The organism is Belliella pelovolcani, from assembly GCF_900156785.1.
Classification (GTDB): Bacteria; Bacteroidota; Bacteroidia; order Cytophagales; family Cyclobacteriaceae; genus Belliella; species Belliella pelovolcani.
Genome location: NZ_FTOP01000003.1, coordinates 230686 through 288356 on the forward strand (window position 1 = coordinate 230686; position 57671 = coordinate 288356).

Consider the following 57671-nt stretch of genomic DNA (forward strand, 5'->3'; position numbering starts at 1 on the left):
ATATCCTGTGTATATGGAGGGTCGAATGTCAACTCAAGTTCGACATGATTGATTCCCTGAATTTGCTGTATCTTATCCTTGATTTCACTTGGGATAAATTCAGCTGATGGACAGTTTGGAGAAGTCAATGTCATTAATATATAAACATTATTGACAGGGTAGACGCTAATTTCATAGATCAACCCCAATTCGTAAACATCTACAGGTATTTCTGGGTCATACACCTGCTTGATGGCCGTGATTACCTTTTCTTTTAACTCCTGAGCGGGAATTTCTTGAAGATTTGAATTTGTCTCAGACATTTTGAATAATTTTTATACATTCAGTTTGGCTTGGTATGCCAAAGCGTACATTTTCATCTGTTTGATCATGGAAGCCAATCCATTGGATCTTTGAGAACCAATGATGCTACCCATGCCAATTTTATCAATAAAATATAACTCAGCTTGGATAATCTCCTCAGGAGTTCTATTAGACAATACTCTTATCAACAAGCTGATGAGTCCTTTGGTGATATCTGTATTTGAATCTGCTTGAAAATGAATTTTACCATCTTTTTCACTTGCAGTCAGCCATACTTTAGATTGGCACCCTTTGATAATGTTTTGATCTATCTTATCGCTTTCAGGCATTTCAGGTAAACTTCCGCCGATTTCCATGATATAGAAAATGGTCGATTCTTTGTCATCACCTAAAATACTGAACTCTTCTATGATTTCATTTTGAATTGCTTCTACACTCATTAGTTCTTCAGTTTTGCTATTTTGCTTACTGATGCTACCAAGCTATCGATTTCTGATTTGGTATTGTAAACAGAAAAAGAAGCTCTTACAGTTCCCTCAATACCGAAACGTTGCATAAGTGGTTGAGTACAATGGTGCCCAGTCCTGACAGCAATACCATTGGCATCAAGCATCATGCCTACATCAAAAGGATGCATGCCGTTGATATTAAATGAAATAACAGATATTTTATCTTTAGCGGTACCAACAGGGTTAAAGCCTTTGATTTGAGATAATGAATCATTGGCGTAAGCAAGTAGTTCGTCTTCGTGTGCTTTGATATATTTTTTTCCTATATGGTTGATGAACTCCAAAGCCTTTCCAAAAGCTATCACATCACCTATATTTGGTGTGCCAGCTTCAAATTTGAAAGGGAGTTCATTATAGGTCGTTTTGGCAAAAGTCACTTCCTTGATCATTTCTCCACCACCCTGATAAGGAGGCATCGAATCTAATAGATCTCTCTTTCCATAGAGCACACCAAGACCAGTAGGCCCATATAGTTTATGAGCAGAGAATACAAGGAAATCACAGCCTAATGCTTGAACATCGACTTCTAGATGGGAAGTGGATTGAGCTCCATCTAAAAGAACTTTTGCACCGACTTGATGCGATAGCTCGATTATTTCCTCTACAGGATTGATGGTACCTAACGCATTGGAAACATGAACGATGCTTACCAATTTGGTACTTGGACTAATCAAACCTCTGAAGGCCTGCATGTCCAATTCACCTGCTTCGTTAATTGGAATGATTTTGAGAATAGCACCTTTCTCTTCACAAAGCATTTGCCATGGAACGATATTAGAATGGTGCTCGAGTGTAGAGATGATGATTTCATCACCCTTATTGATGAATTTTCTTCCGAAAGTAGAGGCCACCAAATTTATACCCTCTGTAGTTCCTTTGGTGAAAATGATTTCTGCTTCTTCTCTAGCATTAAGAAACTGTTGTAGCAGCGTTCTTGTATTTTCATAGTAGCGTGTAGCACGATCTGCTAAAGCATGTGCCCCTCTATGAATATTGGAATTGTCATTTTTATAGTATGCTGACAAGGCATCAATCACTGAAATAGGCTTCTGAGTGGTGGCTGCATTGTCAAAATAAATCAAAGGCTTCCCATTTACTTCTTGATGAAGAACAGGGAACAACGCTCTGATTTCTTGGATATTTAAAGACATAAATAAATATTAAAACTTGCTTCCTAATCTATCTTGGATAAGATTGGTGCAATATTGCTGAAATGGCTGGTATAAGATATGTTCCATTACCTCTCCTGCAAATGCATACAACAACAAGCCTCTTGCTTGCTCTTTTCCAATTCCTCTTGCCTGAAGATAGAATAATGCTTCTTCATCAAGCTGTCCTGTGGTACAACCGTGAGAGCATTTCACATCATCTGCCCAGATCTCCAATTGGGGTTTGGTATTGATGATAGCATCTTCAGATAATAAGATGTTGTTATTCTGTTGAAATGCATTTGTTTTTTGCGCGTCTTGGCGAACAAAAATCTTCCCATTAAAAACGCCCCTTGAGGAATCTGCCAATATCCCTTTGTAAAGCTCGTTAGAATCTGCGTGTGGTTTGGTATGGTCTACATTAGTATGGTTATCTACATGTGTTTTTCCATTGAGTAGGTATAAGCCATACATATTGCCTTCACAGCCAGAATCTAGCAGGTTCATGGTTAGATTATTCCTAAGCATTCCGCCTTGTAGTTGCGTGGCAACAGAAGTGAATGTAGCATCCCTATGGATATCCGTTACGAAATTATTGACGACGATAGCTTGTCTGTTTTCGTTTTGAAGTCGGTAATAATGTGCATGTGAATTTTGGGCAACCTTTACTTCAACAACGGTATTCGAGAAATACGATTCCTCATCAAGCGATATGGTGTTTTCTAAAAAAGTAACTTCAGCACTATCAGCTACATCGATTAGGACTCTCTGATTGACTACTTGCCCTTGATTCGCTTGATTGAAGTGAAGTAAATAAATCGGCTTCTCTACTTTTTTACCTTTTGGAACAGAGATGAATACCCCATCATTGAATGCTAGATTATTTAAAGCAACAAATGGGTCATTTTCAACTTTAGCAATGCTTCCTAATATTTCTGGCTTAGCATCTGAAAGCAGGGAAAATGAATAATTTTGTTGAGATATAATTGAAAGTGTCGGGACAAATTCACCATTATTGAATACGATAATATCACCATCGAATCCTTCGAAAATTGCTTTTTGAACCAGCACTTTGCTTAAAGATGCAGGTTGAGCCGATTTGAAATTAGTAATTTGTTGTTCTAATCTTTTGCTGATCTGAGTGAATTTGTACTCTTCTTCCTTCAAAGCAGGCAATCCATTACTTTCAAGATAATCCAATCCTGCTTTTCTCAATTCTACAAAATTTGAATTTGTAGGTTTATTTAGAAGGAATAGATCTGTTACTTTATTTTTTGTGATCGTTGTCATTTTTGAATTGAGTTAAGAAATGAAAGGAAATTAAACGGCAGCATCTACCTCTTCTTTGATCCAATCGTATCCTTTTTCTTCCAATTCTAATGCAAGCTCTTTTGTGCCTGACTTTACGATTCGTCCTTTGTATAGTACGTGTACATAATCTGGAACAATATAATCAAGGAGCCTTTGATAGTGTGTAACCACAATAGTTGCATTGTCAGGGGACTTTAGTTTATTAACACCATTAGATACTACTCTCAAGGCGTCGATATCAAGACCTGAATCAGTCTCGTCCAGGATGGCGAGTTTTGGCTCCAACATAGCCATTTGGAAGATTTCATTTCTTTTCTTTTCACCTCCAGAAAAACCTTCATTGAGAGACCTACTTAATAATTTCTGATCGATCTCGACCAGTTTCATCTTTTCCTTCATGATAGTAAGAAACTTCACTGCATCAAGTGATTCAAGACCTCTGTATTCGCGTACTTGGTTTACAGCTGTTCTTAAAAAATTTGTTGAACTCACGCCTGGGATTTCTACAGGATATTGGAATGCTAAAAAGACACCTTCTCTAGCCCTATCTTCTGGAGCAAGATCTAGGAGGTCTTTCCCAAGGAATGTAACTTCTCCATCTGTTACTTCATACTCTTCTCTACCTGCCAAAACTGATGCTAAAGTAGATTTCCCCGAACCATTGGGGCCCATGATAGCATGAACTTCTCCAGGCTTAACTTCAAGATTGATTCCTCTTAGTATTGGTGTGCCTTCGATAGAGGCATGCAAATTCTTAATTGACAACATAATAGTATAAGATTAGCTCTTTTTGATAAGCTGTATTTTGAATGAATTCGAATTGATTTAAGTAATTATCCTACAGATCCCTCTAGTGTCAAAGCCAATAGCTTCTGAGCTTCTACTGCAAACTCCATGGGTAGTTGATTGAGAACTTCTTTCGCATATCCATTGACAATCAATGCCACAGCATCTTCTGTAGAGATTCCTCTTTGATTACAATAGAAAATTTGATCTTCACCAATTTTAGAAGTAGTTGCCTCGTGCTCTACTTTGGCTGTCGAATTTTGAATATCTATGTAAGGGAAAGTATGCGCACCACACTTATCACCCATTAATAATGAGTCACATTGTGAGAAGTTTCGCGCATTGGTTGCACGCTTCATTACTTGAACCTGACCTCTGTAAGAGTTTTGAGATTTACCAGCAGAAATACCTTTAGATACAATTCTCGATTTGGTATTTTTACCAATATGGATCATTTTAGTTCCTGTATCAGCCTGTTGGTAGTTATTAGTAACTGCTACTGAATAAAACTCCCCAATCGAATTGTCTCCTTTAAGTATACAAGATGGATATTTCCATGTGACAGCTGATCCGGTTTCAACTTGAGTCCAAGAAATTTTGGAGTTATCACCTGCACAAATACCTCTTTTAGTCACAAAGTTGTAAATACCACCTTTGCCATTTTTATCTCCAGGGAACCAGTTTTGCACTGTGGAATACTTTACCTCAGCATCTTTTGCCGCATAGATTTCGACGACTGCTGCATGAAGCTGATTTTCATCTCTTTGAGGAGCAGTACAACCTTCTAGATAAGATACATAAGAACCTTCTTCAGCTACGATCAATGTTCTTTCAAATTGGCCTGTATTGGCCGCGTTTATTCTGAAATAGGTAGATAGTTCCATTGGACATCTGACACCTGATGGGATATAACAAAATGATCCGTCAGAGAAAACGGCAGAATTTAACGCCGCGTAGTAATTATCTGTCGTTGGAACCACAGATCCCAGATATTTCTTTACCAACTCAGGGTGCTCTTTCACAGCTTCGCTGAATGAACAAAATACGATCCCAAGTTTGGAGAGTGTGTCTTTGAAAGTAGTACCTACGGAAACTGAATCCAGTACTGCATCAACAGCTATTCCTTGTAGTTTTTTCTGCTCGTTCAGTGAGATACCAAGTCTTTCATATATCTGAAGTAATTCAGGATCTATTTCGTCTAAGCTTTTAGGCTTATTGGATTTTTTAGGAGCAGAATAATATCTCAGTGCTTGCAAATCGATTTTTGGGTAAGTTACATTTGCCCACTCAGGCTCTGTCATTGCTTCCCATGTTTTGAAAGCTTTTAACCTCCAATCAAGCAACCATTGTGGTTCTTCTTTTTTGGCTGAGATCCATTTAATAATATCTTCATTCAGACCAAGTGGGGCTTCGTCGACTTCCATGTCCACAGACCAGCCGTGCTCGTAATCTTTCGATGTGAATTCTTCTAAAATTTGATTGTCTTTGCTCATATTGTGAGTTATTTAGACTAATTATATTTTGACATGCGAAGATACAACATTTATCTAAAATATATTGTTCGTCTTCATTTCAAAAATCTATGGCTGATAGCTAAAATAAATTATAAGTAATTGAAATACAATTGTTATGATAAAAATATAGGTCAAGCTAAGAAAGCTCGACCTATATTTAATGTTTATAAAAAATCATGATATTATGCAATTATTATTTTATTTAGATTTAATCTAAAGTAAGATTTTTTATTGTCTATTTACCTGTCTTATCAAAAAACTGAATGGGTCTATTGATGCTTTCTTCCAACACAATTAAAGTTTCAGTTCTATCGATGCCATCTACTTTTTGAATATTATCCAAAACAGTTCTTAGATGATTGGTGTCTTTGCAAATGATTTTGGCGAATATGCTATAGTTTCCAGTAGTGTAGTATGCATTGATGACTTCTGGTATTTGTTTTAAGTTTTCTATGACTGTGTCATAAAGTGAGCTTTTCTCTAGATAAATTCCCAAAAAGGCCGAAATATCGTATCCAAGTTTTGAAAAGTCGATATTTAGCGTAGCACTTTTAACTACCCCCATATCTTCAAGCTTACGCATTCTTACGTGTACAGTACCAGAGGAAACGAATACTTTTTTGGCGATTTCTGTGTAGGGGGTCTTTGCGTCTTCGTTGAGAAGGGAAATGATCTTGAGATCAACATTGTCAATATCTAAAATTTTGTCCATTATTTTGAGTTTATATTAGCTGTATGGTAATAAATCTGCGGTCAAATTATGAAATACTTAAAATAATGCAAAATTTATTTTTCAATTTGTAAAATTGGTTAAAAACCATTTATTTTGGCATTCAGGAATTAAGAGTAAATTAAATTTGGTGTTACGCATTGTAAGTCAAATAATCATCTGATATAGACTTAAAGGTCTAAGATTTAGATGTTTCACAATAAGAACTTTTAATCTCTAAAGTTATATTTGGGTTTATATTCTGAAAAGGGTCTTGCTAATGGCAAGACTTTTTTATTGCTTTTTTATAAATTTAAACTGCAAAAATTTGGGTTTGAAAATATTTATTATGTATTTTTGAATCATAAAATAAAATGCGTTCCAATGAAAGGTCTTATTTCCATATTTTCTTTAATTTTCTTGATCACAGTTGCACTGGGGCAAGAGGGTTTGGCGCGTACAACAAACAGCGACAGTGAAGTCAAGCTGAAAGTTAATGCCATCAGCTTCAATACCGTTACTTTAAAAATTGTTAATGATGAAGCTGTTCATGCTGTCACACTTTCGGAAGTGGCTGATGAAGATGCATTAGCGGATTTTGGATCTCCTTGGGCTTGGCCTGAATTTACATTAGAAATGGTAGATAGTTACATGCCATTCATTTTCAGGACAAAGTCAAGTGTAGAATTAGATGAGGTAAGAGTTATATTAAATGTCAATAATCAAGGCAAATTAGTAGGATATGAAATGATAACAGAAGCAGATAGAGGATTGGAACAAAGAATTGCTCACGTTTTGAGAAAACTTCCAAAATGCCTGCCTGTACCTGGGTATTCGAATTATGATGCAACAGATTTTGAATTGATTATAAAAAGGTAAATGATAAGAGTGTTTAATTTATCAAGTCCCCTCCAATTATTTGGTGGGGATTTTTTTTGAGTGGTTTTGAATGATAGGGTTGGTTTGATACTTTTATAATCATTCAATCAACCACCTATTTTATGAAACATAAATACAGTTTATTAATTCCCTTAGCATTTTGTTTTGGTGAGCTTTTGGCTCAAGATTATGGCTTGGGGAAAGAGAAGCGATGGCCTGAGCAAGATGAGAAATCAAAATTCTACACTGTGGCAGGAGAGAGACATGGTCAGTCTTTTTTCAAAAAACATCAATTTCCCGAAGTAGAATATACACCGGGTGAAAAGCTTACCTTCGATATTTATCATACACCTGATGTAATGTACCATTGGTACAAAGTATGGGCAGAGAAATATCCTGATATTACTGAGCTTTATGAAGTAGCTAGGTCTTTTGAGGGTCGTCCCATTTTGCAAATGACCATTACCAATAAGAAAACAGGAAAGCACACAGATAAGGCTGCCGCCTATTTTGAAGGAGGACGACATGGAGGTGAAGTGACCAGTAGTGAATCTGTACTATGGTTGACCCAGCATCTATTGGAAAACTACGGTAAGGATCCCGAGATTACCAAACTTATCGATACCAAGACCATCTACCTGAGACCTCAAAACAATCCTGACGGTACTAATATGTATCTGTTCACCGAACAGAGAAATCGATCCACGGTGAGACCTTATGATGTGGACAGAGATGGACTGATGGATGAGGATCCAGAAGAAGATCTCAATGGAGATGGTGTCATCCACATGATGCGGAAGAAAGCTGTCACAGAAGAGGACAAGGCCAAAGCCAATTATATACTTGATCCAAGAGATCCTTCGGGTCGCTTGATGAAATGGGTATTTGATGGACAAGGCGAATATTTAATGTTTACCGAGGGGATTGATAATGATGGGGATGGACGCTACAATGAAGATGGTATTGGCGGACTTGACCTACACAGAAATTACCCTGAAAATTGGAGACCAGATTCTGGAGGAGATATGACAGGTAGAGGTTACACCCAGTGGGGTGCTGGCGAATATCCATTGAGTGAGATAGAGACTAGGTCTACTGTTCTTTGGCTTTTGTCACATCCAAATATCTCTGTAGTCAACTCTCTTGATACTAGGGTACCAATGCATTTGAGACCACCTTCCACTTCTGGAAGCGAAGAAAGTATGTTTCCAGAGGATTTGGCTATCTACAAGAAATTTGATCAAATGGGTATGGACATTACTGGATATCCATGGGCAGGTGATGTTTATGAAACTTATTCTACTCGCTATAAAGTAAATAGATTGACGGGAGATCCGCTTAAGCCAAATCCCCTTTTTGGTCATGGACCGGATTTCGGATATTTCTATTATGGTGCTATTTGGTATGGAGATGAGTTATGGAACAATGGCGCCATGAAAGATTATGATGGAGATGGAATCTATGATGATTATGATGCTTTGATGTGTGATGATGAGGAAAATGGCTCTAGAGGTTTTAAGCCTTGGGAAAAATTTGATCATCCACAGTTAGGTGAGGTCGAAATTGGAGGTTTTCATCCTAAATTTTTCTCTCAAAATGGCCCGCCATGGCAGCTAGAATCATGGATTAGAAAACAGTCCTTATTCAATTTGGCCATGGCAAAAGAGCTGCCGCAAATAGATCTGTTGGCTACTGATATTAAGAAGTCATCTGATAGTACCTATGAAGTAAAAGTTACTTGGAAAAATTCAGGTGGACTTCCAGTGGCTTTGGAGCAAGCAAAAAGGGTGAAGATCGTCCAAGAGGATAGACTAATGCTCGATTTTGATAGAGAGCTAACCAAAGGATTTGAGGATGCTAAGGTGCAGATTGTATCACCTGAGCTTTATGATAAGACCATCTATGCTGGTTATACCAAAGCAGGTGAGACCAAAACTGCCACATTCAAAGTGAAAATCAACCAGAGTGAAACTGTAAAAGCTAAACTCAAAATCCTTTCCACCCGAGGTGGTTATATTGAAAAGGAAATTGAGCTAGGTAAGTAATGAATAAGGTTGTTTTAAAGACTGTTGCTGTTTAAAGAGCAACAGTCTTTTTTATCTATCTAATTCTCCTTTGATATAAAAGATAAGGTCTTGCGGCTCAATCTTTATTTATATTGTAATCAAAATACACAAACTATGATATTCAAATTAAAACAAATCTTAGCAGTAATCTGCTTCTTTGCGGTGCTTGGCTTGCAGGCACAGCAGAAGAGGGCACTGACTCACGCAGATTATGATGGATGGGAGAGTGTGTCTTCCGATAATATTTCCACCAATGGAAAGTGGGTTGGTTTTCAAGTAAATCCTCAAGATGGGGATGGTAGGCTTGAAATTGTAAGCCATGGAGATGCTCAAAAGCGCTACGTAATTAATAGGGCGGATAGATGGTCATTTTCCAATGATAATAATTTTGCCGTAGGAAGAATCACGGCAGAAAAAGATGTAATCAAAGCTTTGAAATTGAAAAAAACCAAAGCGGATGACATGCCTAAGGATAGCCTTTTTATCCTCAACTTGGCTAGTGGCAATATTGAGAAACTTGCAAGAGTGAAGTCTTTTTCTACCCCTAGCAAAGAAGCTAGTTGGTTAGCTGTACTTTTTGAAAAAGAACTTCCTCAGAAACCAGCCAAAAGAGAAGAAGGGGATACTACTAAAGTTGCTCCAGTGGAAAAACCTAAAAAAACTGATGGCACTACGCTTATCGTAAGGTCATTTGATGGAAAGACTACTTATGAGTACGATAGAGTCAAGTCTTATGGTTTTTCTGAGACTGGTACGCACATGTATTATGTGAAAGCTACAGAAGATACATTAAAAAATGCAGGTGTTTTTATCCTTGATTTGAAGTCAGGTGTATCTCAGATTATCGATGTGGGTAAAACGGATTACATGTCTGTTAATATTTCTGATTCGAATAAGTACTTAGCTTATTTGACTACTGAAGACTCTTTGAAAGCCAAGAAGCCTTACTATGACTTGTATCTATATGATATAGCAAAGGCTACTAATCAAAAAATAGCTTCTAAAGATACTCCAGGTATCTTAAAGGACGGAATGATCAGTAAGTCAGGTCGAATCAGTTTTGCTGCTGATGATAGCAGGTTGTATTTCGGTACTACCAATGATTATGTGAGCTACGAGTATGAAGATGATACCACCATGCTTGATGAGGAAAGAGTGAAATTGGATATTTGGGGTTGGCAAGATGCTGAGATTCAGCCAATGCAATTGAGAAATAGAAACAGAGAGCTCAATAGAAGCTTTTTGGCTGCTTATAATATAAAGGACAGAAAAATAACTCAAATAGCTGATGAAAAAGTAAGTACAGTGATGTATGACAACAAGGCTAAGCATAAATTAGCTTTGGGAATGGATGATTCTGAATATAGAAGAGAATACAGTTGGAATACACAGATTGGTAGTGATGTTTATTTGGTGAATGTTGAAACTGGAAGTAAAACGCTAATCCAAAAAGCGCTGACTGGTAGACCATCCCTTTCTCCTGCAGGCAAATATGTGTACTGGTATGATGGAAGTGAAAGAGCATGGTTTATCTATGATGTAGCTACTAAAGCAATCAAAAATATCACCAATGCACTTGATGTAAATGTCTATAATGAACAGCATGACTCTCCTTCCTTACCTGGTAGCTATGGTGCTGCGGGTTGGATGAAAGATGACAAAGGCTTCTTGGTTTATGATAAATATGATATCTGGAAGATAGATCCAACTGGTAAAGTTGCACCTCAAAACATCACTTTAGGTGCAGGTAGAGCTCAAAATATTGAATACAGAAGACAAAGATTAGAGCTAGAAGAAGATGAAGGAATTGATCCTGCCTCTCCGTTAATTTTGACGGCTTTCCACGAGTTCAATAAGAAAAATGGTTTCTCAAAAGGAGATATCAATGGTAAAAAAGCTCCTGAACAAATCATCTTTACAGACAACAGATATCTTGGTTTGAGAAAAGCTGAAAATACCAATGATTTGATTGTAAGGAGATCTACTTATCAAGAATATGCTGATGTGTATGTGACTGATATGAATATGTCAAAATTGACACAGTTGTCATTCGCTAATCCACAGCAGAAAGAGGTGAATTGGGGTACAGTTGAGCTGGTAGATTATTTGGCTAATGATGGTGTTCCACTTCAAGGCTTATTGTTTAAGCCTGAGAACTTTGATCCGAATAAAAAGTATCCTATGATGGTGTATTTCTACGAGAGAAATTCTGATGGACTACATAATTATAGAGCACCTGCTCCGAGTGCTTCTACAATCAATATCCCGTATTTTGTAAGTAATGAATATTTGGTGTTTGTACCAGATATCAAGTATGACCTGGGTCTTCCAGGGCCAAGTGCTTATAATTGTATCATTCCTGGTGTCCAATCGATCGTAGCGAAAGGCTTTGTAGATGCCGATAATATGGCCATACAAGGACAAAGCTGGGGTGGCTATCAAGTAGCTTATTTGATAACAAGGACGAATATGTTCAAAGCTGCTGGAGCTGGAGCACCTGTTGTGAACATGACCTCGGCTTATGGAGGTATCAGATGGGGAACAGGTATGAGCCGTATGTTCCAGTATGAGCAGACACAGAGTAGAATAGGAGGAACCTTGTGGGAAAAACCACTTTACTACCTCGAGAACTCTCCGCTTTTCTTTATGGATAGGGTAACTACTCCAGTATTGATCATGCACAATGACGAAGATGGAGCAGTTCCGTGGTATCAAGGTATTGAAATGTTTATGGCCTTAAAACGTCTGAATCAGCCTGCATGGTTGCTGCAATATAATGGAGAAGATCACAATCTTGTTCAGCGTAAAAATAGAAAAGACTTATCTATCAGGTTGTCTCAATTCTTTGATCACTACCTCAAAGGAGCTCCTGCTCCATTGTGGATGACTGAAGGTCTACCTGCTGTAGAAAAGGGCAGAACCTTGAAATATGAATTGGAAGAAGATAAATAAGATAGCTTGCCAGTATTAAAATTAAAGCCCTTCAGGATCTCTTGAAGGGCTTTTTTGCAATTAGTAAAATCTCTTTTAAAACAATCCGGTGATATTTCCATCGGCACCTATGTCAATATTTTCTGCAGCGGGCTTGGATGGTAGACCAGGCATGCGCATAATGGTACCTGCTATTGGAATGATGAAGCCAGCACCTGCGGCAATGTCAAATTCTCTAATTTTGATCGTGAATCCTTTTGGTCTGTTGATCAATTTTGGGTCATCTGATAGTGAGTACTGTGTTTTGGCAATGCAAATGGGGACTTTATCAAGTCCAATTTTATTGAAAAGCCTAATTTGCTGTTTGGCTTTGAGGCTATATTCGACTTCAGCTGCACCGTAGATTTTTCTAGCAACAGTTTCTATCTTCTGCTCAATTGGCCAATCAAAATTATAAAGGGGGGTGAAATTACTTTTACCAGATTCAGCTACTTCTTTGACTACTTTTGCCAAATCTATACAGCCTTCTCCTCCTTTTTCCCATCCCTCGGAGATAGCTGCTTTTACACCTAATGCTTCACATCTTTTTAGCACTATGTCGATTTCTTCGTCAGTGTCTGTGTAAAACTTATTGATAGCCACTACTGGGCAAAGCATGAAGTGCTTGATGTTTTCAATGTGTTTTTCCAGATTTTCTAAGCCGACCTTGACAGCTTCGGCATTCGGTTCCTTTAGGGCTTCAAATTTTACTCCTGCATGACTTTTTAAAGCTCTGATAGTAGTGACGATAACCGCTAAGTCTGGTTTTAATCCACCGTATTGGCATTTGAGGTCGAGGAACTTTTCTCCTCCAAGGTCAGAGGCAAACCCGGCCTCTGTGACTACATAATCAGCCAAAGATAAACCCATTCGAGTAGCTATGATGGAGTTGGAACCTTGTGCAATATTGGCGAAAGGGCCACCATGAATGATTGCAGGGTTTCCCTCGATGGTTTGTACCAAGTTTGGCATGATGGTATGCTTGAGCAAAGCTGTCATGGCACCTTGTGCCTTCAGCTCTCGGGCATAGACTGGCTGATTGTCGTAAGTATAAGCGACAATGATATTGCCGAGTTTTTCTTTGAGGTCTACCAAGTCTTTGGCAAGGCAAAGTGCAGCCATCACTTCAGAGGCTGCTGTAATGTCAAATCCAGACTCTCTTGGAATTCCTTGGGCTGCTCCACCCAACCCTGTAACAATATCGCGAAGTGCCCTTTCATTCATGTCCATGACACGTTTCCAGACAATTTTGCGGGCATCAATATTTAGTGTGTTACCTTGATGGATATGGTTGTCTAAAAGTGCTGCAAGTAAATTGTGTGATTTCTCTATAGCTGCAAAATCTCCTGTAAAATGCAAGTTGATGGATTCCATTGGAAGAACTTGAGAATAACCACCTCCTGCTGCTCCACCTTTCATACCGAAAACAGGCCCTAATGATGGCTCTCTGAGGACTACAGCTGTTTTGATACCAATTTTATTTAGCCCTTCACAGAGTCCAATGCTCGCAGTAGTCTTTCCTTCTCCTGCTACTGTAGGTGTGATGGCAGTCACTAGGATCAGTTTTTTACCAATCATTTTTGACTCGTCGATCAATCTCAGAGGAAGCTTAGCTACATACTTACCATAAGGGCGAAGCTCGTCCTCGTCAATTTGAAGTTTTTGTGCAATTTGATTGATAGGGCGCATGGTGGAAGCCCTTGCTATTTCTTGGTCTGTCAAGTTCATAATTTCTGTCCTTTTTACTTCGGTCTAAATTAACCAAAAAGAGCAGATTAAAAACTGACAAAAATCTTATTCCGGAAATTTATCTAATTGATGGGACTTGTCAGAGATTTCCCTGATGATTGCATCAAGGGTATTGGAAGCTTTCATGATTTCATGAAGAATTTATGGGAATTAGCACTATTTGTTAAAAAACATTCTTTACTAACACGAAAAACTTATATTTGAAGCACTCAAAATAATTTAAACCCTATTGATTAACCTCAACCTATGTTATTAGAACCTTTAGACCTTATTGTATTTATTGGGTATTGTTGCCTGATAATTGGTATGGGGCTTTTTGTCTCTAGAGAGAAAAAAGGCCACGTAAAAAACTCCCAAGACTACTTTCTTGCATCCAAAGCCTTGCCTTGGTGGGCGGTAGGAGCCTCTTTGATCGCTTCCAATATATCTGCAGAGCAGTTTATTGGGATGTCTGGATCAGGCTTTGCACTTGGATTAGCAATATCCACTTATGAGTGGATGGCGGCGATTACCTTATTGGTGGTGGCAATTTTCTTTTTACCTGTTTATATCAAAAAAGGTATTTACACCATGCCAGGCTTTCTTTTGGATCGCTATGATACAAGAGTGCGTACAACGATGGCGATCTTTTGGCTTGCCTTGTATGTGTTTGTCAACCTGACCTCAGTACTCTATCTAGGTGCTTTGAGCTTGAATACGATCCTAGATGTGCCAATGCGCTATGCAATCATAGGTTTGGCGCTTTTTGCGATGATTTACTCCATTTATGGGGGGTTAAAGGCAGTGGCTTGGACTGATGTCGTGCAGGTTTTCTTCTTGATAGCGGGCGGATTGGCTACCACTTATATTGCTTTGACCATGGTAGGAGATGGGAGTGCTTGGGAAGGTTTGGGACTTTTGAGAAAAGAAGTTCCTGGACATTTCTCCATGATCCTTTCCAAAGGTGAAATGATGATTCCTGATGGAAAAGGAGGTACAAAAGATGCATATCTTGACCTACCAGGATTGAGTGTATTGGTAGGAGGGATGTGGATTACCAATTTGTCTTATTGGGGCTTCAACCAATACATTACACAGAGAGCTTTGGCTGCCAAGAGTCTGGATGAAGCTCAGAAAGGAATGATCTTTGCAGGTTTCTTGAAGCTTTTGATGCCTTTGATTGTAGTGATCCCTGGAATTGCAGCTTTGGTTATCGTGAACAACGGGATGGATGTGACATTTGTGGAATCTATGAAGGATCCAGTCACAGGTATTGTGAAGTCAGACAGAGCATACCCTACATTATTACAATTATTGCCAGTAGGGCTGAAAGGGCTAGCGTTTGCGGCATTGACTGCTGCAATTGTTTCATCTTTGGCTTCGATGGCCAATAGTACATCCACAATTTTTACCATGGATATTTATAAAAAGTATTTTGGGCAAGATGCTTCTGAAGCCAAGCAGGTGAAAGTTGGTAGAATTACTGCGGCAGTGGCTTTTGTCATTGCAGCGATCATTGCTCCTGCACTTGGGCAATTGGATCAAGCGTTTCAGTTTATACAAGAATATACAGGGTTTATCAGTCCCGGTGTATTTGCGATCTTTTTCTTTGGGGTGTTTTGGAAAAAGACCACTTCTAATGCAGCTTTGGTAGGTGCGGCACTTAGTATCCCATTATCTGTAGTATTGAAATTCTTATGGCCAGAATTACCTTTCTTGGATAGGATGGGTATTGTGTTTTTGGTTTTAGCCGCTTTGATGATTGTTATCAGTTTGTTGGAAGGTAAAGGAAAGGACCATCCAAAAAGCATTGATATATCGGGAGATATCTTCAAGACAAGTACTGGTTTTAAAATTGGGGCTTTTATCATTACTTTGATTACTGCGGCACTTTATATTGTGTTTTGGTAAAAAAATAGAGACAGCATTGCCACTTGATAAAAGCGGTTTATGGATATACGGAACTTTACCAGTAACATTAAAAAAACCCGATTTATCTAACTTCCGATATTTATTGATACCTGCCCGACGCAGGCGGGTTGGATATTTGTGGCTATTGACCGTTAGCAACGAAATGAGTCAATGAATTGAAGTTACTGGCAAAGAAGTGTAAAATCAGAAAGCGGTTTTACTAATTTAATAAAAGCCTAGAGTTTTCAAGATTCTGAAAATTCTAGGCTTTTTTGATTCCATGGCAGGAATATTGTAGATTTTTTTTAGTTGTTAGGCTTCTGCCTGCGCTTCAAATAGAGACTATAAGTTGATTAAATCAACTTTTTTAAACTTTAAAAATATAATCGAAATGGCACTAATCGGAGAGATCATCAAAAGATCCGTTGAGACAGTTGATAAAATTTTCACCAACAATAATCCTATGGAGGCTCAGCTGAAAGTTTTGGAAGAGTTATTGAATACGGCTAAGAATACCGCTTTTGGGAAGTATTATCAATTTGACCGAATTCTCAAGGCTGAGGATATTCGGAAGGCATTTGAATCCGAGGTGCCTTATTTTGATTATGATCAACTCAGAGCGAGCTGGTGGCAGAAAGTTATAGAAGGGGGAGAAGATATTACTTGGCCTGGAAAAGTTGATTTTTTTGCTGTCTCTAGTGGTACGACAAGTACAAAGAAACATATACCAGTAACAGAAGACATGCTTCAATCCATCAGGAGAGCTGAGATCAAGATTACAGGGAGAACAAAGCATTTTCTCAATGTAGTGGGTGCTCAACTTTCGGTCATTCAAATGAATAAAGCTATTAAATCATTGAGTGATGAATTCGGTTTTAATGTCAAGGAATTTACCGTAGCGGCCATCTCGGAATCGGATGAATACCTTCACAGGTGGTATTTGGGCGTAGAGGGTGTTGTGCAAGAAGATGAAGAACAGGTAGCAGATCGATTAGATGAGATACTTCAAGAAAATAATAAAAACTACAAAGTAGCTAGAAATAAAGCGCTCAAGCGTGTGGAAGTGAAGCTTACTAGCGATAAAATTTTCAGAAAATGGACAGCCGAAACCAAACAGAAAGGTGGGCAAGTCAAATTCCCAAGAGTAATGAAGGAAAAAGATTTCAGGGCTTGGGAAGAATATGTTACTAATCTTGGATAGGTCTGTTTTCCATCATGTAAATGATTTCTTCAGGAGGTAGGTAGAGTTTGTTGATTTTCTGAATGTATTTTTCAGTCATGCCCGCTTCGTGGAGGATGAAGTTTTTGGTAGCAAGAATATAGTCTCCCAATCCATGATCTACAGCATATGTATCAGCAACCCTTTCAGCTGCCATGATAAAGCTCTTGGAAGTCAAGTACCCAACTCCGAATAAGAGTAAAGACCAGTTGCTTCTATTCAGATAGTCCATGATGTGACCTAGCTCGTGTCCAATCCACCCTACTAGAACATCGTCAGGAAGTTCTTGAATGGGTTTTACTTTTCCTTTTAATTTAAAAAATCTACTGATTTTGATAATATAACTTCTATTCTTACTGGGGCCCAGCATAGTAATGAATTTTGGCTGAGCTTGCATGACAGATTTTCGAATGTTTTTACTGAGAACAAACTCTATTTTGACATCTTTCATGTCAGGGTAAAAATCCAAAGCTTTGATGATGACTTCGTTTAACTCCTGCGGAATGCTGTTTTGGATGTATTTTGTTTCACTTATTCGCATCCTTTATTATACCATTTTTTATAGATGAAGTCAAATTATCGCTTTCAGATAGTTTAATCAGCATCTTGAATTTGAACTTTTCTTAATGGCTTTTCCCATGAAAAAGTAGCTGAAATGGGGTAATGGTCAGAATAATCTACTTCTCTGTGAGTTTTGAAAGACTTGATTTCTAAAATGTCGTCATAGAATATATTGTCAATCCTCAAGAAAAAAAGCACTTTGTTATAAGTAAATCCAAAACCTCTTCCAGCTTTTTCGAATGCATTATTCATGATTTTTCTCAAAGAAAAATAGGTGTAACTATAAGGAACATCATTGAAGTCTCCGACAAGAATATTTGCATAGGGGCTGTTGCGCATGTGCTCCATCAGTACGCCAAGTTGGGACGCTCGCACCACTTGTCCATTTTTCAATTTTCTAAGCGTTTCTCTGTAATTCTCTTTGATACCATCTAAGTCAGAAAGTCCCTCTGAGGGAATGGACATGGACTCTAGGTGTGCATTGTATATACGGATGGTGTCTTTGTCCACTTTGATGTCAGCAAATATTACCCCATTATTTTTTCTGGTGTCAAACACTCTTCCTTCGTTGATGATAGGATATCGACTGAAGATAGCCATTCCATAAGATCGCTTTTTGATATTACCATCGATCACTTGGTAAGAGTACTCATAACCCTGATCAGTGGCTAGTGCTTTGATGGCATTTCGTGAAGGAGTAGTGTAATCTTGGTAGAATTCTTGAAAGCATTTGATGTCAGAAGGGTTGTCTTGGAGCCATTTGGTGATGTTTTGGGTGACCGTCTTTCGATCTTGCCCGTCTTTGGTGTAATTGAGTAAATGTACATTATAACTCAATACAGAGAGTCCCTCTGTTTTTTCTGGAATGCTGTTTAATTGAAACGTAATTCCGATAAATTTCCAGCCAATGATGATCGCAATCAATGGGACTAGGGCTAATTTTCTGCCTGCAAGGATCAATAATACCAATAAGATTGCATTGATCACCAATAGGGGAGGAATCAAGAGTGTTAATAATCCAGCATAAGGAAAAAATTCAGGTGATATATAAACACTGAAAAAAAGGAAAATTGAAATCAAAAATACTAATCCGGTTAGGAAACGCAACATAGCATGTAAATTAGAAATCGAAAATATGCCTATTCATCAATCTTTCCAAGTAATTTATTTTAATGGATAGTTAATCCAAATGCAAGATCAATAAGAATTATCACAAATCTTCAAAAACCGGGCAAGTTTAACTTGATGTTTGAGTTTATCAATCATCCTTGTTTTGTTGGCTCTAATTATCCAGCGGCATCATGTCTCTTAGGAATATCAGGGTTGATAAAAGTGAAACCTCTTGCTTCGTTGCCTTCGTAAAAATCTATCTGCATTCCCATCAAAAACATGTAATGCTTTTTTTCAATCAGTACAGGAATACCTTCTAAAACAAATTGCTGATCTCCTTCTTTTGCTTGGTCAAAACCTAAAGCATAAGACATACCACCACATCCACCACCTTTTACCCCAACTCTGAGATGGTAGTTTTCAGGGATGTTTTTGTTGGTCATGATGTTTTTGATTTCAATCTGAGCTTTTTCTGTGATACTAATTGGTATAATCATGTTTGATTAATTCAAATCGTACTATTTATGTTCCATTCTAGTGTAAAATTAGGCTTTCAATTCTAGAATATAGGTTAGTATGAAAAATTAATTTTCGTATAAGTATTTGAAATAAGTTTGTTTTCTAACCTATTATTTTAAATTTGGTGTAATAAATATAAATAGTAGTTTATTTTTTGACTTAAATATTTTAAATTGACAAAAAATTGATCAAATATGGTTTCGTATTAATCAATTTTCCTGCCCAAGATAATCACTTTTGAAAGCGTCTTTTCAGATGCTTTAATCCATTTTAATTAACGCTAATTATTTATAACCATGAATAGAAATCTAAATAGAAGAGGTTGGATCAAAAAATCTCTATTGGGCTTAGGTGCATTAGCTGCCGCACCTCAAATTTCAAAAGCTTTCAATGTAAATCCAGATCAGCCATTTGTACATTCAAATTTTTCTGAAATCACACCGACTTTCAATTTGGAAGAACCGAGGATGTTGGCCAGGTTGTCCGCTAATGAAAACCCTTACGGCCCTTCTCCTGCAGTCACTAGGGCGATCAAAGATGCAATTTCTTTGGGTAACAGGTATGCTCACAGAGATGCTGCGGAATTGATCGAATTGATAGCGGAGAAAGAGGGGGTAAGTAGCAAGCATATAATGCTGGGGCCAGGATCTTCTGATTTGTTGGAGAAAGTTGCCTTTGTGTCTTTTCCAGCAGGAGGGAATATCGTTTCGGCAGATCCTGCTTATATGTCCATCATCAGTACTGCTAGAGCATTGGGCGCTTCTTGGAAGCCTGTCAAACTTACTGCTGATTACGCCCATGATTTGAGTGGGATGAAACAAGCTATAGATGCTGATACCAAGCTGGTCTATGTATGCAATCCAAACAATCCAACTGGATCTATCACCAATTCTGATCAATTGCGCCAATTTTGCGCTGATGTATCCTCTAAAGTTCCAGTATTTGTAGATGAAGCTTATTTGGAATTTTTAGATGATAGTCAAAGCCATTCGATGGTCAACCTTGTAGCTGATGGATTAGATGTGATTGTTGCACGAACTTTTAGTAAAATTCATGGAATGGCGGGATTGAGAATAGGATACATTGTAGCTCAGCCAGAACGAATTGCCTCTATCACAGACAAAGTTAGAAGTACCATGGGCTTGTGCTCAACTTCACTGAAAGGTGCACTAGCTAGCTTTAAGGACGAAGCTTTTTTGCATGAATGCAAATCTCTCAATAGTTCATGTAGAAAATATCTGGTAGAAGAGATCGCAAGCTTAGGTTATGAAGTGATACCTTCCTATACCAGCTTTGTGCTATTTCCTATTGCCATGAATGGACAAGCTTTCATGAAAGGGATGTACGAAGAAGGTGTAAGTATTCGGGTATTTAGCATAGAAGACCAGCCCTACTGTAGAGTCAGTATAGGTACTATGGAGGAGATGGAGTATTTCGTAGAGGTGTTTAAAAAAGTTACTGCTTAGGTTATGAGTATAGCTTTACAAAAAACACTCTCCTTGATTTTATTGATTGTTTTAGGCCTGATCTTAAAGCGGAAGTTCACAAACCCAGATCAAAATAAAGGCCTGAAAATGATCATATTGGATGTGGCGCTACCAGCGATGATTTTTGTGGCTTTATTGAAAATCGAAATCAATCCTGACCTGTTGATGTTGCCTGTTTTTGCTTTGATTTTCAATGTGCTGCTTTTGGTGATCGCTAAATATGCATTACCCTTTTTCGGTGTAGAGGGGAACTCTTCGTCAATGAGAACGCTGCTATTGCTATTACCATCCTTGGCTCCTGGCCTGACGTGTTTCCCTTTTGTGGTGGAATATTTGGGAGAGGATTTGTTAGCATTGGCTGCACTGTCTGATATTGGTAACAAGGTGTTTGTGTTAATTCTCGCCTATTTATTGGCTATCTCTTGGTATTACAAACACCATCAGCTCAAGTCAGTATCATCTAGTCAGCGAGTGAAGCAATTGCTACTGGCTATGGTCAAAGAGCCTATCAATGCAGTAATTTTGACGGCAATTTTATTGTTGTCTATAGGAATTAATATGGAAAGGTTACCTATGTTTTTGTCACAATCCATTTTAATGATGAAGGATATGATGACACCATTGGTATTACTTTTTATTGGTATTGCTGTGGTGTTCAAATGGGAGCAAATGAGAATGCTGGCGGGTTTACTCTTGTTTAGAGCAGGGATTATTTTTCTGATTTGTGGGGTTTTTATTTTACTCGTTCCCATGTCTACGGAGATGATGCTGCTTGCGGTGGTATTTCCACAAAGCGCAGTAAGTTTCTGGCCATTTGCACATATGTCTGCTATCAGATCCATGGAATTAAGTCAAGCTGAATTGAAGTCTAATCCCACTTTTAATTTGGAGTTAGGTATCAATCTACTGGCTTTGTCTATGCCTTTTAGTACGCTCTTGATTTTAGGTGTATTTTCCTCTGGTTCTTACTTTACCAATCCAGCTCATGTATTCTTGATTGGAGGAATATTGTTAGTAGGTTCTATTATTCCTATGCTAGTTAAGTGGATGTCATCATTGGATACAGGATTTGATCCAATAGAAGGGCAAAAATTAAAAGAAAATAATTCTATGGAATAAAGTGGTTTCAAGGTTTGATAACAAATAAGCCCCGGTAGGTTACCGAGGCTTATTTTTTCGTTTTTAGAAGCTATGGTTAGCTATTTTGAATGTTGAAATTTATAGCCTTCCAAAGCCCCAACTTAAACCCACGTGGAAATCAGCTTGTTTACTATCAGCTGTGAAACCAGTTAGTATTGAGTTGCTTCCAATAAAGAAACCACCATATCTCAAACCAAGACCACCTGTGATACCAGCGATTTCTGTACTTGCCCAAGGGGAGTAGATTTCAAAGTTACCCAACACCAATCTTGGGGTGATGACGATCATATTTTGAGCTGTCAGCTGTTCGTTGGCATTGTCGTCACCAAACCTTTGCTGGATGTATGCACTGGCTTGTAGTTTTCCGATAACTCTCATTTCAGCATAGGCTGAAATCATCGAAGGTAGACTGGTTTTTACCCCGCCATTTTCTGAGGTTTTTGTAAAATAACCACTCTCTAGCAATTGATCCTCAATATCACTGAGATTACCTTCTAATTGATCTAGTCTAAAAGCTTGACCCTCAGGAATATTCATCGTGTAAGTATTATTGACTTGGCCAGCTCCAAAGGTCATACTTCCTAGATTTCTGACAGCTAAGCCTGCATTCAGTTTCGTTCTGCCATTGGCATCTTTCATTTGATAGCTTCCCCCTAGATCAAGTCCGAAACCATTGATAGATCCAAAATTGAAACCACCAGAACCAATACCAAAGCTACTGCCATCAAAATCTGATTCAGAGTAGGAAATATTTAAACTACCAGTTGCCCTGGTTAAGCTTATTTCTGTGTCATTTTGATCGATTACAGCTCTCAATCTATCTAGGCCAAAGTTAGCATAAGTGCCTGGAAACATTATTTTCCCTGTAGCACCTACCGAAAATTTATGCTTTTCTGTATCTATTATTTCACGTCCTACAATGAACCCCAATTCTGCCCAGCCAGTAGCATTGACCCTTTGATTGTATTCGCTGGCAATGGCTGTGGAGCTATTTCTACTGTCAAATTGAATATCTAAAATAGACTGACCGAGTGTCGGGTCTAAGTCTATGATGTCAGCTTTGGCGAATGCTTGTGTTGTCAAGCCGAAAGACCATTTGCCTGTTTTGATTCCAAATGATGGGCCTAAGATAGATGCTTCGGTTCGCATATTGACAGGCCCATTGGCCCTTTCAAAAGCAACATCAACCACATCTCCTCCAAATTCAAAAATATCACCAAATGAAATGATGTTGTTACTCACTGAGCCATTGATAGAGAAGAAATTGACTTCTACTTTTTTGTTGAGGTTGTTGATTTCAGCAGGATTCATGGTTGCTGAAATCATGCTTTTTCTGGAGCTATTTTGGATTCCTATGAAAGGAGTCTGCGCCAAAACTAAAGCTGTGGAGCCTACCAATAAAGTGATTGTTAAAAGCTGCTTTCTCATAAAAGATTGTTTAAGTTTTAAGAGGTGTATTCACCATACTAATTATAAAAGTATGTAAAAAAAGGAAGACTTGGTGAAAGCCTTCCTTGATTTTTTGAATTTAGGAGTAGTTTTTAGACCTCTTTGACCTCTGAGGTGAGTTTTTGGAGTGAGTCTTTGGCATCACCGAAGAGCATCCTTGTTTTTGGATAGAAGAATAATTCGTTTTCAATTCCAGCGTATCCTGCACTCATGCCTCTTTTGAGAATGATTACATTTTTGGCTTGATCTACTTCTAAGATTGGCATGCCATGGATGGGTGATGTGGGATCATTTTTGGCGGCAGGGTTGACCACGTCATTTGCGCCAATGACGACTACTACGTCAGTATTGCCCATTTTGGGATTGATCTCTTCCATCTCTTGGAGCCTTTCGTAAGGCACGTCTGCTTCCGCCAGTAATACATTCATGTGCCCTGGCATTCTCCCTGCTACTGGGTGAATGGCGTAGTTTACATTGACGCCTTTTTCTTCCAATAATTTTTCCAATTCATGACATATGTGCTGTGCTTGAGCTACAGCTAAGCCATATCCTGGCACGATCACGACATTTTGAGAATAGGATAGCAAAACAGCCGTATCTGATATGCTGATCTCTCTCACGGTCTGATCTCCTGCTTCCCCTTTTGCTCCCCCGGCTTTGTTTCCTCCAAAAGCTCCCAATAGTACATTGGTCAGAGAACGGTTCATGGCATTACACATCAAGATGGTAAGGATAGTCCCCGCAGAGCCCACCAATATACCTCCTGTAAGCATGGCCTTATTGCCATAAAGAAAGCCACCAAAAGCAGCAGCTACACCAGTAAAGGAGTTGAGAAGTGAAATTACAACAGGCATATCAGCACCTCCAATAGGCATCACAAATAGGATTCCATAGATCAATGCGATCACCAATAAACCGTAGAAAACCATGCTATCTCCATATCCTAGCATTTTGTATACAGTAAGTCCAAGTATGATCGCAAGCATAAGCATATTGATCAATTGATTCATAGGTAGTACGCGATCTTTGATTTTTCCTTCTAGCTTACCATAAGCGATCATAGATCCTGAGAAGGATACTGAACCGATGATCAATCCCAGCAGCATGACCAATAATTCACCATCAAACCCGCTTCCTACTCCAATGGTATGATTTTGATATTCGATAACTGCAATCAAGGCAGCACAAGCCCCACCCATTCCATTGAAGAAGGATACCATCTGAGGCATGGCAGTCATCTTGACTTTTTTGGCCATCATGGTTCCTATGACTGTTCCTACAACTAAACCAAGCGCAATCAAACCGTAGTTGATAGCCTTGCTACTATCAAATGGCTGATAAATGGTGATCGTGGCAATCACAGCGATGAGCATGCCAACAGCAGCGATGAGATTTCCTTTTCTGGCACTTTCTGGGTGGCTGAGCATTTTTAGCCCAATCACAAAAGTCAAGGAGGCTATCAAATAGGTGATTTCTAGTATATTTAGACTCATGATTTCTTAGGTTTTTTCTTGAACATTTCCAGCATCCTATCGGTCACTACAAAGCCTCCGACTACATTCAAAGTGCCCATGACCACTGCTAGAAAGCCTACGATAAGTGATGCATAATTGTCAGGCGAAGCATGAAGCATCACGATGATGGCACCGACCACTACTACACCATGAATGGCATTGGCACCAGACATCAATGGGGTATGTAGTATGGCAGGGACATTAGAAATCACTTCCACTCCCAGTAAAATCGCGAGAATCAGGAAATAGATCATTTCCATATTCTCTCCTATATAGTTGAGTAATTGTTCCATGTTTATTGTTTTATCATTTCAGCGATTCGTGAATTCTTGGCTTCTCCTGCATGACAAACGCAGGTACCTAAAACGATATCATCCTCAAAATTCAGATTGATCGCTCCATCCTTGATGATGAGTTTGAGAAAATTGAGGTAATTTTTGCCATACATCTTGCTAGCATCTTGAGGAAGCTCAGCGGCAAGGTTGCCAACACCAATGATGCGTACACCATTGATGTCTATGGTTTGATCAGGTTGCGTCAGCGCGCAGTTGCCACCTGATGAAGCTGCCAAATCCACAATCACAGATCCAGCTTTCATGGCATGCACTGTGCGCTCCTCTACCAAAAGTGGTGCTTTTCGCCCTGGGATTTGAGCAGTTGTGATGATGATATCAGCTTTTTGCGCGTGCTCGTGTATGGTATCTTTTTGTCTTTGAATAAATTCTGCGGACTGTTCTACTGCGTAGCCTCCAGCAGCTTTATCCTCAGTGGCTCCTGCTACATCGATGAATTTGGCGCCAATGGAGAGTACTTCTTCTTTGGCTGCTTGTCGGACGTCAAAGGCAAAAACAGTAGCTCCAAGACGCTTTGCTGTGGCGATAGCTTGTAAGCCAGCTACTCCAGCTCCTATCACCAAAACTCTAGCTGGTGTGATACTGCCAGCAGCGGTCATAAACATTGGGAAAAAGCGTGGAAGACTATTTGCTGCCAGCAGTGTAGCTTTGTATCCCAATACAGTAGCCATGGAAGAAAGGACATCCATGCTTTGAGCTCTTGTAGTTCGCGGTACCAATTCCATGCTAAATGCAGTTCGCTTTTGTTCGATGAGAAATTTGGTGAGCTCAGGATTGAATAGAGCTCCCATTTGACCAAGAAGAACCGCATCGGGTTTCATTTTTGAGATTTCTTCTAAAGGGAGAGCTTGGATTCCACAAATCATGTCTGATTCAGTCAGGACCTCAGCTCTCTGTTTGATTTCAGCTCCTGAGGATCTATAAGCGTCATCATCTGCATAAGCTGTTTGACCTGCACCGGTTTCTACACAGACTTCTGCACCCCAGGAAATCAATGTTTTTACAGCCTCAGGAAGCATGGCCACACGGGCTTCATCCTTTGGTTCTTTTAAAATACCTACCTTCATTTGATATTGGTAATTAGCGTTAAAGTGATTGGATGAAAGTGAAAACTTTCATTTCTTAAAACTATCAAAAAGAATAAGATAAAAAAGTGATTTTTGTTAGAATGGTTTGAAAAAACTTTATTTTTTGAATGAAAAAAGTGAATCAATAATCGATTTTGAAATTTTATTCTTTAAACCACTCCGCATACATCGGGTAGTTTTTTGCAGTTCTTTGGATTACTTCGATCATCTCAGGACCTGTATTCTTGACTTTTTTGGCAGGCATGCCTGCATAGATACTGTTAGCTTCTACAACTGTACCAGCTAAAACAACAGCGCCAGCTGCTATCACCGCTCCTGAATGTACCACCGCATCATCCATTACAATTGCACCCATGCCTATCAGCACATTGTCATGAATAGTACAGCCATGTACGATAGCATTGTGGGCAATGGAAACTTTATTGCCGATGTAAGTCCCCGCTTTTTGATAAGTACAGTGGATCACTGCGCCATCCTGTATATTGGTGTCGTCACCGATTCGGATCTCGTGGACATCTCCCCGTACCACAGCATTGAACCATACCGTACAGTTCTTGCCCATGATGACATCACCAACGACAGTTGCATTATCTGCTAGCCAACAGTTTTCGCCCATTTGGGGACTTTTTCCTTTGATAGATTTGATTAGGGGCATTTTTAAGTATATTGATTATTAGTTTATATGTATATCCGCTTACTTGAACGTGGGCAAACAATTAATAAAAGAGTGTATAATTTCATCTTTAGACGAGTATCCGCATGATATAATGCCTCTTTTTTCTTAACGTGCAGTTTTGGTCCAAATTATTGACTTTCTAGCCATTTTAAATCTGATTCATCCAAATCTTCTTGAGAAATTAGTCGGTTCTTTTTGATATCCTCCTCACTCATATTTAGCATCGCAATTTGGGCGTCTGAAGGTTGAATTTTTTCACCTTTCTTTTTGCTACTGTTTATGATTTCAAATATAGCTTTTAGATATTCATTGTTTGAAATAGTTAATAGTTGGTCTATTATGCTATTTCTGATTTCCTCTGCACTATTCATATCATTGTTATTTATTCAAATATTAAATCTGATTATAAGCTTCTTTGCCAGTAACTTCTTTCCATTGGCTTATTCGGTTGCTAATGGTCAATATCCATAAGTAACTCGTCCGCCGTGGCGGATCCAATATCAATTAAATATCGGAAGTTATATAAATCTGAATTTTGTAATGTTAGTGGCAAAGTTCCGTATATCCATATTTCATTTATTTCCATATCGTCTTTAATACCGCTCAAAACTTTGAAATCTAACATTTTGGAGCGTACGCATTTTTCATTGAATCACATTCTTAGCCCACTGATTTACAAAAATCCATCTTTTGTTTAAAATTTTTTCAGCAAGCTGTGAACTTTTTTAGCTGAATACAGTTTTCGTGTATATACATTTAAAATCAGACTCAAATTAAACAATTATTATGAAACTAGTTCAAAAAACAGGTTTGTTTATCGCTGCGGCTTTGATCGCGGTATCTTGTGGAAAACCAGGTGACACTGTAGAAGCTACTGACGCTGTAGAAGTAGGTGAAGCTTCTGGAACAACATTGACTATCGACGCTGCTACCTCTAAGGTAGACTGGAGAGGTTACAAGCCAGCAGGTCAGCACTGGGGATTCATTCCAGTTACTACTGGTGAATTGATGGTAGATGGCGAAACTATCACTGGTGGTAAGTTCGTTTTCGACATCACAGGTTTGAAAATCGAAGACATGGAAGAGTCAAACGAAAACTATGGTAAACTTTGGGGGCACCTACAGTCTGCAGATTTCTTCGATGCTGAGAACCATCCAGAAGCAATGTTCGAAGTGACTTCAATTGAAGTTTATGGTTCTTCAGACGAAATCGAAGACAAGGAAGAATTCAAGACTGATTTCACTCCTAAGAAAGACTCCGAATTGATCGAAGGTACACCCACTCATTGGATCTCTGGTAACCTGACCATGAGAGGAACATCCAAAAATATCAAATTCCCTGCTATTGTTTCTATAGCTGACGGTACTGTATCTGCTCAGGCAGGTTTCAATATCGATAGAACTAACTGGGGATTGATGTACGGTGACGAAAGCACAGCTGTAGATAAAGCTAAGGATCAATTCATCTACAACACAGTAAGTGTGAAATTTGATATCAAAGCAAACTAAGCCCATTGAAAAAAATAAGGAAAAGGGAAATCGAAAGGTTTCCCTTTTTTGTTTTATATGCTGTAATTTTACGCTATGATTCAAACTTTTGACTTGCCGGCCATTGAACATGCAGACTGGGTTAGAAAACTGTTGCATTGGGCCTCAATCCACTATCCCTATTTTGTTTTTTTCGAAAATCACCAAGTCAATTATCCTTATGGTGGATTTAAAAAGTCCTTTTTTGCGGGTTCTTCCTGTTTTACTTTAGACCAAGCATCGGAATATTATAGAAAATCTGAGATGGTTGGAATATTATCCTATGATTTCAAAAATCAAATTGAAAAACTTTCCAGCGATAATCGAGCCTTAGTGGATCTTCCAGATACTTTGTTTTTCCTTCCTGATGTGAAAGTGCTGTTTCATGAAAATAGTATTGATATTGAATCCAACGAACCAGAAAATATTTTTTGGCAAATAGTGGCTTTCCAATGTACTGCTCAAATAAATCCATCAATCCAGGTTCGACAATTGACCTCCAAAGAAGCTTATATAGAAGCTGTCAAAGCCATTCAGAACCATATTTTGGAAGGGGATATTTATGAGATGAATTATTGTATGGCTTTTGATTTTAAAGCAGACTGGAATCCTATTCAAGGATTTTTCGATTTGACCCAAAGGTCAGCTATGCCATTTTCTGCTTTGCTAAAAGCTGAATCAAAATATTTGATTTGTGCCTCTCCTGAGCGGTTTTTGAAGGTTATGGATTCCAAGATCATCGCTCAGCCGATCAAAGGGACTATTCGAAGAGGTAAAGACGAGAATGAAGACTTGGCGCTTTCTAAAGAATTACTGCATAGCGAAAAGGAAAGAGCTGAAAACCTGATGATTGTAGATTTGATGCGTAATGATCTTTCCAAAATAGCACAAACAGGTTCCATTCAAGTGGAGGAGTTATTTGGTGTTTATGCATTCCCCAAGGTCTTCCAGATGATCTCAACTGTTTCGGCGGAATTGAATGCTAGGGTGGAATTGAAAGCATTGATTCATGCTACATTCCCTATGGGAAGCATGACGGGTGCACCGAAGATCAAGTGCATGGAATTAATAGATCGCTACGAGAATTTTAAAAGAGGTTGGTTTTCTGGTACTATTGGTATTATTCAACCCAATGGAGATTTGGACATGAACGTCATTATTCGAAGCATAATTTATGACCAAAACGATCAGCAAGGTTACTTCGCTGTAGGCAGTGCGATCACTTATGACGCAGATGCAACTTATGAATATGATGAATGCTTTCTCAAGGCATCAGCCATTTTGGAAACACTCCAATCTGATAGCAGTTTTAAGAAGTAATGGATAAAATCAGGAAAATCATACATGTCGACATGGATGCATTTTATGCATCTGTGGAGCAGTTGGATCATCCTGAACTCAGAGGCAAGCCACTCGCAGTAGGAGGGAATAGGGAGCGAGGCGTAGTGGCAGCAGCATCCTATGAGGCGAGAAAGTATGGGGTGAGGTCCGCCATGTCAGGAAAGATGGCAGCTTTGAAATGTCCTCAATTGATTTTTGTGAAACCCAGATTTGATCGATATAAAGAAATATCAAATCAAATCCGTGAGATTTTTTATGAATACACTGATTTGGTCGAGCCTCTCTCGTTAGATGAGGCATTTCTTGATGTGACTGAGAATAAAGTTGGCAACCCTTCGGCCACCTTGCTAGCCAAAGAAATTAGAGCCAAGATCAAAATACAAACAGGACTCAATGCCTCTGCTGGTATTTCCTACAATAAGTTCTTGGCCAAAACTGCCTCTGATATCAATAAACCCAATGGGCAAGCGGTGATTTTACCTGAGGAAGCAGAAGACTTTCTGAATAAATTACCCATCGAGCGATTCTTTGGAATTGGCAAAGTCACTGCCAAGAAGATGAAGCAGTTTGGTATACATCAGGGTAAAGACTTGAAGGAATATAGCTTGCAGTTTTTGACAAAGAAGTTTGGTAAATCTGGTTTGCACTTTTATAATATTGTGAGGGGGATCCATCTCAGTGAGGTTCAGCCAAACCGCACTAGGAAATCCTTGAGTGCTGAAAACACCTTTGACAAAGATTTAGCGACTTTGATGGAGTGGGAGAAGGCTTTGCAAGAGATTTATCAGGAATTATGCCGCAGGATCGATCGGACTGGGATCAAAGGAAGAACAGTGACTTTGAAAATTAAATACAAGGATTTTTCTATCCATACACGTTCCAAAAGCTTTGAACAGTATGTGGATTTGCCCAAAATTTGGGAGACGGTCCAAGAGCTTTTGGATCAAGAAGCCTTGACGCAACCTGTTCGCTTATTTGGGATTGGCTTATCTAATTTAAACTTGACAGAGGAAAAGGATTACTTTGGCAAACAACTTTGGCTGGACTTTGAAGAATAGGATAAATAATATTGATCTCTAAGATGATTAGGTCATTGTTGTTCAATTTTTTATGTGAAAAAATCGTAGTCATGTTCGACTTTGCAGATCCTCACTTTAAATTGTTTATACCAGTCTTTTCTTCCTAATTTCTGAGCGATTTGATGATCCGAATTAGCTTTCCATGTTTTGATGGCTGCTAAACTTTCCCAATAGCTGACAGTTATACCCAATCCATTTCTGACAGATTCATGTCCCAAATAGCCATTCTGATTGACCACAAGTTGCTCCATTAATTTAGCCATTTCATCGTAGCCATGATGTGCTTCATTCAGTAGATTGGTGAAGATAACTGCGAAATAGGGTGGTGAAGGGGTGTTGGATATCTGCATTAGTTAGGGATTGATTCAAACATACTTTCTACATTTCTGACATGCTTACTCTCCTTACCAACGATGCGTTTGGTTCTCAAGTAGCGGTTGAGCTCATATTCGTCATAGTCAGGACTTGTTGGATCAAAGCTGCTAATGCGTACTCTCCCCCTAGAATGAATAAAAGAATTGTCACCAATCCACATGCCGACATGGACCACGCGTTCTTTCTTATCAGCAGTCGCTTTTTCTCCGAAAAATAAGAGGTCACCAACTTGCAAGTTTTCCCAGTTTTTAGCTGAGTCTACTTCTTCCCCCTCGTGAATTTGTTGAGATGCATCTCTAGGAATGATTGCTCCATTGAGATAAAAGATGGTCTTTGTAAATCCACTACAATCCACTCCTTTGATCGATGTCCCTCCCCAAAGATAGGGCGAGCCCATCATGGATTTGGCAGTGCTGATCAGATTCTCCGGACTTGTACTTCTACTGTTGAGCCAAGCTTCAAATGCCATAACTTGATTTTTTCTGATCAATCCAGCTCTACCATCCGGTAAAATGACCCTAACATGATTCCTTGTTTCACCTTCAATTGCCAAGATATTTCCTGCTACCAAGTCGCTGATAAAGACGGATTCGTTTTCATCCAAGAAAATATGCCCTGTCAGTTCTGTAAAAATCACTTTCTCAGCATTTTGCCATGCAAGCATCTCTTCTTCAGTTTTCAATGCAATACCCGCTGCATCTACCCAAGAGATATATCCTTCTGGGGTTTGAATCAGATACCAGGTGTCATTCTTTTTTAAAACTTTGAGTGGTGTGCCCATGACTGCTTGCGTAGCCAATTCAGCCGAGTGCTTGGCATCACTTCTAATATTTGCTACAGAGATAGTCACAAGAGCAAATTCTTTTCCTTCCAAAGAGGCATCAGGTAGCAATGTGATTTGGTTGGTATATGTGACTCCAAGGGTGTCAAGATGTTCCAAGAAAGGAACAAGCGCATGGTCCAGATTGGTTTCGCCGCTAAGTGTCTCTCCATCCCAATGGATATTCCAAATTGCTACACGCTTATCAGGGGCATAGCCTGTTCGAAATGTTTCGATTGCATCCTGTACTTTGTCTTCGGAGGAGGTTTGACATGAAGATAAAACAATAATGCTCAGGCAAATCAATAATGTAAAAGAGCTGTAGTATTTCATAGCTGGAATTATTTTTACAAAAGAAGAAAAAAAAATGCGGGCTTGTCAAACAAGTCCGCATTTTTTCGATGAATGGATAACTTTTACTTTTCTAATCCAGGAGATCTTTGTAAAAATTCCTGATATAATTTAATGTGTCTGTTACTCATAGGCACTCTGTAGCCATCGATGAATACATGTGCGATTTGTGTTTTTGTTTCGAATGGATCGCCAGAAGAGACGAAAAGCGTAGCATCTTTGCCAGCCTCTATAGAGCCCATTCTATCTGCCACACCAAATACCTCAGCGGCATTGATCGTGACAGCTTTTAGCGCTTCTTCTTTGCCCATACCATATGCAGCAGCAAATCCAGCATTAAAAGGAAGGTTTCTGGTGTTTTCTGCATCATTGGATCTGATGACAACCTTTACACCTGCCTTGGCCATCTTGCCTGGATTAGTGTAAGCAGCATCAAATCGATCTGATTGACGCGTTGGGATAGACAACATTGGTCCTGTGATCACAGGAAGACCAGACTCAGCGATCTTATCAGCTACCCTCCAGCCTTCTGCTACACCAGTCAGGATGGCTTTTACGCCCTTCTCTTTGATCCACTTTATCGCAACTTCGATATCTCCAGCAGCATTGACTTCAACTAAAAGCGGCAGTTCTCCAGCAATTACTTTTGCCAGTTGTTCCATTTCTGGGTAGAATTGAAGTTCCGCTTTTGCAGTTTTCATTTCATGGTACTTAGTCGCTCTTTCCCAGATATCATTGAGATTTTTTTGAGCTCTGTCAGCATCTCTTTTTACATCTTCTTCACTTCTTCTATCCCAAGTACTTCTACGAGCAGAAGTGGGGAAATTGAGGATCACACCTTCAAAGCCGGCAGCCATTTGATCAGCTGTGTAGCCATTGAGATTGATTAGGGCGGCAGTGCCTGGGAAAAGCCCACCAGAAGGAGTCGCAAGGGTAGTGGTCACGCCACTCACTCTTGTTACTGGAATAGCCACGGAGTTCGGGTTTACAGCTACCAAAGCTCTCATGTTTGGTGTGACTTGCCCAATCTCAGCAAAATCTTGTGTTTCAGGCAAGGAATTTACTTCCACCAAACCCAATCTACTACCACCATCAAACATACCAGGGTAGATAAATTGACCAGTACAGTCGATCACCTCTGCATCTCCTGCAGGAATATTTTGACCTACAGCTTCGATTTTACCATTTGCGATCAAGACGCTACCATTTTGGATTGTCCCCTTGGTCACAGTCACGATGGTCGCATTCTGTAATAAGAATTTACCATTTCTTGGCTTGATAAACTCCCCGTCAAATTGCGCTTGAGCAATCATAGGGAAAAGTAGCAAGGCCATTAGGTATATAATTGATTTGAATTTCTTCATGATTTCTATTTCTAAAATTTTGAAATGTCCCTCTACTGATTAATGTGAGTGCTGGAAAAGGCTTCTTCCAAAGTTATTGAAGAAGAAATCCACCCCATGCATACAGTTGTGATCATGTTCTTTGAGGAAAATAGGTTCTACAGTTTCATTGGCACTAACACGAAGTCTCATATCATCCTGATCATCATTGATGTCAAAATACTTTACGCCATCCACAAAAGTCATCTGAGGAATTGCATAGACAGAAAGTGGATGCCCTTCGAAAATCACCAAGTCTGCTTGCTTTCCTTCTTCGATAGAACCTACTTTGTCGGATATACCAAGTTGCTTAGCAGGGTTGATTGTAATCAATGCCAATGCTTGATCATCACTAAGCTGACCATAACGTTGCGTTTTGGCAGCTTCATGGTACAAGTGGCGAATCAATTCACCTGAATCAGAATTGATAGAAGTGATCACATTGTTTTCAGTCAAAATCGCAGCATTATAAGCAGTAGAATAATACACTTCAAACTTATAAGCCCACCAATCCGCAAATACAGAAGCGCCCATGGTATATTCCGCTAATTCAGGAGCCACTTTAAATCCTTCGTTCACGTGTGAGAATACAATATTGGTGATTCCAAAATCTCTACAGGTATTGATCAGCGCATAGATTTCATCAGCTCTATAGGAGTGACAGTGAATGATGACTTTCCCATCAAGAATGTCTACGAGGGTTTGAAGTCTCTCGTCATATTTTGGAGGAATAGGTGTAGCACCCTTTTGCTTGAGTGCGCTGTTGTAAGTCTCCCAAGTTTTTTTGTATTGAAGTGCTTCATTGAAGCCATTTCTAATGACTGCTTCCACACCCATCCTTGTTCTAGGCTGGATATTCTTACCTCTTCCATGAACTCTTGTTGGGTTTTCACCTAGCGCAAATTTGATTGTCCGAGGTGCCTCTTTCATGAAAAGATCCTCAGGGTCGAATGTTCCATATCTGTGCTTGAGTGTGATGTTTTGTCCACCAATAGCATTGGCTGATCCATGCATCGCATGTGATATCGTCACTCCACCAGCCAAGGCTCTGTATAGTCCAATGTCGTAAGGATCTACTACATCGGCCATTTGCACTTCTGATGTAATTGGAGCAGTAGCTTCGTTGACAGCATCCAAGGCTACGTGTGAGTGAGCATCTATGATGCCAGGCATCACATATTTACCTTTGGCATCTATGGTGGTTACATTATTGGCAGAAAGTCCCTTACCGATTCGTTTGATGATACCATTTTCTACTAAGATATCTGTGTCTTCAAGGGTTCCTTGAGTGACAGTGAGTACTGTTGCATTTTTGATTAAAACAGAGCCTTTTTGTGTCTGGCCCATGGTTGGCATCCAAACTATGACCAAAAATGCGGCTATAATACTATTCAGCTTTTTCATTTTGAGATAGGTTTAGAAGTTTGAGTTATTTGGTTTTTTGGTCGCATTGAGTGGAAAGCTCCCAAAGTTGCCTAGAGACATTCTTCCAGTGAATTTATCATCAGTGATATCACCTTTGACATCTACATTGAGATCCATTCCACCAGCAGATACATCAAAAGTGAAGCTGAGATTACCATCTACAAGCTTGATATCTTTCATATCTGCTTGGGCAGTGCCATTGCCAGCTGGGTCATCAAAAGTTATTGTCCCTTTCAAATTTGATCCACTTCCTTCTATCTTCATCAAGCCTCCAGAGCTTCCAGCTGGAGTGTCTGATACATACTCCCAAGTGCCAGCCAATACAGATGATCCGGATGGATTGCCACCATTTTTGTTTCCATTGCCATTTGCTGCTCTTTTTGGCTTTACTTCATAATCATATACATAACCATCCGCAATCACATGCTTCACTTGTGAATCTTCAGTGAAAATTGGAGCCGTCATCACGACCATATTTGCCAATTTGCCTTTTTCTAAAGTACCTGCAAACTTCTGAATGCCTAAATTTTGTGCGTTATTTACAGTCAAAGAAGCTAAAGCGGCATTTTCGCTTAAGCCATTGTCCATCATGATTTTGATGTTTTTCATCATGTCTCCAGTTTTCGCACCTGAGGTAGTAAAGCCAAATTTGATCCCTTCTTTTTCTAGAAGAGCGGCTTGTTTTAGCGCTTTTTCATAAGCTTCTTTCACTCTAGCTGTTCTGGCTACATATTCATCAGTAGCATCCTCTTTTGCTTTTGTTTTGTCTTCAGGCAGCGTAAGTGCAAGTAATACAGTTGCATTGGAAGCTTTGATTTCACTGATGACATTTTCAACTTCTGTAACTCCTGAAAGTACAATTTTAAATCCAAGTTCTTTTTGTAGTCTTAATGCTCTTCTTATTTCAAGGTCATTGGACACTTCAAATATTACAGGGATATTTTTATCCAATACAGGGAACATAGCCTGATAGGTCTTGTTGATTTCAGGTCTATTCAAACCACTATTGGAAGCAAATAATCTGGTGTGTGTAGATGATAATTCGGCATTCTTATAAACATCTCTGAATTTGGCCATCACGCCAAGAGGAGTTCCAGGGTACATGCCTCTTGAACCTCTGAATCTTGCACTCAATGCTGTATTTTGAGCTAAAATATTGGTTGATTCACCACTTCCATAGATTACAATTGCTGATTTTCCAGCGATCATACCACCATCGGGAATAGCCTGAGCGATTGTAAACCCAGCTTTTCTCCAATCAGAGATAGCATTATTTCCCATGTCGAGATTGTCTAGCACAGATCTCCATGGAGTAATCCCAGCTTGTTCGTCGGTAGGATTAGAGGAGTCAAAATTGGCAGGTCTCTCAGGGTCTGCGGGTCTACTGACACCGGCACTGCTCGCACCATCGATAAATCCAGGATAGATGAACAGAGAATCCCCATTGATGACATCTGTCCCTACTGGAATGTTGACATTTGTTCCGACAGCTTGGATAAGCCCGTCTTTGAATAAGATAGTGGCACCCTTTATGGTGTTGCCAGGAGCAGTTGTAATCGTTGCATTTTTGATTGCATAGGAGCTAGTGACTCTCCTATTTCCACTAGGATCACTTTGGGCTTGCACCTGTGAATTCGCAATGAAAAATGCCGCTACAATGAGACTGCTCAGTAACTTGATTTTAGTACTGATTTTCATTCTATAGATTGATGATTAGTTGATTTTTTCAATCTTGTAAGCTAACAAAAGATTTTTTTTAGAAAAATTTTTATTTTTTTTTCAGCATAAATCTGTTAGGAACGGCAAATATCTGAACTCGTAAATCATATTCTTAACTGTATAATTTTACCAAGAAAAATTGTATTATTTGGATGGTGTTTTAGTGGTCTTTTAATACAGAAAACCTCGTATATTTCGGTATCACCTAAAGGTAAATACTATGAAAAATGTATTGATTATTGAAGACGACAGGCTAATATCGGGCTTAGTTCAATTTAGATTGAAGAAGGATGGCTACCTTGTGACCAGCGTAGAAGATGGATTAGCAGGTATTGAGGCTATAGATAATCAGTCCCCTGATTTGATTATTACAGATGTCATGATTCCCTTCAAAGATGGCATGGAAATTATCAATCACGCCAAAAGAGTAAAGCCCGGAATTCCTGTAATTGTTCTTAGTTCATTGGGTGAAGAGGAAAGTACAGTATTGGAGGCTTTTTCAAACGGTGCTTCTGATTTTATTCCTAAGCCTTTCAAACCAAACGAACTTTCATTTAGAGTAAAGAAATGGTTAAAAAATTCTTATAATTGAGATATAAATTTTAAAAATAAAGTCTGTGGTTTTGCTTGACCATAGACTTTATGTTTATATTTCGGCTTATGAACCCCAACCTAATTCAATTCACATTCGGATTTAATCTACCACTTTTTGCATTGAACGATTATATATGGTTCGATTCAGCAATTGATTTATTCCTTCTCTTCTTTGTTGGTCTATTTAGTTTTGTACTATTATTTCTTTTTCGACTAAAGAGAAAGAGACTTGCTCTAGAGGACCAAGAAAAAGTAGCTCAATATAAAATTTATGGCTTCTTCTCCTCGATTTTGTTTGAGGAGTCTTTGTCAGAACAGGAGTTTAATCGGAAAGTAGAAAAATTCAAAAAGAAAATTCCATTTAAGAAAAGATGGTGTAAAGAGCTTTTGATTGAAAATATCATAGATTTAGACAAAAACCTCAAGGGTAATCAAAAGGAAATTTTGGTCAAAGCCTATCTCCAATTTGGTTTGTTTACTTATATGAAGAGCCTTTTGGAAACAGGAAGATGGTATTATATCAGTAAGGCACTTTATTATTGGAGAGAATTAGGTTATGCACCAAGTTCTAAGGCAATTTATCCTTTTGTGAAGCATAAAAATATGCAAATCAGGACGGCAGCGCTCCTTGCTTACATATCTTTATCCGAGGAAGATCCTTTGAAAATATTAGAAGATTATGCCGATTTTATCAGTCCTATAGATGAACTGAAATTAATAGATATTATTCAACGCAAAAAAATCAAGAAACCGGCTCAACTTGGTCAATGGTTGGATTTTAATATTCCTACTCACGTAGGATTTGTTCTCAAATTGGTAGCACATTATAATGCATTAGAATATAAAGATAAAGTCCTTGAACTTTTGGAAAATGAAAACGAGCATATTCGTAAAAGTGCCCTGAATGTGGTGAAAAAACTCTACATTTCAGATGCTGAAAGTTATTTAATTAAAATGTATCAGCAGGAAAGTGAAGAAACAAAGATTTTCATTTTAGACACGCTTTCTGAAATAGGCTCCACTGAGGCAGAAAACTTTTTGTATGAAGTGGTCAATTCTCAGAATAGATCTGAAATTTTATTAGCAGCCATGGAAGGATTGAAAAGACTCGATTCAGAATACTTCCAAAAGGAATATGCTCAGCAATCTACCTTGGCCGCTGTAAAGAAACATGTACTAGATCCCCACATATAATATGATGCTTGATTATTTTAAAGTTTTAATGGAGTATTATGAAGCTTTTATTTTATTCTATTCCACTACTTATCTTTCCCTGTATGTCGTATTAGCCTTCTTGGCCTTTTTAGCGATCAAGGATTACAACAATAACAAGTATTTCTTCAAGGATGATATTTTCGTGAAATCAAACCATGTAGTAGGTGTATCTATTGTCGCTCCAGCTTTCAATGAAGCGCTTTCAATAGTGCATAATGTCCGCTCACTGATGAATTTGAATTATCCCAAGTTTGAAGTGGTCATAGTCAACGATGGAAGTACTGATGATACGCTCCAAAAGCTCATTGATGAATTTGAATTGGTGAAAGTTGATTTTTTTTACGAGGCAAAAATAGAAACCAAACCAGTGAGAGGTCATTATAAATCAACTAACCCTGTTTACTCTCATTTATTGGTTGTCGATAAGGAAAATGGGAAAAGTAAGGCAGATGCTTCTAATGCAGGAATCAACTCGGCAAAATATCCTCTTTTTATCTGTACGGATGTAGATTGTATTTTGAGAAATGACACCATCATGAAACTTGCAAAACCTTTTATGGAGTCTGACCAAAGAATCATTGCAACTGGAGCAGCCTTGAGACCATCAAATTCTTGCACTGTAAAAGATGGTTTCTTAGTAGATGTGCAGTTTCCAGACAATTGGTGGGCTAGCTTTCAAGAATTAGAATATATCAGAGCTTTTCTTTTTGGAAGAATGGCTTGGGGTCAAATCAATTCCTTACTCTTAGTGTCAGGAGGCTTGGGGATGTTTGATCGGGAGATAGTGATCAAAGTAGGTGGGTATTGGCATAAGTCTCTTGGTGAGGACATGGATTTGATATCTCGCATGAGGCAGTATATGCACGAGCAAAAAGAGAGGTTTAAAATTCTATACATACCAGAAACATTGTGCTGGACTGAAGTGCCATCTACCAGAGCAGTATTATTGAGACAAAGAGTACGGTGGGCGCGTGGATTGATCCAAACTTTGACAATTCATAGAAAAATGTTTTTCAGCCCTAAATATGGTAAAACTGGCTTTATAGCTATGCCCTATTTCTTTTTCTTCGAGTTTATTGTTCCTATTTTAGAGATTTTGGGATTGATTACCATTATATTAAGTATCATATTCTTAAATGTAAATACAATAGCTATTTTAAAATTGATCTTGGCTGTTTATTTGTTTTATTTGACAATAACTATCATTTCTGTGCTACTTGATGAATGGTTTAATAAGTACTATAGGTCAAGAATGGATTTATTTAAATTGGTGTTAAAAGGTGTAATAGAGCCATTTACTTATCATCCATTTGTGGTATTTGCAGCATTGAAAGGCTATTGGCATTTCTTTACCAATAAAGAACAAAAGTGGGGCAATATGCAGAGAACTGGATTCCAGACGAAAAAGAAGTAATATGAAAACAAATATCAAGGTATATTTTTCTCTCTTATTAATTTTGGCATCATTTGAAGCTACCGCTCAAAAGATTGATACTGATAGCTTATTAGTTCAAGCTTACAAGGAGTTCAATGAAAAAAACAATTCTAATCAGGCTAAGAAGTTAGCTTGGCAGGCAATTGCCATTGCTCCAGATTATCTAGATTTTCATGTGCTTTTGGGTAGGATACATCAGCGAGCTTCAGACTTGGATAGTGCGAGCTTTTACTTCAATTATGTGTTGGAACGCAACAAGGCATATGAGGAGGTATATGGGTACATCATTCCTATTGAAATTTCAAGACAGGATTTTGACAAGGCTAAGTTTTGGATAGATGATGCCAAATCATCAGGTCTACCATTAGGCCCATTGCTCGGTTTTGAACATCAGATTCTAATTGAGCAGGGTGATCAGCGTGTGGAGTACGATTTTCTGAAAAATCTATTGGAGCAATACCCCGATCAATCTACTTTCAGACAAAGGTTTAACTTGCTCGATTCACGTTTCAATTCAGATAGAGTTGGGCTGACTTACAGTTTGACTGGATTTGATAGAGATGGGGTAGGCCCTTGGCACTTGGTGGGAGCACAGTATATCCGAGAGCGAGAATGGGGTAGTCTAATTGGTCGAGTTAACTATGCTGATAGGCTTAGTGGTGGTGAGTCGATAACCAATGGTATACAGTATGAATTAGAATCTTATTTTTTCACAGGAAAAATGTCTTATTCTTACGTAGGAGTCGCATACAGTGATGCTATCGTCTTTCCAAATTGGAGATTAGGATATTCATATTATAAGAACTTCATGAATGGATGGGAAGGTGAGTTAGGGTTGAGATATACTAAAGTTACGCCACCTGAAGGTGATAGAATATTTAGATCCGGAATCATAGGTATTGGTAAATATGTAGGATCTTATTGGATCAACTTGAGGACCTTTATTCAGAATGAAGAAAGTAGCTTCTATCCTGCATTCACGCTTACTTCTAGGTATTTCTTTGGAGGAAGATTTGATTACTTTACCTTTATAGCCGGATATGGTACTTCACCTGATGAGCGTACAACACTTGGTCAGTTTGAGAATAGAGTTGCCTTAGATTCTTATCGCGCAGGTGCAGGTTATTATAAAACACTCGGGAAAAATGTCTTATTTGGACTACAGTTTATGTATAATTATCAAGAATTTGCTCCTGGAGTTACACAAAGTGAATTTGAAGGTACATTGAATCTTCAATACAGATTTTAATTATGAATATGGAGGAGTTAAGTAAATATAAGATTGTCCTGATAGAAGATGATGAATTGATTCTAAAAATGACAGAATACAAACTCAAGCAGGAAGGATTCAAAATATTCATAGCAAAAGATGGGGATAGTGGGATCAAAGCAATACGCCAGCATGTTCCAGATCTGATAATAACAGATATCATGCTTCCTTACAAATCCGGACTTGAAGTGACACATCTTTCAAAAAAAGAATTTCCAAACATCCCTATTTTGATTTTATCATCACTTGGGGATGAGGAAAATGCAGTCGACAAGGCATTTAGCTTAGGAGCAGATGACTTTATTTCTAAACCATTCAATCCAAGTGAATTAGTATTGCGGATTAAGAGATTTTTGATTTGAAAATAAAAGAATGGCAAGTTTAAAATTGTTTAAAGAGCTTTTTACAAACATCTCCACCACTGGGGCAGTCACGTTCAGTTCTAAGCCTTTGGTAGATAAAATGCTTTCATATGCAAATTTTAAAGGTGCAAAGATTATTGTAGAATTAGGTGGAGGAGATGGTAGCATTACGCAAGGTATCGTAGACCGTATGGATTCAGATGCTAAACTTTTGGTTTTTGAGATTTCTTCAAAGTTCTGTGATAACCTAAAGAAATTATTTCCTCAAGATAATGTCATCATCATCAATGACTCCGCAGAGCATATAGATAGGTATCTCAATGGAGATAAAGCTGACTTGATTTTATCTTCCTTGCCATTTAGCTTAATTCCAAAACCTGTTAGAAATCAGATTTATCAAAAAAGTAAAAACTCCGTATCAGAGTCAGGTAAATTTATACAGATCTGCTATTCTTATTTGCTGAAGTATCAGTTTGCTGATTATTTTCCCAATATCAAAACAACTTTTACGCTAAAGAATTTCCCTCCTGTTTTCATCATGATTTGCAATTGAAGCCTTGAAATATCCTATTGACATACCGATTTTGGAGTTGGCTATATTGGAGATGGGAAGAATGAGAAAAGGAAAGTCTTTTTGTCCTTCAGAAGTTGTTAGATGGATTTTTCCAGAGGCTTGGAGAAACTTTATGGACGAAGTATATCAAGAAATGATGCGTCTATACCAAGAAGGCAAAATTATCGTCACCCAAAAAGGAATTCCTGTAGATCCTTTTCTAAACCCCAAAGGTCCTGTTAGAATTACAGTAAAAAGTCAAACTTAGCGACTCGATTTGTGGTTACTTATCAAAAATAAATCACTATGAATCGTATTATATTATTAAGTATTTGGAGTATCTACTCTTTTTTCAATTTCTCATTCGCACAACAGCAAAATTCAAAATCCATGAAAAGTCTACCCACTACTCAAGCCATAGCCCCAGAAGGTATGGAATTAGCAACATTAGGATCAGGGTGCTTTTGGTGTATTGAAGCTATTTATTTGGACCTTGAAGGGGTAGAAGGAGTACAGTCTGGTTATAGCGGGGGGCATATTGAAAAGCCAAGTTATAGACAAGTGACGTCAGGAACGACTGGTCATGCAGAGGTTATTCAGTTTGCATATGATCCTAAAATCATATCTTTTGAAGAGATTTTAGAGATCTTCTGGGCTACCCATGATCCCACCACGCTCAATAGACAAGGGGCTGATGTTGGGCCTCAATATCGCTCAGCAGTATTTTATCATTCTGAAGCCCAAAAGGAGATCGCGACTTATTACAAGCAGAAATTAGATGAATCGGGTGCTTTTCCAAAGCCTATAGTGACGGAAATCACGCCGTTTACTAACTTTTATGTAGCAGAAGATTACCATCAGAATTATTACAATGACAATGGCATGCAGCCTTATTGTCAGTTTGTAATTAAGCCAAAAGTGGAGAAGTTCAAGCAAGTCTTTGCGGATAAGCTCAAGAAGTAATTGAAAATATCCTTCGTCGGAATCCGTGAGATCCATATATTCTGCTTAATTTTAAGGCATTATAAAAACCTAAACTCATGAAGAAAATATCAATTTTAGTATTGGCCTTGATGCCTTTTTTGTTTTCCTGTAATTCTGGAAATGAATCTAGTGAAGAAACTGAGGACTTGGAATCGGTCACTCCTGTAGCTGGAAACTATGGAGCAGCAGTAGATGAATTAGAGGTGTTTACTTTGGCTCAGATGTATGAAAATCTATTGTCGGAAGGTGAATTTGAAGGAAAAGTTGTGGGTGAGATCAAGGAGGTTTGTACCAAAAAAGGTTGCTGGATGACTTTAGACCTTCCAAATGGAGAGACCATGCGAGTAACATTCAAAGATTATGGCTTTTTTGTTCCTCTTAATTCTCAAGGTTACCCTGTGATCATAGAAGGTGTAGCGACAAGATCAGTCACTGATGTGGCTACTTTGAAGCACTATGCAGAAGATGCTGGCAAATCTCAGGAAGAGATAGATGCGATCATAGCTCCTAAGGAAGAATATGCATTTGAAGCTGTAGGAGTGATTATCAAAGAAAATGCGTAAGATCCAATTTTTATTTCTTTTTGCACTTGGCTTATTGATATCTTGTCAAAAGGAGGAAAACAAGAAGGAGACCATTCAATATCCAAATCAGGATGCCCCGTTGGCACTATTGATGCGCGAAATGTTCTTGGATATGGAAGAAATGAAAGAGGGAATCGTTGAAGGAAAGAAGATCAAATCTTACCTAGAAAAGCATAAAGAGTTGTTGACCGCAAAACCTACCGATGCCAAAGTGAAAACCGAGCAGTTCAATACCATGGGGATGGCCTATCTGGCTAATCTTCGGACTTTGGAAGAAAGCAGTGAAGATGCACTATTAGATAATTATAAGTCCGTGGTGAGTACTTGCTTGGCTTGTCACACAAGCTACTGTCCTGGACCAGTGAAGAGGATTAATTTATTGAAATTGGAATAAGTATATGGCAATTGCGCTAGATAACCTTCGTGTAGGAAGGGTGTATGAATTTAGAAATATGGGTGAGGTAAGGAAGTTGGAAATCATTGCCCGACTATCTGGAGTCAATTTCAAAGTAAAAGATTTGGATACCACTGAAGTCTATACTATGGAAGAATTGCTACGATGGGGGAAAGGACCCGACTATGAGTTAGATGAGTGTATAGAAACAGGAAGAGGAATTGTTCCAAAGCGCTTTTAAAAAAAAACAGCCCTTGAGTTTCCAAGGGCTGTTTTTTTTTAATGGAATGTTTTGAATCCTGGTTCGTAGATGATCCTCACAAAGGAGCTCATACTTCTATCTGCACCACTCACAGGTATTCCTGTGACGATACCTACCATCAGATTTTCTGCCAAACCTACACGCATCTGTGGTCTCAAGATTCCTATAAATTCATTATTGTGAAATTCTTTGTTAAACTCCACACCTATGAAATTTCTAGTTCCCGAGATCATGTAGTGGAAGTTGGTATGCACTTCGTAGGTGAGTTCAGCTTTTTGGTTAAACACTTTTTCTACCCTAGGTCCTGTGTAGACTAGCGTATGGTAATTGCTCCCCCACCTTTTGGCAGCTATAAAAAATGGATTGTAAATATTTCCTTTGAAAATATCCCCATTCCCAATTCTATTGAGATCTACGAATTCAAATTCGTGGATGTATCCTAGTGCAAGCGTAGTTTTAGCTTTTTCAGAAACCAAGAACGACCACTGCGTAGCGAGTTTCAGTGATTCTACCCGGTTAGATGGTCTTTCGAGATCAGTTGATAGATCCCCTCTAGCTGAATACATGGTAACGGGCACTTCTATCTCAAAACCTAAGCGGTCTATGGGAGCCCATTCATATTCTACCAAGGCTTCGTATTCATCAAACCCTCTTTTGTCAGTCATACCGAACCCGAGGTTCCATTCTTTTTCTCCTTTTCGAGCTCCTAAGTCACGGATAAGATCTATATACAGCGGTTCAGCGTGAAGTACCTTAGGTTTTTGACTGGGCTTGACTTCCTCAAATTCTGCTAAGAATATACTATCGAGTTGAATTCTCTCCTGCTTGATGCTGTCGACTTCTACTTCTACTTCTTGAGCGTTAGCATGATTTGAATGTATTATAAATATTATGAATAGACTCAAAATGAGCCTAAATCTATTGGATTTAAACATAGCTGGTTGATGCCTTTAGAAAGCTTTTGAAAATGTTTTTTTTCAGTCAAAATGACTTATTTATGATTTTTGACACGCGTCAGAATGAATCAAATTATATTGTATTTAAAAAATCAATTTTGGTGGGGGGGAAGGGTTATTCAAATAGCTTTGCAATAGTCTTTCTTCGTAATCAATTGGCCATTTACTGCAAGTAGCACTATTCTTAATAGTTCTAATTAGGTTTGTTTTCTCGAAGTAAAGCTTGAAATCTTTGAATTTTCTTTCCCCATTTGGTATTTCGGTATCAGGGATGATTTCTTTTTCCATTTCAAAAATATATTCGATAAAAATTTCTGCAACTGTATCAATAGGATCAAAGATTTCTCTCCTATTCTTTGTGTCAGAAATATAAAAATTAGCTGAAAGATTGATGAAATTTAGGATCAAGAGGAAGTTAATTACTCTGGCCCAACTGCTATTTTTCAACTTACTCATCGACATAGATGCAAATATAAGAATTATATCCGAAGACCTATTTAACCTGTTTTTTTCGGATTCAATACGTGATGAATGTCACTTTTGTTACTTCAATATTCCGTATCTTTGATCAAATTTCAAGGATTATGAGTCAAAAGAGTTTGGGAGCAGCAATGCTTCAAGGGAATTGTCCAAGATGCAGAGAAGGGAATATTTTTCCAACATCTATGTTGAGTTACCGAAAGCTGTCTGATGTACATCAGCAGTGTCCAAACTGCAAAGCAGTACTTACTCCTGAACCTGATTTTTTTTATGGAGCCATGTACATCAGCTATGCGTTTTCAGTTGCTTTGGTTGTCAATGTTTTGATTATCCTCAATTATTTCTTTGATGACCCCGATCTCTGGGTTTATGCTGTCACGGTTTTGGTATCCAATATTATTCTGCTACCAGCCATGCAGCGATACTCTAAAGTACTTTACTTGTATGGAGTAGGTAAGTTGTCCTTTGATCCACATTGGAATCAAAAAGGCTGATTACCTGATTTGGCCTTCTCCTCTTATGATCCATTTATAGCTGGTGAGTTCAGCTAAGGCCATTGGCCCTCTTGCATGCAGCTTTTGGGTACTGATTCCGATCTCAGCGCCCATACCAAATTGATTCCCATCTGTAAATGCCGTGGATGCATTGGCATAAACTGCCGCTGCATCTACCATTTGCAGGAAATAATCAATGTTTTCGGAAGATTCGCTAATGATGGCCTCACTATGCTTGGAGCTGAATAGATCAATATGAGCTATTGCTTGATCTATATTTGAAACGGTCTTGATTGCCATCTTTAAAGAGAGAAACTCAGTTCCAAAATGATTGGCTTCAGCTTTTGAAACAAGCGGGTGATTTCCGATGATATTGAATGCCGCATCATCTGCGAAAATTTCAACATTGGCAGCGAAAAGATCAGCCAATAAGTCGCTCAGCTCTTCCAATCTACTATAATGAATGATCAGGCAGTCTAAACTATTGCATACACTTGGTCTTCTGATCTTAGCATTGGTGATGATGGATTTTCCTTTTTGCAAGTCTGCCGTTTCATCAAAATAAGTATGCACTATACCCGCTCCTGTTTCAATCACTGGCACTTTTGAATGTGTTCTGACATAGTCTATCAAGCCTTGACTTCCTCTGGGAATGATAATATCTACGTATCCTAAAGCTTCCAATAAAGTTCTTGTGGCGTCCCTATCGGGGGGTAGTAGCAGAAATGCCTCAGTTGGTAAATTAAACTCTCTTAGAGTTTCTCGAATAACCTTCATGATCGCTTTATTCGACTCAGAAGCATCTGAGCTTCCTTTGAGAACTAGTCCATTCCCAGATTTCAGAGCAATACAAAACACATCAAAAGTCACGTTTGGACGTGCTTCGTAGATTACTCCAAGTACACCTAGAGGCACACTGATTTTTTTTAGCTGTAACCCATTCTCAAGGATTTTCTCGTCAATGACCTTTCCTAAAGGGGAGGGGAGAGCAGCTACTTGAATGATTTCCTTTGTAATCGAAAATATCCGGTCTTGAGTCAATAGTAATCTGTCATACTTTGGATCAAGAGGGTCCATTTTTAGTAAATCTTTTTGATTAGCAGCTAGAATTTCCCCCGTAGCCTTTAGTGTATTTTTAGCCAGTTTTTCTAGTACACCCTTTACTAAATTAACGTCTAACAGCGGAAGCTTTTTAGCTGATTGCTTTAGTTCTTCAAAATGTGTTTGTAAATTATTCATGACCAAAAATGTAAAGGTAATTGTAATGTATTAATGGTTTCTGATTTTTAAGACCTACTTTTTCTACCGCTACTTTTGAAGAATATTCAGCACGGCCAAGCCCAATGATGCTGTCTGTGTCGTCTGAAATCCTAAGGATGTCCCCTTTTTCAAAATCTCCGGTAATCTCAATGATGCCAATAGGAAGTAAGCTGCTGATCTTTTGTTGTGTCAATGCTAGTCTGGCACCTTTGTTTATTTTGACAGCGCCTTTATAGTAATTCATGCCGTGGGCCAACCATTTTTTAGAACTCTGTTTGGCTTTCTGTGGCTGGAAATAAGTGCAGGTAGCAGTACCAGAGTGGATTTGACTGATGATATTCTCTGTTTTCCCATTCGCTATAAATACCTGAATTCCTAGATTGGCCGCTTTCAATGCCATGTTGAGCTTGGTGAGCATGCCACCTCTTCCGAATGAAGACTTGGAAGCAGTAATATAGTTGCCAAGATTTTTGTCTTGATGCTGAATGACTTGAAGTAATTCAGAATCTTCATTATCCGGATGTCCAGTGTAGATACCATTGACATTGGTGAGTAATACCAGAGAGTCGGCATCTACCATTGCAGCTGTTAGACTGGCAAGTTCATCATTGTCTGTAAACATCAGTTCGGTGATGGCGACTGTGTCATTTTCATTGACAATTGGCAGGATACCTTGTTCCAAGAGACCTAGAAGGCAGTTTTTCATATTGAGAAAGTGCTTGCGATCTCTGAAATCTTCTTTGGTTACTAAGATTTGAGCTACTTGTGTTTGATGATTTGCAAATAGGTTCTTGTAGGTATTGATCAATTCAATTTGTCCGGTAGATGACCAAATCTGCTTTTTGGTAACAGGATTGATTCGCTCTGCCAATGTGATTTCTTTGCGTCCAAAAGCTACTGCGCCAGAACTTACCAAGATGATTTTAACTCCTGATTTTTTCAGATGAGCGATTTCACTCACCAAGTGACTCATCCTATCAAAATCAGGATTGCCGTCGACATTGGTCAGGACGTTTGATCCAATTTTTATAATGCAGAAGTTGAGTGCTTTCATCATTAATATTGTCGAAATGATACAATATTAATGATTCTATTAGTAATTATTTAATGAGAGCGTATTTTCCTTAATTTTCTGATTAGAACCAGCGCTTTCTTTTGAAATAATACATCATCAGCGAAGAAACTACCAAAAAGAATATCCAGCTGCTGAGGTATCCGTATTCCCAGCCGAGTTCTGGCATATTTTCGAAGTTCATGCCATAAACACCCGCTATAAAAGTAAGTGGGATGAAAATGGTAGCAATGATTGTCAATGTCTTCATGACTTCATTTTGCTTAAGACTGATATTGGTCATGAAGATTTCCACCAGGGTAGTGATAGACTCCCTTTGCATTTCTAGGTTTTCGATGATTTCTACAGCACTTTCATACACATCATTGATGAAGGGAGTTGAGCGTTTTGTGATGAAATGGCTGTCTGATTTTCTCCATGCAGATATCAACTCTCTGGTTGGCCAGATGATTTTTTTGATTTCCTGAAGGCTCTTTCGTTGCTTGTAAATGTCTGCTAAACGGACCTTCTTCATATCATTGACGATGTCATCTTCAAGTTTCTCAGTTTGGTCACTGATCAGTTCAAGGATGACGTAATATTGATCAAGAATGGCATCAAGAATGGTATAGACAAAATAATCTGTGCCATATTTCCGCATTTTACCATTGGGGTTTTCGAGCCTAGTCCGTAGAGGATCAAAAATATCATATTCATTTTCTTGAAAAGTAATGATGATATTTTTATTAAAAGCAATGCTAACTTGTTCTATTTCAAGGTGCTCAATATCACTTTTGGTGTAGAGCATTTTGGAGACTATTAGAATAAAGTTATCAAAGTCTTCTAATTTTGGTCTTTGATCAGTATTGTCTATATCATCAAGGACGACAGGGTGAAGGTCGAAATAGGTACAAACCTCTTTGAAAATTTCTTCTTGATTACTTTTATGGATGTTTAGCCAGTATTTTTTTTCTGTATCTAAAATTTCATCAAGCTCAGTGAGACTTCTGAGGTGATGTTTCTCAAAATGTTGTTCTGAGAAAGAATATAGCTCTAGACTTCTATGTGGGTTGGAAGAATTGGAGCTCATGATTGTTAAAGTATATTTTTAAACTTATCAGGTGTAAGTGGTTTTTCTATAAAACCTTCCACACAATCATATTGTTTGGCTTTCTGTCTATCTTGAAAATCAATTGAACTGGAGAGCATGATGATTCTATCTCCACGCTTTTCGAATTTCTGCTTGTAATGATTTAGAAAATCCCAGCCATTCATGACAGGCATATTGATGTCTAACAATATCAATGTTTTTTCCTCAGAATTTAACTGATCAATTCTTTCGAGTGCTTTCTCTGCTTCTAAAAATTCTTCTACTTGCTTAGCGACATCTAGTTTTGAAATCAATCGCTTATTGATCAAATTATTAATTGGATCATCATCTACTAAAATAATGGAATAAAATTGATGCATTAATTTCTTCGCTGATAAAAGTTTTTACTCTTTGTGTATACGCGTCCTAAATTACAATTATAATCTTATGATAAAAATAGATTGTTTGTGTTTTTCCTTTATTAATTTAAATTTTGGGTGTAAACTACTTGAAAATCAAAATAAAAAGAGGAACCTTGTGGTTCCTCTTTTTTAAAATTTACATGAACGGGAGCGATTACATCATTCCGCCCATTCCTCCGCCACCCATTGGAGGCATTGCAGGACCTTCTTCTTTCACATCTGCCACTACACACTCAGTAGTCAAAAGCAATGCGGCGATAGAAGCAGCATTTTCTAATGCCAACCTAGTTACTTTAGTAGGGTCGATTACACCTGCTTCGAATAGGTCTTCGTAGACATCAGTTCTTGCATTGTACCCAAAGTGACCAGTGTTTTCTTTGATTCTGTTAACAACAACAGAACCCTCTCCACCAGCATTTTCTACAATTGTTCTCAAAGGAGCTTCAATTGCCATTCTGATGATATTGATACCTGTATCTTGGTCTTCATTTTCACCTTTCAAGGTATCCAATGAAGCAGCAGCTCTAACCAATGCAACACCACCACCTACTACAATACCCTCTTGTACGGCAGCTCTAGTGGCATGCAATGCATCATCCACCCTGTCTTTCTTTTCCTTCATTTCTACTTCTGTAGCAGCTCCTATATAAAGGATAGCTACACCACCAGAAAGCTTAGCAAGTCTTTCTTGTAGTTTTTCTTTGTCGTAGTCTGAAGTAGTTTTTTCGATTTGAGATTTGATCTCAGAGATTCTAGCTTTGATCGCATCAGGATCGCCAGAACCATTGACGATAGTCGTGTTGTCTTTATCAATATTAACTTTCTCAGCAGTACCAAGATAGTCGATTGTTGCATTCTCTAGTTTGTAGCCTCTTTCTTCGGAGATTACCGTTCCACCTGTTAAGATAGCGATATCTTCAAGCATGGCTTTTCTTCTATCACCGAATCCAGGAGCTTTTACAGCAGCTACTTTGAGTGCTCCTCTGATTTTGTTTACCACCAATGTTGCCAAAGCTTCACCATCTACATCTTCAGCGATGATAACCAAAGGTCTACCCGCTTGCGCTACTGGCTCAAGTACTGGAAGCAATTCTTTCATTGAAGAGATTTTCTTGTCATAGATCAAGATATACGGTCTCTCCAATTCAGCTTCCATTTTTTCCGTATTGGTAGTGAAATATGGAGAAAGGTAACCTCTGTCAAACTGCATACCTTCTACAGTTCTTACTTCAGTCTCAGTACCTTTGGCTTCTTCTACAGTAATTACACCATCTTTCCCTACTTTTTCCATAGCATCAGCGATCATCTTACCGATTTCATCGTCGCTATTGGCAGAGATAGTGGCTACTTGCTGGATTTCTTTTGAAGTAGAGATTACTTTGGAGCTTGCTTTCAAAGATGCTACGACAGACTGCACAGCCTTATCGATACCTCTCTTGAGATCCATCGGGTTAGCACCTGCGGCTACGTTTTTGATACCAGCATTGAAGATTGCTTGAGTCAATACAGTTGCAGTAGTAGTACCATCTCCCGCATTATCAGCAGTTTTGGAAGCCACTTCTTTCACAAGTTGAGCACCCATATTTTCGATTGGCTCAGCCAATTCGATTTCTTTAGCTACAGATACACCATCTTTAGTAATAGTAGGTGCACCAAATTTTTTGTCGATGATTACATTTCTTCCTTTAGGACCTAAGGTTACTTTTACTGCATTAGCTAATGCATCAACCCCTTTTTTCAGTTGGTCTCTAGCGTCGGTATTGAAAAATAGTTCTTTAGACATTTTTAAATTCTTTTAAGGTTTTTGATTGTTTTTGACAGATGATTAAAGAATAGCAAAGATGTCAGCTTCTCTCATGATCAAGAAGTCTTTGCCCTCTACTGAAAGTTCAGTACCAGCATACTTGCCATACAATACAGTATCACCAACTTTGACAGTCAATGGTTCATCTTTTTTACCACTGCCTACGGCCACAACTGTTCCTTTTTGAGGCTTTTCTTTTGCTGTATCCGGAATGTACAATCCTGAAGCGGTTTTTTCTTCAGCTGCAGCAGGCTCTACCAGAACTCTATCTGCAAGAGGCTTGATGTTGACTTGTGACATAATTATTAGTTTTAATTAAGGTTAGTTCAAATTTCTTACGTGCTCCAATACTCAGTTTTTATGCCAATCAATTAGGGCAAGATAAATATGACATAAAGTCTTAAATTGGGCGTCTTTCGCATGTCAGTCTTAGAAATTGAACTGTTAAAACTGTCAAATTTTCAATCCAATCTTTTTTGAATGTCAGATTTTTGTTAAATTTTATCCAAATCTGAATTATATGAAAACGCTATCTGAAAACTGGATTACGGAAGGTTGGATTGACTTTGAATATAAAAAGTACTTGCTCTTGGCTTACTTGCAAGATGTTGATGTCAATTTCAAGCAAGTAAAACTTTATCCCCCCTTGGCAGACCTTATCCATCACTACAGTAAATTGAAATCATTCGCTGAAAATAAAGATCAACTCAGGGCTGCTTTTCCAAAACTTCTGGAAAGTGCAAATCTCAAGGAGATGAAGTTCAATTACAAGCCCATTTTCTTTGATGATGAGACTATGAAGCAACTCGAGGAAATTGTAGCTTATGCATTGCCTCAATTCCAAAATCATATAGAAGAAGGCAAGAGTATCTATGATTTTTTAGAAAGTGAAATGTCACTAGAACCTGTAGGGATTTCACCCCTATACCAAAAAGAAGGCTATCTGATGCTCAGTCAAGAGGATGTGAAAGATGTAGCTATATATAAATATAAAATCAGCCTCTTTCAAAATAGCATAGACAGGTTTAAGGGAGTGATGTTACAGTTTATTAAGAGTGTTAGGACTTCTTTGGTCAATACTGTAGAGCAGATCAAGCTGAGTTTGATCAAAGAATACCAAGATCTCCCCAACCCAGCTACATATAGAATTCATTCCAAGTATCAGATACCTCTGCAAGAAAGTATGATTCCCATTAGCAAAAGGCTGCTATTGAAAAATGTAGAATAAAAAAAGCTCTCCATTGCTAGAGAGCTTTTTTTTAATTTTTTTCGAATTATTAATTTTCATCAGAACCTTCAACTTCTGATGGTATTTGTACACCTTCTACTTCAGTTGGAGTAGTAGGTAGCAAAGACTCACCATTCTCACTGTTGTCAAACTGTGGAGTAACGATTTGTCTTCTCGCGTTTTCAATGTTTGGTGAGCTAAAAGAATCCACACTAGATGAAGTGTAAAATGCAGAAGAAACCAATGATAAAACCAAGATGGCTACAGCAAGTACCCAAGTTGATTTTTCAAGGATATTTCCAGTTTTGGTAACTCCCATGATTTGAGAAGCGCTTCCACCAAAAGCAGCACCTACACCACCTTTTGAGTTTTGTGAAAGGATGACCAAAACCAATAAAACTGCTAATACAATTATAATGCTGATAAGTACGGTAAACATATTTTAAATTTTAATCTTCTAATTCTTTTATCAAGTCCGCAAAGTAAGTGCTTTTATTTGGAAATTTCACCATCAATTTTTGATAAATTTCTTTAGCTTTTCCTTTCTTACCTTGCTTAATCAATAATTTAGCAAAAGATTCTGAGAGAATATTCGGATTCAGCTGTGTGCTTTTTTCTGATAGATCTTCTTGCTTTTGCACACTTTCAATTTCTTTGATAGTTGCAAGTTTGATTTCCTTTTTGCTAAATGCCTTGATGATATCTATTTGTTCTTTCTTTTTGACATCTACGATCTCTTTTTTCTCTTTTCTTTTGATCGTTTCTATCAGGTCATCTGCAGCGCCTGCTCTTTTTTTACGCTTTGGTTTTTTTAATTTTTCAGTCTCTTCCTTTACTTCTTTCTGTTTAGAAGTCAGCTCCTCACCAAGTTTTTTCAACAAGCCAGCTCTCTGTGTTGGGTTTTCTTCTGGACTTGGCTTGGGTATCAATTCTGCCTCGTCTTCTCCATCCTCTTTTTCTGCTTGTATTTTTTTGTCAGAAGAAGGGGTGTTTGGACTTGAGACCGGAAAGATTAATTTCTCTCCTAGCAATACTTTTAACCAAGCCCTGTTGGGACTGCTGATTGCTGCCCATGGAAGGAAATCTTTGGCTTTACCTTTAGATTTTTGATACTCGTATTTTGCCAACAGAACATTTGGGATCTGAAAATACGGGAAATTCTCATGCAGTTTCACAAGTTGATTCACTTGCTCTTTGCTGAGTTGATTTCCTTGTTTGATGATTTCCAAAAATTGTTCTGCGTTCACTGTCTTTCAGTTAATGAATTTCGAATATAATCATTTTTACCAATTGGCTACCGTTGCAGTAAAAATATCCTGAATGATGTTTTCGAAGATTTCTTCAATCAAGACACTTTCCACTTGTAGAATTGAGGTGTTTCTAGGGTCATAATCTTGGAAGAATGAAAAGCTACGCTTCAAGTTTTCCTCTTCATTAGACATATTGATATATTCTACCTCTACTACTATCGTAAGACGCATTTGACCAGCTCTATCTGGGGCATTAGGGTCTGTGCTCGTTACAGTAGCCTGAGGCGAAATGGTATATCTTGATATTGCTCCTGAAAATTGTAAGTCACCATTGCTCCTCACCAATTCTAGTTGTGTATTTCTTTGATAGAATTCTTTGAGTGATTCTGTAAAAAGCTGACCCATATTGGCAGGTCCTCCACCAGAATCATTGAAGAAGTTTTCCACTGAAAAGGTCTTGGTAAGGTCATAATTGATATTAGTACCTGTGAAGCTATACCTCACCGAACAAGCTTGAACCAAAATTGCTAGACCAATAAACAGTACAGAGAACTTTCGGAATCTTTTAATCAATATCATACTGCTTGATTTTTCTATATAACGTCCGCTCAGAGATTCCTAAGTCACTGGCTGCGTATTTTCTTTTATTATTATGCTTTTGAAGTGCCCTAATGATCATTTCCTTTTCTTTCTTTTCTAAAGAAAGTGAATTGTCGTCTTCCTCGTGAATGATGTCTTCTATGGATTCGTCTTCATATTCGTCTAGATCTTCATTGTTTTTATGTGGATCTATGACGAGGGGCATATTGACAGCTGGTACATTCGAAGAAGTATTGCTTTCATCAAATGAGACAGGGCTTTCCAAATCTTCAAACAAGTTTTGATGTTTGTTGATGATATTGGCATTTAGTCCTCCTGATTGATATGACTCTAGTACGAGTTTTTTAAGTTCGTGCATGTCTTTCTTCATATCGAATAGCACTTTATATAAAATGTCTCTCTCGGAGAAATCTGTGCTCGAATCTGTGCTTGAACTCGCGCCAGTGTAGGCTGCTGGTAATCTGGTTTGGTCAGTAGGTAGATACCTTCCTAAGGTAGCTGCATCTATTTCCCTCTCTTGTTCAAGTAGCGAAATTTGCTCTGCCAAGTTTTTAAGCTGCCTGATATTCCCAGGGAAAGGGAACTTCATCAGCAAGGTCTTCGCATCAGCATCCAAGGAAACTGGTTTGACTTTATATTTTTCAGAAAAATCTGTTGTAAATTTCCTGAAAAGCAAAACAATATCTTCACCTCGCTCCCTCAATGGAGGGACAAAAATTGGCACTGTGTTCAATCTATAATAGAGATCTTCCCTGAATTTTCCTTTTTCTACTGCCTTGATGAGATTCACATTGGTAGCAGCAATGACACGAACGTTGGTTTTCAGAACCTTGGAAGAGCCTACTTTGATAAACTCCCCATTTTCAAGCACCCTTAGCAATCTTGCTTGCGTGCCCAATGGCATTTCGCCAATTTCATCCAAGAATATTGATCCACCATCAGTCACTTCAAAGTAGCCTTTTCTAGCTTCATGGGCACCTGTAAAGGAACCTTTCTCGTGACCAAAAAGCTCAGAATCAATGGTCCCCTCAGGAATAGCACCACAGTTGATTGCGATGAACTTTCCGTGTTTTCTTACACTGAGTGCATGTATGATCTTCGAGAAGGATTCTTTACCACTTCCGCTTTCTCCAGTGATCAATACAGTCATATCGGTCGGAGAAGCCTGCATAGCCACTTGTATGGCATGGTTAAGCAAAGGACTATTTCCTATGATTCCAAACCGTTGTTTGACACTTTGTATTTCTGCTGATGTGATCATAGATGATGCTAGATTCAGGATACGACTTCACCAAATAATGTGGCAGGAGTACAATCGGTGATCTTCACAGTGACATAATCACCTTTTTTGAAATTACCTTTATCGATGATGACTACTTTGTTGGCAGAGTTTCTACCTTTCAGCTGCTCTGTAGATCTTTTGGATTCTCCTTCGATGAGGATTTCTTGAACCTTTCCAATATCAAGATTATTTCTTTCTTCGGAAAGCTTATTCTGCTTATCGATAATCTCGTTAAGTCTTCGTTTTTTGACATCCAATGGAATATCGTCTTTGTATTTTTTGGCAGCAAGTGTACCTGGTCGTTCAGAATAATAGAACATGTAAGAGAAATCATATTTTACAATGTCCATCATGGTCAAGGTTTCTTGATGTTCTTCCTCTGTTTCGGTACAGAAGCCTGCAATCATATCAGAAGAAATACCACATTCCTCACCGAGAATCTCTCTGATTTTAGCTACTCTTTCCAAATACCACTCTCTATCATAGGTTCTGTTCATTAGTTCCAAAATTCTAGAATTACCACTCTGAACTGGTAGGTGGATGTATTTACAGATATTGTCATACTTTTTCATGGTGTACAACACTTCATCTGTGATGTCTTTTGGATGAGAAGTAGAGAATCTCACTCTTAGTTGCGGGCTAATCAATGCGACCATCTCGAGGAGGTTTGCAAAATTGACCACTTCAGTTACTTCACCTTCTTTCTTATTTAGTCTTGCTTTATTGTTCTCCTCTGGAGACCACTTGTAGGAGTCTACGTTTTGACCTAGCAAGGTTACCTCTTTAAATCCTTTGTCAAAAAGATCTTGTGCTTCTCTGACGATAGAATGTGGATCACGACTTCTCTCTCTTCCTCTGGTAAATGGTACTACGCAGAAAGAACACATATTATCACAGCCACGCATGATGGAAATAAAAGCACTTACTCCATTGGAATTCAACCTTACAGGAGAGATGTCTGCATAGGTCTCTTCTCTTGACAAGAAAGTGTTTACACCTTTGTTGCCATCTTCAGCAGTAGCGACCAAATTGGGGAGGTCTCTGTATGCATCTGGGCCTACAACTACGTCTACAATCTGCTCTTCTTCTAGCAGTTTCTCTTTCAGTCTTTCAGCCATACATCCCAAAACAC

57 protein-coding genes (2 of these 57 only partly in view) are annotated in these 57671 nt (G+C 38.4%); 23 read left to right on the plus strand and 34 right to left on the minus strand.

The genetic code is table 11. The annotated features are described in order from the left end of the window. The 7 genes from BW935_RS05110 to BW935_RS05140 all read right to left on the minus strand — a co-directional run. Positions 1-302, minus strand: partial view of a DUF59 domain-containing protein gene (locus BW935_RS05110; protein WP_076499164.1) — the 5' portion only. It extends 40 nt beyond the left edge of the window; only the first 302 of its 342 coding nucleotides appear in the window; its start codon is at positions 300-302; its stop codon lies off the left edge, out of view. Between the two features lie 12 nt (positions 303-314). Further along, the gene (locus BW935_RS05115) at positions 315-743 is read right to left on the minus strand and encodes a SufE family protein (RefSeq protein WP_076499166.1); all 429 of its coding nucleotides are present in this window, start codon (positions 741-743) and stop codon (positions 315-317) included. Further along, entirely contained in the window at positions 743-1963 is a 1221-nt protein-coding gene (locus tag BW935_RS05120) for a cysteine desulfurase (RefSeq protein ID WP_076499168.1), read from the minus strand. The genes BW935_RS05115 and BW935_RS05120 overlap by 1 nt, the downstream gene beginning before the upstream one ends. A 9-nt stretch (positions 1964-1972) precedes the next feature. Beyond that, entirely contained in the window at positions 1973-3250 is a 1278-nt protein-coding gene (sufD, locus tag BW935_RS05125) for a Fe-S cluster assembly protein SufD (RefSeq protein ID WP_076499169.1), read from the minus strand. A 30-nt stretch (positions 3251-3280) separates the two neighbouring features. After that, positions 3281-4039 (minus strand): Fe-S cluster assembly ATPase SufC, encoded by a 759-nt coding sequence (gene sufC, locus BW935_RS05130; protein WP_076499171.1) that lies wholly within the window; start codon positions 4037-4039, stop codon positions 3281-3283. Positions 4040-4104: 65 nt separating this feature from the next. Further along, positions 4105-5550 (minus strand): Fe-S cluster assembly protein SufB, encoded by a 1446-nt coding sequence (gene sufB / locus BW935_RS05135; RefSeq protein WP_076499172.1) that lies wholly within the window; start codon positions 5548-5550, stop codon positions 4105-4107. A 256-nt stretch (positions 5551-5806) separates the two neighbouring features. Continuing rightward, a complete protein-coding gene (locus BW935_RS05140; protein ID WP_076499174.1) occupies positions 5807-6283 on the minus strand; it encodes an Lrp/AsnC ligand binding domain-containing protein in 477 nt (158 codons plus the stop codon). A gap of 381 nt (positions 6284-6664) precedes the next feature. Here BW935_RS05140 and BW935_RS05145 point away from each other — a divergent pair, with 381 nt between their 5' ends. From BW935_RS05145 to BW935_RS05155, 3 genes are all read left to right on the plus strand, one after another. Then, a complete protein-coding gene (locus BW935_RS05145) occupies positions 6665-7159 on the plus strand; it encodes a hypothetical protein (protein ID WP_076499461.1) in 495 nt (164 codons plus the stop codon). Positions 7160-7281: 122 nt separating this feature from the next. Beyond that, complete coding sequence (locus BW935_RS05150; RefSeq protein ID WP_076499175.1) at positions 7282-9204, plus strand: M14 family metallopeptidase; 1923 nt, start codon at positions 7282-7284, stop codon at positions 9202-9204. Positions 9205-9339: 135 nt separating this feature from the next. Then, positions 9340-12177, plus strand: a complete 2838-nt coding sequence (locus tag BW935_RS05155) for a S9 family peptidase (protein ID WP_076499177.1) — start codon at positions 9340-9342, stop codon at positions 12175-12177. Between the two features lie 75 nt (positions 12178-12252). On the opposite strand, the gene BW935_RS05160 is transcribed toward BW935_RS05155, so the two are convergent. Beyond that, positions 12253-13923, minus strand: coding sequence for a formate--tetrahydrofolate ligase (locus tag BW935_RS05160; RefSeq protein ID WP_076499178.1), 1671 nt, complete (start codon positions 13921-13923; stop codon positions 12253-12255). Positions 13924-14190: 267 nt separating this feature from the next. Here BW935_RS05160 and BW935_RS05165 point away from each other — a divergent pair, with 267 nt between their 5' ends. Together BW935_RS05165 and BW935_RS05170 are read left to right on the plus strand one after the other, a co-directional pair. Continuing rightward, positions 14191-15834 carry a sodium/sugar symporter gene (locus BW935_RS05165; RefSeq protein WP_076499180.1) on the plus strand — a complete coding sequence of 548 codons (1644 nt, stop codon included), beginning with the start codon at positions 14191-14193 and terminating at the stop codon, positions 15832-15834. A 391-nt stretch (positions 15835-16225) separates the two neighbouring features. Continuing rightward, complete coding sequence (locus BW935_RS05170; RefSeq protein WP_076499182.1) at positions 16226-17035, plus strand: GH3 family acyl-acid amido synthetase; 810 nt, start codon at positions 16226-16228, stop codon at positions 17033-17035. Here the strand turns inward: BW935_RS05170 and BW935_RS05175 are convergent. From BW935_RS05175 to BW935_RS05185, 3 genes are all read right to left on the minus strand, one after another. Next, positions 17022-17594 carry a hypothetical protein gene (locus BW935_RS05175; protein WP_076499184.1) on the minus strand — a complete coding sequence of 191 codons (573 nt, stop codon included), beginning with the start codon at positions 17592-17594 and terminating at the stop codon, positions 17022-17024. The genes BW935_RS05170 and BW935_RS05175 overlap by 14 nt on opposite strands. Positions 17595-17647: 53 nt before the next feature. Continuing rightward, the gene (locus tag BW935_RS05180; RefSeq protein WP_076499186.1) at positions 17648-18724 is read right to left on the minus strand and encodes an endonuclease/exonuclease/phosphatase family protein; all 1077 of its coding nucleotides are present in this window, start codon (positions 18722-18724) and stop codon (positions 17648-17650) included. Between the two features lie 176 nt (positions 18725-18900). Further along, positions 18901-19221: a HesB/IscA family protein gene (locus tag BW935_RS05185; protein ID WP_076499188.1), complete on the minus strand. Its 321-nt coding sequence runs from the start codon at positions 19219-19221 to the stop codon at positions 18901-18903. A gap of 318 nt (positions 19222-19539) precedes the next feature. Between BW935_RS05185 and BW935_RS05190 the strand changes: the two genes are divergently transcribed. Then, complete coding sequence (locus BW935_RS05190) at positions 19540-20709, plus strand: pyridoxal phosphate-dependent aminotransferase (protein WP_076499190.1); 1170 nt, start codon at positions 19540-19542, stop codon at positions 20707-20709. A 3-nt stretch (positions 20710-20712) separates the two neighbouring features. Beyond that, positions 20713-21849, plus strand: coding sequence for an AEC family transporter (locus BW935_RS05195; protein ID WP_076499192.1), 1137 nt, complete (start codon positions 20713-20715; stop codon positions 21847-21849). A 99-nt stretch (positions 21850-21948) separates the two neighbouring features. On the opposite strand, the gene BW935_RS05200 is transcribed toward BW935_RS05195, so the two are convergent. From BW935_RS05200 to BW935_RS05225, 6 genes are all read right to left on the minus strand, one after another. After that, positions 21949-23298 carry a hypothetical protein gene (locus BW935_RS05200; RefSeq protein WP_076499194.1) on the minus strand — a complete coding sequence of 450 codons (1350 nt, stop codon included), beginning with the start codon at positions 23296-23298 and terminating at the stop codon, positions 21949-21951. A 113-nt stretch (positions 23299-23411) separates the two neighbouring features. After that, positions 23412-24812 carry an NAD(P)(+) transhydrogenase (Re/Si-specific) subunit beta gene (locus tag BW935_RS05205; protein WP_076499196.1) on the minus strand — a complete coding sequence of 467 codons (1401 nt, stop codon included), beginning with the start codon at positions 24810-24812 and terminating at the stop codon, positions 23412-23414. Next, the gene (locus BW935_RS05210; protein WP_076499197.1) at positions 24809-25126 is read right to left on the minus strand and encodes an NAD(P) transhydrogenase subunit alpha part 2; all 318 of its coding nucleotides are present in this window, start codon (positions 25124-25126) and stop codon (positions 24809-24811) included. The genes BW935_RS05205 and BW935_RS05210 overlap by 4 nt, the downstream gene beginning before the upstream one ends. Positions 25127-25128: 2 nt before the next feature. Then, positions 25129-26253 carry a Re/Si-specific NAD(P)(+) transhydrogenase subunit alpha gene (locus tag BW935_RS05215; RefSeq protein ID WP_076499199.1) on the minus strand — a complete coding sequence of 375 codons (1125 nt, stop codon included), beginning with the start codon at positions 26251-26253 and terminating at the stop codon, positions 25129-25131. 163 nt (positions 26254-26416) lie between these two features. After that, a complete protein-coding gene (locus tag BW935_RS05220; protein WP_076499200.1) occupies positions 26417-26929 on the minus strand; it encodes a gamma carbonic anhydrase family protein in 513 nt (170 codons plus the stop codon). Positions 26930-27078: 149 nt separating this feature from the next. Continuing rightward, positions 27079-27321, minus strand: coding sequence for a hypothetical protein (locus BW935_RS05225; protein WP_076499202.1), 243 nt, complete (start codon positions 27319-27321; stop codon positions 27079-27081). A gap of 415 nt (positions 27322-27736) precedes the next feature. On the opposite strand from BW935_RS05225, the gene BW935_RS05230 reads away from it, so the two are divergent. The 3 genes from BW935_RS05230 to dinB all read left to right on the plus strand — a co-directional run bounded on the left by BW935_RS05230 (position 27737) and on the right by dinB (position 30876). After that, positions 27737-28459 carry a YceI family protein gene (locus BW935_RS05230; RefSeq protein WP_076499203.1) on the plus strand — a complete coding sequence of 241 codons (723 nt, stop codon included), beginning with the start codon at positions 27737-27739 and terminating at the stop codon, positions 28457-28459. Between the two features lie 75 nt (positions 28460-28534). Further along, complete coding sequence (locus tag BW935_RS05235; protein WP_076499205.1) at positions 28535-29797, plus strand: anthranilate synthase component I family protein; 1263 nt, start codon at positions 28535-28537, stop codon at positions 29795-29797. Beyond that, a complete protein-coding gene (dinB, locus tag BW935_RS05240; RefSeq protein WP_076499206.1) occupies positions 29797-30876 on the plus strand; it encodes a DNA polymerase IV in 1080 nt (359 codons plus the stop codon). Before BW935_RS05235 ends, dinB begins: the two co-directional genes overlap by 1 nt. Positions 30877-30926: 50 nt before the next feature. Here the strand turns inward: dinB and BW935_RS05245 are convergent, their stop codons facing one another. From BW935_RS05245 to BW935_RS05265, 5 genes are all read right to left on the minus strand, one after another. Continuing rightward, positions 30927-31247 (minus strand): antibiotic biosynthesis monooxygenase family protein, encoded by a 321-nt coding sequence (locus BW935_RS05245; protein ID WP_076499207.1) that lies wholly within the window; start codon positions 31245-31247, stop codon positions 30927-30929. Further along, the gene (locus BW935_RS05250) at positions 31247-32425 is read right to left on the minus strand and encodes a C40 family peptidase (protein WP_076499208.1); all 1179 of its coding nucleotides are present in this window, start codon (positions 32423-32425) and stop codon (positions 31247-31249) included. Before BW935_RS05250 ends, BW935_RS05245 begins: the two co-directional genes overlap by 1 nt. A gap of 83 nt (positions 32426-32508) precedes the next feature. Then, positions 32509-33807, minus strand: coding sequence for an amidohydrolase family protein (locus BW935_RS05255; RefSeq protein WP_076499209.1), 1299 nt, complete (start codon positions 33805-33807; stop codon positions 32509-32511). A 39-nt stretch (positions 33808-33846) separates the two neighbouring features. Further along, entirely contained in the window at positions 33847-35229 is a 1383-nt protein-coding gene (locus BW935_RS05260) for an amidohydrolase family protein (protein WP_076499210.1), read from the minus strand. Positions 35230-35241: 12 nt separating this feature from the next. Next, entirely contained in the window at positions 35242-36948 is a 1707-nt protein-coding gene (locus BW935_RS05265) for an amidohydrolase family protein (protein WP_076499213.1), read from the minus strand. 241 nt (positions 36949-37189) lie between these two features. On the opposite strand from BW935_RS05265, the gene BW935_RS05270 reads away from it, so the two are divergent. The 11 genes from BW935_RS05270 to BW935_RS05320 all read left to right on the plus strand — a co-directional run bounded on the left by BW935_RS05270 (position 37190) and on the right by BW935_RS05320 (position 44601). After that, complete coding sequence (locus tag BW935_RS05270) at positions 37190-37561, plus strand: response regulator transcription factor (RefSeq protein ID WP_076499215.1); 372 nt, start codon at positions 37190-37192, stop codon at positions 37559-37561. A 68-nt stretch (positions 37562-37629) separates the two neighbouring features. Then, on the plus strand, positions 37630-38757 hold the full coding sequence (locus BW935_RS05275; protein ID WP_076499216.1) for a HEAT repeat domain-containing protein: 1128 nt from the start codon (positions 37630-37632) through the stop codon (positions 38755-38757). 28 nt (positions 38758-38785) lie between these two features. Then, positions 38786-40192, plus strand: coding sequence for a glycosyltransferase family 2 protein (locus BW935_RS05280; protein ID WP_245802641.1), 1407 nt, complete (start codon positions 38786-38788; stop codon positions 40190-40192). A 1-nt stretch (position 40193) separates the two neighbouring features. Continuing rightward, the gene (locus BW935_RS05285; protein WP_076499220.1) at positions 40194-41462 is read left to right on the plus strand and encodes a YaiO family outer membrane beta-barrel protein; all 1269 of its coding nucleotides are present in this window, start codon (positions 40194-40196) and stop codon (positions 41460-41462) included. A gap of 8 nt (positions 41463-41470) precedes the next feature. Further along, complete coding sequence (locus BW935_RS05290; protein ID WP_076499463.1) at positions 41471-41845, plus strand: response regulator transcription factor; 375 nt, start codon at positions 41471-41473, stop codon at positions 41843-41845. A gap of 10 nt (positions 41846-41855) precedes the next feature. Beyond that, entirely contained in the window at positions 41856-42398 is a 543-nt protein-coding gene (locus BW935_RS05295; RefSeq protein WP_076499222.1) for a class I SAM-dependent methyltransferase, read from the plus strand. Positions 42399-42402: 4 nt separating this feature from the next. Beyond that, positions 42403-42666 (plus strand): DUF3253 domain-containing protein, encoded by a 264-nt coding sequence (locus tag BW935_RS05300; RefSeq protein ID WP_076499223.1) that lies wholly within the window; start codon positions 42403-42405, stop codon positions 42664-42666. Positions 42667-42788: 122 nt separating this feature from the next. After that, the gene (gene msrA, locus BW935_RS05305) at positions 42789-43361 is read left to right on the plus strand and encodes a peptide-methionine (S)-S-oxide reductase MsrA (RefSeq protein ID WP_175606640.1); all 573 of its coding nucleotides are present in this window, start codon (positions 42789-42791) and stop codon (positions 43359-43361) included. Between the two features lie 77 nt (positions 43362-43438). Further along, complete coding sequence (locus tag BW935_RS05310; protein WP_076499225.1) at positions 43439-43945, plus strand: DUF4920 domain-containing protein; 507 nt, start codon at positions 43439-43441, stop codon at positions 43943-43945. Beyond that, positions 43938-44360, plus strand: a complete 423-nt coding sequence (locus tag BW935_RS05315; RefSeq protein ID WP_076499226.1) for a hypothetical protein — start codon at positions 43938-43940, stop codon at positions 44358-44360. Before BW935_RS05310 ends, BW935_RS05315 begins: the two co-directional genes overlap by 8 nt. A 4-nt stretch (positions 44361-44364) precedes the next feature. Continuing rightward, positions 44365-44601: a hypothetical protein gene (locus BW935_RS05320; RefSeq protein WP_076499227.1), complete on the plus strand. Its 237-nt coding sequence runs from the start codon at positions 44365-44367 to the stop codon at positions 44599-44601. A 38-nt stretch (positions 44602-44639) separates the two neighbouring features. On the opposite strand, the gene BW935_RS05325 is transcribed toward BW935_RS05320, so the two are convergent. Then, positions 44640-45527, minus strand: coding sequence for an HAEPLYID family protein (locus BW935_RS05325; RefSeq protein WP_245802642.1), 888 nt, complete (start codon positions 45525-45527; stop codon positions 44640-44642). Between the two features lie 635 nt (positions 45528-46162). Between BW935_RS05325 and BW935_RS05335 the strand changes: the two genes are divergently transcribed. After that, positions 46163-46552: a DUF983 domain-containing protein gene (locus BW935_RS05335; RefSeq protein ID WP_076499465.1), complete on the plus strand. Its 390-nt coding sequence runs from the start codon at positions 46163-46165 to the stop codon at positions 46550-46552. Here BW935_RS05335 and BW935_RS05340 read toward each other — a convergent pair whose 3' ends face one another. The 6 genes from BW935_RS05340 to BW935_RS05365 form a co-directional block, all read right to left on the minus strand. Continuing rightward, on the minus strand, positions 46553-47791 hold the full coding sequence (locus tag BW935_RS05340) for a glutamate-5-semialdehyde dehydrogenase (protein WP_076499230.1): 1239 nt from the start codon (positions 47789-47791) through the stop codon (positions 46553-46555). Beyond that, positions 47784-48866 carry a glutamate 5-kinase gene (gene proB, locus BW935_RS05345; protein ID WP_139325503.1) on the minus strand — a complete coding sequence of 361 codons (1083 nt, stop codon included), beginning with the start codon at positions 48864-48866 and terminating at the stop codon, positions 47784-47786. Before proB ends, BW935_RS05340 begins: the two co-directional genes overlap by 8 nt. 82 nt (positions 48867-48948) lie before the next feature. Further along, positions 48949-49953 (minus strand): magnesium/cobalt transporter CorA, encoded by a 1005-nt coding sequence (corA, locus tag BW935_RS05350; RefSeq protein WP_076499232.1) that lies wholly within the window; start codon positions 49951-49953, stop codon positions 48949-48951. A gap of 5 nt (positions 49954-49958) precedes the next feature. Beyond that, entirely contained in the window at positions 49959-50333 is a 375-nt protein-coding gene (locus BW935_RS05355; protein ID WP_076499233.1) for a response regulator, read from the minus strand. Between the two features lie 196 nt (positions 50334-50529). Then, a complete protein-coding gene (gene groL / locus BW935_RS05360; protein WP_076499234.1) occupies positions 50530-52158 on the minus strand; it encodes a chaperonin GroEL in 1629 nt (542 codons plus the stop codon). Positions 52159-52200: 42 nt separating this feature from the next. After that, entirely contained in the window at positions 52201-52479 is a 279-nt protein-coding gene (locus BW935_RS05365; RefSeq protein WP_076499235.1) for a co-chaperone GroES, read from the minus strand. Between the two features lie 220 nt (positions 52480-52699). On the opposite strand from BW935_RS05365, the gene BW935_RS05370 reads away from it, so the two are divergent. Beyond that, positions 52700-53407, plus strand: coding sequence for a hypothetical protein (locus tag BW935_RS05370; protein ID WP_076499236.1), 708 nt, complete (start codon positions 52700-52702; stop codon positions 53405-53407). Between the two features lie 49 nt (positions 53408-53456). On the opposite strand, the gene secG is transcribed toward BW935_RS05370, so the two are convergent. The 5 genes in view from secG to miaB are tightly spaced (at most 36 nt apart) and all read right to left on the minus strand, a layout consistent with a single transcriptional unit that may run on beyond the window. Next, positions 53457-53846, minus strand: coding sequence for a preprotein translocase subunit SecG (secG, locus tag BW935_RS05375; RefSeq protein ID WP_076499238.1), 390 nt, complete (start codon positions 53844-53846; stop codon positions 53457-53459). 10 nt (positions 53847-53856) lie between these two features. Then, positions 53857-54654, minus strand: coding sequence for a hypothetical protein (locus tag BW935_RS05380; protein WP_076499240.1), 798 nt, complete (start codon positions 54652-54654; stop codon positions 53857-53859). Between the two features lie 36 nt (positions 54655-54690). Next, a complete protein-coding gene (lptE, locus tag BW935_RS05385; RefSeq protein ID WP_076499242.1) occupies positions 54691-55236 on the minus strand; it encodes an LPS assembly lipoprotein LptE in 546 nt (181 codons plus the stop codon). After that, the gene (locus tag BW935_RS05390; RefSeq protein ID WP_076499244.1) at positions 55223-56518 is read right to left on the minus strand and encodes a sigma-54 interaction domain-containing protein; all 1296 of its coding nucleotides are present in this window, start codon (positions 56516-56518) and stop codon (positions 55223-55225) included. The genes lptE and BW935_RS05390 overlap by 14 nt, the downstream gene beginning before the upstream one ends. Positions 56519-56532: 14 nt before the next feature. Further along, positions 56533-57671, minus strand: partial view of a tRNA (N6-isopentenyl adenosine(37)-C2)-methylthiotransferase MiaB gene (miaB, locus tag BW935_RS05395; RefSeq protein ID WP_076499246.1) — the 3' portion only. 322 nt of this gene lie beyond the right edge of the window; only the last 1139 of its 1461 coding nucleotides appear in the window; its start codon lies beyond the right edge, outside the window — the gene reads right to left on this strand; it ends in the stop codon at positions 56533-56535.

Coding starts and splice junctions, on each gene's coding strand:
- BW935_RS05285 (WP_076499220.1), top strand. CDS start 40,194: ATGAAAACAAATATCAAGGTATATTTTTCTCTCTTATTAATTTTGGCA.
- BW935_RS05195 (WP_076499192.1), top strand. CDS start 20,713: ATGAGTATAGCTTTACAAAAAACACTCTCCTTGATTTTATTGATTGTT.
- BW935_RS05205 (WP_076499196.1), bottom strand. CDS start 24,812: ATGAGTCTAAATATACTAGAAATCACCTATTTGATAGCCTCCTTGACT.
- BW935_RS05235 (WP_076499205.1), top strand. CDS start 28,535: ATGATTCAAACTTTTGACTTGCCGGCCATTGAACATGCAGACTGGGTT.
- BW935_RS05175 (WP_076499184.1), bottom strand. CDS start 17,594: ATGCGAATAAGTGAAACAAAATACATCCAAAACAGCATTCCGCAGGAG.
- sufC (WP_076499171.1), bottom strand. CDS start 4,039: ATGTTGTCAATTAAGAATTTGCATGCCTCTATCGAAGGCACACCAATA.
- BW935_RS05390 (WP_076499244.1), bottom strand. CDS start 56,518: ATGATCACATCAGCAGAAATACAAAGTGTCAAACAACGGTTTGGAATC.
- BW935_RS05295 (WP_076499222.1), top strand. CDS start 41,856: ATGGCAAGTTTAAAATTGTTTAAAGAGCTTTTTACAAACATCTCCACC.
- BW935_RS05155 (WP_076499177.1), top strand. CDS start 9,340: ATGATATTCAAATTAAAACAAATCTTAGCAGTAATCTGCTTCTTTGCG.
- BW935_RS05210 (WP_076499197.1), bottom strand. CDS start 25,126: ATGGAACAATTACTCAACTATATAGGAGAGAATATGGAAATGATCTAT.
- corA (WP_076499232.1), bottom strand. CDS start 49,953: ATGAGCTCCAATTCTTCCAACCCACATAGAAGTCTAGAGCTATATTCT.
- BW935_RS05140 (WP_076499174.1), bottom strand. CDS start 6,283: ATGGACAAAATTTTAGATATTGACAATGTTGATCTCAAGATCATTTCC.
- BW935_RS05185 (WP_076499188.1), bottom strand. CDS start 19,221: ATGATTATACCAATTAGTATCACAGAAAAAGCTCAGATTGAAATCAAA.
- lptE (WP_076499242.1), bottom strand. CDS start 55,236: ATGATATTGATTAAAAGATTCCGAAAGTTCTCTGTACTGTTTATTGGT.
- BW935_RS05150 (WP_076499175.1), top strand. CDS start 7,282: ATGAAACATAAATACAGTTTATTAATTCCCTTAGCATTTTGTTTTGGT.
- proB (WP_139325503.1), bottom strand. CDS start 48,866: ATGAAAGCACTCAACTTCTGCATTATAAAAATTGGATCAAACGTCCTG.
- BW935_RS05180 (WP_076499186.1), bottom strand. CDS start 18,724: ATGTTGCGTTTCCTAACCGGATTAGTATTTTTGATTTCAATTTTCCTT.
- BW935_RS05265 (WP_076499213.1), bottom strand. CDS start 36,948: ATGAAAATCAGTACTAAAATCAAGTTACTGAGCAGTCTCATTGTAGCG.
- BW935_RS05230 (WP_076499203.1), top strand. CDS start 27,737: ATGAAACTAGTTCAAAAAACAGGTTTGTTTATCGCTGCGGCTTTGATC.
- BW935_RS05315 (WP_076499226.1), top strand. CDS start 43,938: ATGCGTAAGATCCAATTTTTATTTCTTTTTGCACTTGGCTTATTGATA.
- BW935_RS05160 (WP_076499178.1), bottom strand. CDS start 13,923: ATGAACTTGACAGACCAAGAAATAGCAAGGGCTTCCACCATGCGCCCT.
- BW935_RS05320 (WP_076499227.1), top strand. CDS start 44,365: ATGGCAATTGCGCTAGATAACCTTCGTGTAGGAAGGGTGTATGAATTT.
- BW935_RS05255 (WP_076499209.1), bottom strand. CDS start 33,807: ATGAAGAAATTCAAATCAATTATATACCTAATGGCCTTGCTACTTTTC.
- dinB (WP_076499206.1), top strand. CDS start 29,797: ATGGATAAAATCAGGAAAATCATACATGTCGACATGGATGCATTTTAT.
- BW935_RS05310 (WP_076499225.1), top strand. CDS start 43,439: ATGAAGAAAATATCAATTTTAGTATTGGCCTTGATGCCTTTTTTGTTT.
- BW935_RS05355 (WP_076499233.1), bottom strand. CDS start 50,333: ATGCATCAATTTTATTCCATTATTTTAGTAGATGATGATCCAATTAAT.
- BW935_RS05115 (WP_076499166.1), bottom strand. CDS start 743: ATGAGTGTAGAAGCAATTCAAAATGAAATCATAGAAGAGTTCAGTATT.
- msrA (WP_175606640.1), top strand. CDS start 42,789: ATGAAAAGTCTACCCACTACTCAAGCCATAGCCCCAGAAGGTATGGAA.
- BW935_RS05200 (WP_076499194.1), bottom strand. CDS start 23,298: ATGAGAAAGCAGCTTTTAACAATCACTTTATTGGTAGGCTCCACAGCT.
- sufD (WP_076499169.1), bottom strand. CDS start 3,250: ATGACAACGATCACAAAAAATAAAGTAACAGATCTATTCCTTCTAAAT.
- BW935_RS05220 (WP_076499200.1), bottom strand. CDS start 26,929: ATGCCCCTAATCAAATCTATCAAAGGAAAAAGTCCCCAAATGGGCGAA.
- BW935_RS05335 (WP_076499465.1), top strand. CDS start 46,163: ATGAGTCAAAAGAGTTTGGGAGCAGCAATGCTTCAAGGGAATTGTCCA.
- BW935_RS05365 (WP_076499235.1), bottom strand. CDS start 52,479: ATGTCACAAGTCAACATCAAGCCTCTTGCAGATAGAGTTCTGGTAGAG.
- BW935_RS05275 (WP_076499216.1), top strand. CDS start 37,630: ATGAACCCCAACCTAATTCAATTCACATTCGGATTTAATCTACCACTT.
- groL (WP_076499234.1), bottom strand. CDS start 52,158: ATGTCTAAAGAACTATTTTTCAATACCGACGCTAGAGACCAACTGAAA.
- BW935_RS05120 (WP_076499168.1), bottom strand. CDS start 1,963: ATGTCTTTAAATATCCAAGAAATCAGAGCGTTGTTCCCTGTTCTTCAT.
- BW935_RS05280 (WP_245802641.1), top strand. CDS start 38,786: ATGGAGTATTATGAAGCTTTTATTTTATTCTATTCCACTACTTATCTT.
- BW935_RS05260 (WP_076499210.1), bottom strand. CDS start 35,229: ATGAAAAAGCTGAATAGTATTATAGCCGCATTTTTGGTCATAGTTTGG.
- BW935_RS05215 (WP_076499199.1), bottom strand. CDS start 26,253: ATGAAGGTAGGTATTTTAAAAGAACCAAAGGATGAAGCCCGTGTGGCC.
- BW935_RS05250 (WP_076499208.1), bottom strand. CDS start 32,425: ATGAAATACTACAGCTCTTTTACATTATTGATTTGCCTGAGCATTATT.
- sufB (WP_076499172.1), bottom strand. CDS start 5,550: ATGAGCAAAGACAATCAAATTTTAGAAGAATTCACATCGAAAGATTAC.
- BW935_RS05190 (WP_076499190.1), top strand. CDS start 19,540: ATGAATAGAAATCTAAATAGAAGAGGTTGGATCAAAAAATCTCTATTG.
- BW935_RS05245 (WP_076499207.1), bottom strand. CDS start 31,247: ATGCAGATATCCAACACCCCTTCACCACCCTATTTCGCAGTTATCTTC.
- BW935_RS05145 (WP_076499461.1), top strand. CDS start 6,665: ATGAAAGGTCTTATTTCCATATTTTCTTTAATTTTCTTGATCACAGTT.
- BW935_RS05165 (WP_076499180.1), top strand. CDS start 14,191: ATGTTATTAGAACCTTTAGACCTTATTGTATTTATTGGGTATTGTTGC.
- BW935_RS05225 (WP_076499202.1), bottom strand. CDS start 27,321: ATGAATAGTGCAGAGGAAATCAGAAATAGCATAATAGACCAACTATTA.
- secG (WP_076499238.1), bottom strand. CDS start 53,846: ATGTTTACCGTACTTATCAGCATTATAATTGTATTAGCAGTTTTATTG.
- BW935_RS05270 (WP_076499215.1), top strand. CDS start 37,190: ATGAAAAATGTATTGATTATTGAAGACGACAGGCTAATATCGGGCTTA.
- BW935_RS05170 (WP_076499182.1), top strand. CDS start 16,226: ATGGCACTAATCGGAGAGATCATCAAAAGATCCGTTGAGACAGTTGAT.
- BW935_RS05370 (WP_076499236.1), top strand. CDS start 52,700: ATGAAAACGCTATCTGAAAACTGGATTACGGAAGGTTGGATTGACTTT.
- BW935_RS05340 (WP_076499230.1), bottom strand. CDS start 47,791: ATGAATAATTTACAAACACATTTTGAAGAACTAAAGCAATCAGCTAAA.
- BW935_RS05290 (WP_076499463.1), top strand. CDS start 41,471: ATGGAGGAGTTAAGTAAATATAAGATTGTCCTGATAGAAGATGATGAA.